Annotated in this window: 54 protein-coding genes and 1 pseudogene; 22 read left to right on the top strand and 33 right to left on the bottom strand. The window is 43.5% G+C overall.

Features of this window, described 5'->3' with window-relative positions:
- From HW45_RS24175 to nrfB, 12 genes are all read right to left on the bottom strand, one after another.
- The coding region (locus HW45_RS24175) for a DUF1801 domain-containing protein (protein WP_081875901.1) at positions 1-395 on the bottom strand (395 nt) is incomplete at its 3' end.
- 46 nt (positions 396-441) lie between these two features.
- Positions 442-2,343, bottom strand: coding sequence for an alpha/beta fold hydrolase (locus HW45_RS24170; protein ID WP_038230405.1), 1,902 nt, complete (start codon positions 2,341-2,343; stop codon positions 442-444).
- Positions 2,344-2,470: 127 nt separating this feature from the next.
- Positions 2,471-2,959, bottom strand: a complete 489-nt coding sequence (locus HW45_RS24165) for a GNAT family N-acetyltransferase (protein ID WP_006074211.1) — start codon at positions 2,957-2,959, stop codon at positions 2,471-2,473.
- A 1-nt stretch (position 2,960) separates the two neighbouring features.
- Entirely contained in the window at positions 2,961-3,488 is a 528-nt protein-coding gene (locus HW45_RS24160) for a GNAT family N-acetyltransferase (protein ID WP_038230403.1), read from the bottom strand.
- 6 nt (positions 3,489-3,494) lie between these two features.
- Positions 3,495-3,962 carry an ASCH domain-containing protein gene (locus tag HW45_RS24155; RefSeq protein ID WP_038230401.1) on the bottom strand — a complete coding sequence of 156 codons (468 nt, stop codon included), beginning with the start codon at positions 3,960-3,962 and terminating at the stop codon, positions 3,495-3,497.
- Positions 3,952-4,440 (bottom strand): GNAT family N-acetyltransferase, encoded by a 489-nt coding sequence (locus HW45_RS24150; protein WP_038230399.1) that lies wholly within the window; start codon positions 4,438-4,440, stop codon positions 3,952-3,954. The genes HW45_RS24155 and HW45_RS24150 overlap by 11 nt, the downstream gene beginning before the upstream one ends.
- Positions 4,433-4,852 (bottom strand): GNAT family N-acetyltransferase, encoded by a 420-nt coding sequence (locus tag HW45_RS24145; protein WP_006074218.1) that lies wholly within the window; start codon positions 4,850-4,852, stop codon positions 4,433-4,435. Before HW45_RS24145 ends, HW45_RS24150 begins: the two co-directional genes overlap by 8 nt.
- Before the next feature lie 71 nt (positions 4,853-4,923).
- Entirely contained in the window at positions 4,924-5,340 is a 417-nt protein-coding gene (locus HW45_RS24140) for a cytochrome c-type biogenesis protein (RefSeq protein WP_038230397.1), read from the bottom strand.
- Positions 5,330-7,300, bottom strand: coding sequence for a heme lyase CcmF/NrfE family subunit (locus tag HW45_RS24135; protein ID WP_038230395.1), 1,971 nt, complete (start codon positions 7,298-7,300; stop codon positions 5,330-5,332). The genes HW45_RS24140 and HW45_RS24135 overlap by 11 nt, the downstream gene beginning before the upstream one ends.
- A gap of 119 nt (positions 7,301-7,419) precedes the next feature.
- Positions 7,420-8,376 carry a cytochrome c nitrite reductase subunit NrfD gene (gene nrfD, locus HW45_RS24130; protein ID WP_006074224.1) on the bottom strand — a complete coding sequence of 319 codons (957 nt, stop codon included), beginning with the start codon at positions 8,374-8,376 and terminating at the stop codon, positions 7,420-7,422.
- A gap of 1 nt (position 8,377) precedes the next feature.
- Positions 8,378-9,064 (bottom strand): cytochrome c nitrite reductase Fe-S protein, encoded by a 687-nt coding sequence (nrfC, locus tag HW45_RS24125; protein ID WP_006074225.1) that lies wholly within the window; start codon positions 9,062-9,064, stop codon positions 8,378-8,380.
- Between the two features lies 1 nt (position 9,065).
- Positions 9,066-9,659 (bottom strand): cytochrome c nitrite reductase pentaheme subunit, encoded by a 594-nt coding sequence (gene nrfB / locus HW45_RS24120; RefSeq protein WP_006074227.1) that lies wholly within the window; start codon positions 9,657-9,659, stop codon positions 9,066-9,068.
- Positions 9,660-10,153: 494 nt separating this feature from the next.
- Here nrfB and nrfA point away from each other — a divergent pair, with 494 nt between their 5' ends.
- Together nrfA and HW45_RS24110 are read left to right on the top strand one after the other, a co-directional pair.
- On the top strand, positions 10,154-11,569 hold the full coding sequence (nrfA, locus tag HW45_RS24115; RefSeq protein ID WP_006074229.1) for an ammonia-forming nitrite reductase cytochrome c552 subunit: 1,416 nt from the start codon (positions 10,154-10,156) through the stop codon (positions 11,567-11,569).
- Positions 11,570-11,686: 117 nt separating this feature from the next.
- A complete protein-coding gene (locus HW45_RS24110) occupies positions 11,687-12,118 on the top strand; it encodes a hypothetical protein (RefSeq protein WP_038230393.1) in 432 nt (143 codons plus the stop codon).
- A 3-nt stretch (positions 12,119-12,121) separates the two neighbouring features.
- Here the strand turns inward: HW45_RS24110 and HW45_RS24105 are convergent, their stop codons facing one another.
- The gene (locus tag HW45_RS24105) at positions 12,122-12,910 is read right to left on the bottom strand and encodes a ferredoxin--NADP reductase (RefSeq protein ID WP_038230391.1); all 789 of its coding nucleotides are present in this window, start codon (positions 12,908-12,910) and stop codon (positions 12,122-12,124) included.
- A gap of 193 nt (positions 12,911-13,103) precedes the next feature.
- Here HW45_RS24105 and HW45_RS24100 point away from each other — a divergent pair, with 193 nt between their 5' ends.
- Both HW45_RS24100 and HW45_RS24095 read left to right on the top strand, forming a co-directional pair.
- On the top strand, positions 13,104-13,784 hold the full coding sequence (locus tag HW45_RS24100) for a hypothetical protein (protein WP_038230388.1): 681 nt from the start codon (positions 13,104-13,106) through the stop codon (positions 13,782-13,784).
- A gap of 3 nt (positions 13,785-13,787) precedes the next feature.
- Complete coding sequence (locus HW45_RS24095) at positions 13,788-14,849, top strand: 3-oxoacyl-ACP synthase III family protein (RefSeq protein WP_038230386.1); 1,062 nt, start codon at positions 13,788-13,790, stop codon at positions 14,847-14,849.
- A 28-nt stretch (positions 14,850-14,877) separates the two neighbouring features.
- On the opposite strand, the gene HW45_RS24090 is transcribed toward HW45_RS24095, so the two are convergent.
- A complete protein-coding gene (locus HW45_RS24090; RefSeq protein WP_051868346.1) occupies positions 14,878-15,519 on the bottom strand; it encodes a TPR domain-containing protein in 642 nt (213 codons plus the stop codon).
- A gap of 78 nt (positions 15,520-15,597) precedes the next feature.
- On the bottom strand, positions 15,598-16,431 hold the full coding sequence (gene ppsR, locus HW45_RS24085) for a posphoenolpyruvate synthetase regulatory kinase/phosphorylase PpsR (RefSeq protein WP_038230384.1): 834 nt from the start codon (positions 16,429-16,431) through the stop codon (positions 15,598-15,600).
- 154 nt (positions 16,432-16,585) lie between these two features.
- Here ppsR and ppsA point away from each other — a divergent pair, with 154 nt between their 5' ends.
- The 3 genes from ppsA (at position 16,586) to HW45_RS24070 (ending at position 20,300) form a co-directional block, all read left to right on the top strand.
- Entirely contained in the window at positions 16,586-18,979 is a 2,394-nt protein-coding gene (ppsA, locus tag HW45_RS24080; protein ID WP_038230382.1) for a phosphoenolpyruvate synthase, read from the top strand.
- A 218-nt stretch (positions 18,980-19,197) separates the two neighbouring features.
- Positions 19,198-19,896 (top strand): toxin-antitoxin system YwqK family antitoxin, encoded by a 699-nt coding sequence (locus HW45_RS24075; RefSeq protein ID WP_006074245.1) that lies wholly within the window; start codon positions 19,198-19,200, stop codon positions 19,894-19,896.
- A gap of 32 nt (positions 19,897-19,928) precedes the next feature.
- Complete coding sequence (locus HW45_RS24070; RefSeq protein WP_038230381.1) at positions 19,929-20,300, top strand: STAS/SEC14 domain-containing protein; 372 nt, start codon at positions 19,929-19,931, stop codon at positions 20,298-20,300.
- Between the two features lie 99 nt (positions 20,301-20,399).
- Here HW45_RS24070 and HW45_RS24065 read toward each other — a convergent pair whose 3' ends face one another.
- Positions 20,400-21,053 (bottom strand): thiopurine S-methyltransferase, encoded by a 654-nt coding sequence (locus HW45_RS24065; protein ID WP_038230379.1) that lies wholly within the window; start codon positions 21,051-21,053, stop codon positions 20,400-20,402.
- 230 nt (positions 21,054-21,283) lie between these two features.
- On the opposite strand from HW45_RS24065, the gene HW45_RS24060 reads away from it, so the two are divergent.
- On the top strand, positions 21,284-22,060 hold the full coding sequence (locus HW45_RS24060) for a RelA/SpoT domain-containing protein (RefSeq protein WP_038230378.1): 777 nt from the start codon (positions 21,284-21,286) through the stop codon (positions 22,058-22,060).
- A gap of 95 nt (positions 22,061-22,155) precedes the next feature.
- On the opposite strand, the gene ihfA is transcribed toward HW45_RS24060, so the two are convergent.
- The 6 genes from ihfA to HW45_RS24030 all read right to left on the bottom strand — a co-directional run bounded on the left by ihfA (position 22,156) and on the right by HW45_RS24030 (position 28,262).
- On the bottom strand, positions 22,156-22,449 hold the full coding sequence (gene ihfA, locus HW45_RS24055) for an integration host factor subunit alpha (RefSeq protein ID WP_006074250.1): 294 nt from the start codon (positions 22,447-22,449) through the stop codon (positions 22,156-22,158).
- 520 nt (positions 22,450-22,969) lie between these two features.
- Positions 22,970-25,357: a phenylalanine--tRNA ligase subunit beta gene (gene pheT, locus HW45_RS24050; RefSeq protein WP_038230376.1), complete on the bottom strand. Its 2,388-nt coding sequence runs from the start codon at positions 25,355-25,357 to the stop codon at positions 22,970-22,972.
- Positions 25,358-25,375: 18 nt separating this feature from the next.
- Entirely contained in the window at positions 25,376-26,359 is a 984-nt protein-coding gene (gene pheS / locus HW45_RS24045) for a phenylalanine--tRNA ligase subunit alpha (RefSeq protein ID WP_006070684.1), read from the bottom strand.
- Between the two features lie 192 nt (positions 26,360-26,551).
- Positions 26,552-27,247, bottom strand: coding sequence for a class I SAM-dependent DNA methyltransferase (locus HW45_RS24040; RefSeq protein ID WP_038230374.1), 696 nt, complete (start codon positions 27,245-27,247; stop codon positions 26,552-26,554).
- Between the two features lie 66 nt (positions 27,248-27,313).
- A complete protein-coding gene (locus tag HW45_RS24035) occupies positions 27,314-27,793 on the bottom strand; it encodes a GNAT family N-acetyltransferase (protein ID WP_081836378.1) in 480 nt (159 codons plus the stop codon).
- Entirely contained in the window at positions 27,786-28,262 is a 477-nt protein-coding gene (locus HW45_RS24030; protein WP_038230371.1) for a GNAT family N-acetyltransferase, read from the bottom strand. The genes HW45_RS24035 and HW45_RS24030 overlap by 8 nt, the downstream gene beginning before the upstream one ends.
- Positions 28,263-28,426: 164 nt before the next feature.
- Here HW45_RS24030 and HW45_RS24025 point away from each other — a divergent pair, with 164 nt between their 5' ends.
- The 9 genes from HW45_RS24025 to HW45_RS23990 all read left to right on the top strand — a co-directional run bounded on the left by HW45_RS24025 (position 28,427) and on the right by HW45_RS23990 (position 39,520).
- Positions 28,427-29,065, top strand: coding sequence for an NAD(P)H-dependent oxidoreductase (locus HW45_RS24025; protein ID WP_038230369.1), 639 nt, complete (start codon positions 28,427-28,429; stop codon positions 29,063-29,065).
- Positions 29,062-30,978, top strand: a complete 1,917-nt coding sequence (locus HW45_RS24020; RefSeq protein WP_038230364.1) for a monovalent cation:proton antiporter-2 (CPA2) family protein — start codon at positions 29,062-29,064, stop codon at positions 30,976-30,978. Before HW45_RS24025 ends, HW45_RS24020 begins: the two co-directional genes overlap by 4 nt.
- 193 nt (positions 30,979-31,171) lie before the next feature.
- Positions 31,172-32,452, top strand: coding sequence for an MATE family efflux transporter (locus HW45_RS24015; protein WP_051868369.1), 1,281 nt, complete (start codon positions 31,172-31,174; stop codon positions 32,450-32,452).
- 95 nt (positions 32,453-32,547) lie between these two features.
- Positions 32,548-32,904, top strand: a complete 357-nt coding sequence (gene hpf, locus HW45_RS24010; protein ID WP_006070691.1) for a ribosome hibernation-promoting factor, HPF/YfiA family — start codon at positions 32,548-32,550, stop codon at positions 32,902-32,904.
- A 263-nt stretch (positions 32,905-33,167) separates the two neighbouring features.
- A complete protein-coding gene (locus HW45_RS29640) occupies positions 33,168-33,332 on the top strand; it encodes a hypothetical protein (RefSeq protein ID WP_160171234.1) in 165 nt (54 codons plus the stop codon).
- 29 nt (positions 33,333-33,361) lie between these two features.
- Positions 33,362-35,035, top strand: a complete 1,674-nt coding sequence (locus HW45_RS24005) for a mechanosensitive ion channel family protein (RefSeq protein WP_038230359.1) — start codon at positions 33,362-33,364, stop codon at positions 35,033-35,035.
- A gap of 192 nt (positions 35,036-35,227) precedes the next feature.
- A complete protein-coding gene (gene emrD, locus HW45_RS24000) occupies positions 35,228-36,436 on the top strand; it encodes a multidrug efflux MFS transporter EmrD (RefSeq protein ID WP_038230358.1) in 1,209 nt (402 codons plus the stop codon).
- 270 nt (positions 36,437-36,706) lie between these two features.
- Positions 36,707-38,791: a transporter substrate-binding domain-containing diguanylate cyclase gene (locus HW45_RS23995; RefSeq protein ID WP_152559709.1), complete on the top strand. Its 2,085-nt coding sequence runs from the start codon at positions 36,707-36,709 to the stop codon at positions 38,789-38,791.
- Positions 38,792-38,971: 180 nt separating this feature from the next.
- Positions 38,972-39,520: a DUF3124 domain-containing protein gene (locus HW45_RS23990; RefSeq protein ID WP_081875890.1), complete on the top strand. Its 549-nt coding sequence runs from the start codon at positions 38,972-38,974 to the stop codon at positions 39,518-39,520.
- A 51-nt stretch (positions 39,521-39,571) separates the two neighbouring features.
- Here HW45_RS23990 and HW45_RS23985 read toward each other — a convergent pair whose 3' ends face one another.
- Positions 39,572-40,654: a TRAP transporter substrate-binding protein gene (locus tag HW45_RS23985; protein ID WP_006070697.1), complete on the bottom strand. Its 1,083-nt coding sequence runs from the start codon at positions 40,652-40,654 to the stop codon at positions 39,572-39,574.
- Positions 40,655-40,936: 282 nt separating this feature from the next.
- Here HW45_RS23985 and HW45_RS23980 point away from each other — a divergent pair, with 282 nt between their 5' ends.
- Positions 40,937-41,557 carry a LysE family translocator gene (locus HW45_RS23980; RefSeq protein ID WP_038222142.1) on the top strand — a complete coding sequence of 207 codons (621 nt, stop codon included), beginning with the start codon at positions 40,937-40,939 and terminating at the stop codon, positions 41,555-41,557.
- 29 nt (positions 41,558-41,586) lie between these two features.
- On the opposite strand, the gene HW45_RS23975 is transcribed toward HW45_RS23980, so the two are convergent.
- Both HW45_RS23975 and HW45_RS29635 read right to left on the bottom strand, forming a co-directional pair.
- Entirely contained in the window at positions 41,587-43,797 is a 2,211-nt protein-coding gene (locus HW45_RS23975; RefSeq protein WP_038230354.1) for a hypothetical protein, read from the bottom strand.
- Positions 43,784-43,960, bottom strand: a complete 177-nt coding sequence (locus tag HW45_RS29635; protein ID WP_156750284.1) for a hypothetical protein — start codon at positions 43,958-43,960, stop codon at positions 43,784-43,786. The genes HW45_RS23975 and HW45_RS29635 overlap by 14 nt, the downstream gene beginning before the upstream one ends.
- Positions 43,961-44,386: 426 nt before the next feature.
- Between HW45_RS29635 and nirB the strand changes: the two genes are divergently transcribed.
- The 4 genes from nirB (at position 44,387) to cobA (ending at position 49,108) form a co-directional block, all read left to right on the top strand.
- Positions 44,387-46,945, top strand: coding sequence for a nitrite reductase large subunit NirB (gene nirB / locus HW45_RS23970; RefSeq protein ID WP_038230353.1), 2,559 nt, complete (start codon positions 44,387-44,389; stop codon positions 46,943-46,945).
- A 2-nt stretch (positions 46,946-46,947) separates the two neighbouring features.
- Positions 46,948-47,271: a nitrite reductase small subunit NirD gene (gene nirD, locus HW45_RS23965; protein ID WP_006070703.1), complete on the top strand. Its 324-nt coding sequence runs from the start codon at positions 46,948-46,950 to the stop codon at positions 47,269-47,271.
- Between the two features lie 97 nt (positions 47,272-47,368).
- Positions 47,369-48,229: a formate/nitrite transporter family protein gene (locus HW45_RS23960; protein ID WP_006070704.1), complete on the top strand. Its 861-nt coding sequence runs from the start codon at positions 47,369-47,371 to the stop codon at positions 48,227-48,229.
- A gap of 126 nt (positions 48,230-48,355) precedes the next feature.
- Positions 48,356-49,108: a uroporphyrinogen-III C-methyltransferase gene (cobA, locus tag HW45_RS23955; RefSeq protein ID WP_038230352.1), complete on the top strand. Its 753-nt coding sequence runs from the start codon at positions 48,356-48,358 to the stop codon at positions 49,106-49,108.
- Positions 49,109-49,142: 34 nt separating this feature from the next.
- Here the strand turns inward: cobA and HW45_RS23950 are convergent, their stop codons facing one another.
- From HW45_RS23950 to HW45_RS23915, 8 genes and pseudogenes are all read right to left on the bottom strand, one after another.
- The gene (locus HW45_RS23950; RefSeq protein WP_051868344.1) at positions 49,143-49,808 is read right to left on the bottom strand and encodes an OmpA family protein; all 666 of its coding nucleotides are present in this window, start codon (positions 49,806-49,808) and stop codon (positions 49,143-49,145) included.
- A gap of 5 nt (positions 49,809-49,813) precedes the next feature.
- Entirely contained in the window at positions 49,814-51,385 is a 1,572-nt protein-coding gene (locus HW45_RS23945; RefSeq protein WP_038230351.1) for a TadE/TadG family type IV pilus assembly protein, read from the bottom strand.
- Between the two features lies 1 nt (position 51,386).
- Positions 51,387-51,911, bottom strand: a complete 525-nt coding sequence (gene tadF, locus HW45_RS23940; protein ID WP_006070708.1) for a tight adherence pilus pseudopilin TadF — start codon at positions 51,909-51,911, stop codon at positions 51,387-51,389.
- Positions 51,911-52,396 (bottom strand): TadE/TadG family type IV pilus assembly protein, encoded by a 486-nt coding sequence (locus HW45_RS23935; protein ID WP_038230349.1) that lies wholly within the window; start codon positions 52,394-52,396, stop codon positions 51,911-51,913. Before HW45_RS23935 ends, tadF begins: the two co-directional genes overlap by 1 nt.
- Positions 52,397-52,401: 5 nt before the next feature.
- Positions 52,402-53,115, bottom strand: coding sequence for a tetratricopeptide repeat protein (locus HW45_RS23930; protein WP_031494400.1), 714 nt, complete (start codon positions 53,113-53,115; stop codon positions 52,402-52,404).
- 1 nt (position 53,116) lies between these two features.
- Positions 53,117-53,968 carry a type II secretion system F family protein gene (locus HW45_RS23925; RefSeq protein WP_038230347.1) on the bottom strand — a complete coding sequence of 284 codons (852 nt, stop codon included), beginning with the start codon at positions 53,966-53,968 and terminating at the stop codon, positions 53,117-53,119.
- Positions 53,965-54,870 carry a type II secretion system F family protein gene (locus HW45_RS23920; protein ID WP_006070712.1) on the bottom strand — a complete coding sequence of 302 codons (906 nt, stop codon included), beginning with the start codon at positions 54,868-54,870 and terminating at the stop codon, positions 53,965-53,967. The genes HW45_RS23925 and HW45_RS23920 overlap by 4 nt, the downstream gene beginning before the upstream one ends.
- Positions 54,870-56,003: pseudogene (locus tag HW45_RS23915) on the bottom strand (CpaF family protein); the annotation flags it as partial. The gene HW45_RS23920 and the pseudogene HW45_RS23915, both read right to left, overlap by 1 nt.
- Positions 56,004-56,024 lie beyond the last annotated feature (21 nt).

Raw genomic sequence — 56,024 nt, 5'->3', positions numbered from 1 at the left:
TGCTTTGTATATTGCATTACAAGCAGTAACTCTAAAGCTTTCAGGTCGATTTTTGATAGGTTATTTATGTAAAGACATGACTTTGCCGTTCTGAACTGGCCAAGTTTCTCCAGTTCGGATTGGAGATTGTCAAAGCCTTGCATGATATAAAGGGTCAGGTTCTGTTTCCGTGGCGAAAAGCCCGTCATCATCCAAGAATACGTTCCTCGAGTGTTAGTGTAACGGTATTCGCCAAAGCCGATAATGCTTTCTCCCCACATAACAGGTTCCCGCCCAGTCACTTTGGTGAACATTGTGAGCAAAGTCTCAGCATCGCTCCTTCTTTGCTCATTCTTAACTGATTCAATAAAAGCACTGGGGTCTTCTGTTGTGGGACGAGTTTTTAGCGTGGTCATCGTTATTCCTTATCAGATGGTCCCGCGTGTTCTCACATTGCGCGAACTACATGAATTTATGTTTGTGATCATAAAAATTCATAATGTGTTTCAATGCCCAATCTCGATAGCGGTCCGCTTCAATGAGCACATCGTGCCTAGCGTGAGGTATGGTCAATAGTCGAGAGCTCGTACACTTTTCATTAAACGAATCTTGTGCCGATAGGGAAACGACATTGTCACCTTCTGGTTGAATAATTAAGATTGGCGTTTTGATGTTTTTCGCTTGGGAAATACATGTTTTACCCGCAGCCATCGCTTCCGTAATCCACTTGGGGCTCACTCCACCAAGTCTTAGTTTGGGATGATTATTCAATAGGTCACTGTATGCTTTAAAACGCGTTGGACTACTTGTATGATCATTTCCTTCAAACGTTTTGGTTACAAACGCAGTTTGCTTGGGTGCAAAGTGCGGCGTTTTCTGCAGCTGACTGATCATCTTAATCGTTGCGGTTTGTATGCCACCTACCACCTTAGGTAGCTTGATTCCAAACATTGGACTCGTCAACGCACACGCTTTAATCGTGTCAGGGTATTTTGCAATAAATTGCGTCGCAATCGCTCCGCCCATTGAGTGCGCCAACATCATCACTTCATCGCTGTCTTTGCTGCGAACCACATTCTCGACAAACTGCGCTAAATCATCCACATAATGGACAAACTGATCAATATGACCCAACTCGCTATTTTCAACCAATCGTTCTGACTCACCTTGCCCTCGATGATCAAAAGAGTAAACACTAAAATGCTGGCTGAGTTCATACATTAACTCTTTATATTTCCAACACGACTCATTGCGGCCTTGTACTAAAACCAACGCTCGATTCAGGTTTTGTGGGTTGACATTGACCCAAGCAATATCGCAATCCATCGCGCCTTTAAAATGACCGCGAGTTCGATTCTCCCAAACCTCATCGATTTTTTGGTGATAAGCATCATCATTGGCAAATTCTGATGTCACGATTTTATGCCGTTTATATGGTGTATAGGGAATATCGAGTTTTCTGCCAACACTTTCCACAAATAAGCGCCCTAAACGCACACCATGCATATAATCCGCATCAAGTTTTTTTTTAGTACTGCCAATAACTGAAGACTTAAGATTTATTGCCGGCGAGATTTCGTAAATGTTAACGTCATCAGGTGGTGATGCGAGAAAACGCTGTGTTTTACGATAGCTTTCCTCATGCTTGATAAGAATTGCTGATAGTTCACTCATCGTTTTAGTTGGCGCTCGTTTTAAAATCGCTTCCAACAGCGGATGATGGTCGTCAAAATCGATAGGCATAGTACGAACGACCACAATATGTTTGTAGCCTCGACGATAAGCCTCCTCTACCGGGATTGGAGCTGAAACACCACCATCCAGCCACCGTGCATCATCAAACACAACGGGGTTTTTATGTAATGCGGGAATAGCACATGACGCCCTTAGCACATTTTTCCAGTTATCAACCGTGACATCAAAGCACTCTGAGGTCAGCTTTTGAGCATGAGTGGCGACCGCTATAACCTGTTTAGTCTTCAACAGGTCCGAGCCCTTATCCCAATTCAGTGGAATATTGACTTCTGCACTATCGACCAAAAAGTCTAAATCCAACCCCTCGCCGCTTAAGAGGTATTTAGTGAGCTTGAAAAACTCGGGATGGCGAGTTGCTTCAGCTATGACTTTATAGGCATGACCTTGGTGTCCACAGATATAGGAAGCGAGATTCAACGAACCAGCGGACGTACCAATAAGCAAATCAAATGGATTGAAGTCGGCACGTAAAAAAGCGTCAAGAACACCTGCGGTAAAGATTCCTCGTTGCCCCCCACCTTCGGTCACCAAGGCTATTTTATCTACATGTTGTTGGCGCAACATAAAGTTGTCGTGATGTTTGCTGCTTATGATGTATCGCTTGCCCATGATGATTCCAAAGTCTATTAAACGCTAAAATCACTCAGTTCAGAATGTGTTGCCTAAAAAAAGTGTGAACTAAGGATAATATGGGGACAGTACCAAAATAAATTCAAGAAAATTTATAGGGCGTTAATCAATCTAAAACCTTTTGCCAATAGCCCACATCCAACCACTGCTCAAACTTAAATCCGATTTGCTTAAAGTGACCGACCTGCTGCATTCCCATCTTGTCATGAAACTTTACGCTGGCGTCATTTGGTAAGGTGATAACGCTCATAATATTCTTAACACCACGTGTCTGTAAGTCGTTAAACAGTGCATCGTATAATCTGGAACCTACACCTTTTATTGGTGTTTCATGGTCAACATACACAGAGGACTCAACTGTAAATCGGTAAGCACTGCGTGCATTCCATCTTTTTGCATAACAATAGCCAACCACTTGTCCTTGATGCTCATACACCAACCAAGGTAGAGCGGAATCAACAACAACGCGAATACGCTCAGCCATGTCTGCATCGGTTACAGGGTGTTCCTCAAACGTACATGTCGAATGAGCAATATAATGATTGTAGATCCTAGCAATAGCTATACTGTCTGTCTCTTGAACATTTCTTATCACTTTACTCTCCTCTCTTCGTGACATTGCGCTGATAAATAATATCGTCGAACGTTTTTCCTCCGATAACATACGCCTCTTTCTCTATCGATTTAATGTGGAATCCACATTTCTCTAGCACTCGTTCGGAGCCATGATTACCTTGAGTTACGACAGCATTAAACTTTGAGACGTCGAGTTGCGATATTCCCCAATCTAGAACGCATTTTAGCGACTCTGTAGCAATACCCATCCCTTGAAATTCGGTGAGCATGAGGTAACCGACTTCTGCAACGCGATTTGATACCTTGAACCCTGTAACACCGACTTTAGCTTGATTACTTTTCAACACAATTGTCATGCATAACCACTGATCGCTACCTGGCTGCCAAACCGGTAGTCGCTCTTCGAATCGTTGTTTAATTTCGTCCATAGAAGGGGCATCAAAACACAAACGGATAATCTCTGGATCTTGGTGTAATAGCCGGAAAAGCTCGAAGTCACTACGACCAATTTGTCTCAGCTGCAATCGAGGTGTCTCTAGAATAAGCATGGTTAATTACCTCGGAAACACTTTTTCAAAACGCTCAAGCACCAAGTCATCATACTCACTAAATGTGATGTTCAGTTCGTTCGCGTACCATTCAAAGAAACGTAGATGCGCTTGCTTCCACCATTGATAGGTCCTGTCTCCTTCGCCTTCCGCATAAGCAAACGCTTCAGATACCTGATTAAACGGACAAACCTCAACCGATGTCAATTTGATGATACATATAGGATTTTGGTCCCAGTCCAAAACAACAGACAACCGCCCAACTTGAGGCAATGGTTCTTGCTCAATCTCATACCCCGCTTTTAGGCTACATGAAGCGGTTTTAATACCTTCATTAATTAGCTTCGCGCATTGGTTGGCATTGTATTCATCGCCACAAAAATGCTCGGCAATCACATCTTTTATGCTTGCTCGCTCTGAGGTAGTTAACTGTTCTAAGTACTGGTTTAGAAATGTTTGCTGTTTAGGCGTCACTACTTAACTCCTTTGCCATGACGATGACTTCAACACCCTTATTATTGAGTTGATGCCGTTTCTCCCACCCTAGTTTGGCGTAGAGCCCACCTGTCAGATTCTCTGTTTGAAGGTAGAGTGTCCCGATACCGAGCTGTTTGGCTTCTGCTATCATTTGCTTCACTAACTGCGAGGCTACCCCTGACGCTCGACGCGATGGATGCACATAAACGCCACCCAACCAAAACTCGTAATTCTCGAAACTTGGAATTTCATTTAGTCTCAAGTGTGCGGTCGCAACCAATTCACCATCTTGCACACCGACGACACTAACAGGGATGCCGCCATTATCGAGTAAATCATCAAGCTTGGTCGTATAGCTTTCAAGTGAATTGTTAGGATCTCTTTTCCCCCACTGATGATAATACCAATCAACAATGGTAGCCTTAAACTCAGGGTGTTCAGAGATAGTGTCGAACGTGACAGCAGATTTAGTCATATATCGCAGGATTCCATTTTTGCATTAAGATTTGCGGGTTACTAACCTCTTGATAACCAAACTGCCGATACAATCCATGAGCGTCGCTTGTCGCGAGCATGATACGTCTTAACCCTTGCAGCTCTGGGTGTTCGTCAATGGCTTTAATGAGTTGCTTACCCAACCCCTCTCCTTTTGCTTTTTCAACTACAAATACATCACTTAAATAAGCAAACGTCGCTCTATCAGTTATCATTCGAGCGAAGCCAACTTGCTCGTTAGAGGCGGTATACACACCAAAACAAAGAGAATGTTCGATGGATTTTTCGACCACGTCGAGAGGAATGCCTTTAGCCCAATAGCTGTTAGCTAACTCTCTATGGATGAGAGGAATATCTAATAAACGTTTGTCCGAGGAAATGAAATATGACATGTACAACCGTCCCTACTTGTACCAATAGGGTTAAAGGAATATACAATTACCGTTGAAAGATCAACTAGATATTATTGAGACTTTCGTTTTACATTAACAAAGATAACCACGACAAGCCCCAGTGCAAAAACGATAGGCGCTCCCCAAAGCAACGCATTGTGACGACTCATGGATGGTCGATAAAGAACATGTTCACCGTAACGAGCAACCATAAAGTCCTTCACTTCTTGGTTTGTTTTCCCTTGTTTGATTAATTCGAACACTTTTAGACGAATGTCTTTCGCGACCGGAGAATTTGACTCAATTAAGTTCTGATTTTGACACATCGGGCAACGTAGTGTTTTAGCCAGTTCTATCGCTTGTTTTTGCTGCTTGGGTGAATCAAATTCAAACAGTTCCACGAATTGGCTCTCCGAGCTATGAACAACTGGCGCTAGGATTGAACATAATAAGAGGAAGCCAGCGATTACGATATTCCTAAACAACATTAGTGTCTCCTACACTATTTTCACATTGCACACGCTTAATAGAGAATAACTGAGACAAGAGCATCCAAACTCCAGATAAACAAACCAACAACGCCCCAAACCATATCCATCGCACAAAAGCTTTAAACTGGATGCGAACCGCGTAGTGCTCAGCATCCACTTTATCACCCAATGATATGTATATATCGCCATCCCATTTTGGCGTCATAGAAGGCTCTGTCATGTTCATCACGCGTACGGGATAGTGCCTCTTCTCAGGATAAGCACGTTGTATTTTTGAAGGATTCGATAGTGGAGTAATTTCAATCTCAGCTTGTTCTGAACTGAATGAGCGAGCAACATAGAGATGGGTATCGAGATAACGAACGTTAAAGTCACCAAACTCCACACTAGAACCCGGCCCTAGCTTTCTTGTCATTTCATACGAATACTCAGCATTCATCGCAGAGCCAAATGCGACCACAGCAATTCCAACGTGTGCCAGTATCACTGCATACAGGCCACGATTCATCTTATGACTGTGCAATAGCCGCAGATGAGACAGCACCACCCACACACTGCCCCAGACCGTCATAAATGCCCAAAACGACCACTCTGCACCAACATATGCGTTATGTTGTGAGTAATACAATACGACGGCAAATGCGGCGATTAAACTGGCAACAAACAAGACCGCCATGAGCGGGGTAAGCACTCGTTTCTCATCAGATTTCCACCGACAAAACGGTACAAACCCCATGACAAATAAAGCAAAAATGGAGAGTGGACCAAACAACAAATTGAAATACGGCGCACCAACGGAAATATTGCCTAAGCCCAGAAGCTCATACACCATAGGATAAAACGTGCCAAACACCACAACCATGGTCGCCAACGCAAACAGGTTTGCAGCAATAAGTATCAGAAAAGGTTTAGTTCTAATATCAGTGATAGCCTTAGAATGAAGGCTATCCGAACGTAATATCAAAGAAACAAAAGCCAGAACAAAGATGATGGTTAAGATCGCCAACAAACTGAAACCTTTGGTTGGGTCAACCGCAAATGCATGAACAGAAGTCAATACGCCTGAGCGAACAATAAAGGTGCCTAGGATACTCAAGCAGAACGTAATGAATGCAAGAGAATAGGTCCAGAACACCAACTGACGGTGTTTAGCAAGCATCATAGTGTGTATTAGCGCGCAACTGGTTAACCAAGGTAGCAATGAGGCATTCTCCACAGGATCCCAGAACCACCAGCCTCCCCAACCGAGTTCGTAATACGCCCACCAAGAACCGACAGCGATACCCGCAGTCAGAAATAGCCACGCAACCACGGCGCACACTCTTGCGCTTACCACCCATTGGGTTGAACTGGCCGAAGTTCCCAAAGACGAAGTAAACAGTGAACCCAAGGCTAGCGCTAATACCGATGCAAACCCGACATAGCCGACGTACAACAATGGCGGGTGAATGATAAGACCAATGTCTTGAAGCATGGGGTTTAAGTCTCTGCCTTGAGTTGGTATTACGGCATTTAATTCAAATGGATTAGACGCAAGCAATGTAAACCAAGCAAATATGGCGACGATAAGCTGCATTAACCACATAGCATGTCGCCTGACAGAATCTTGAACGAAAGAAAGAGCCGCACCCCAAAGTGACAGCGTCACCACCCAGAATAGCATCGATCCCTGATGGCCACCCCACGTGGCAGCAATCTTGTAACCAAGATGAAGTTGACTGTTTGAATTGTCTGAAACGTATTTTATTGAGTAATCATCAACAGCGAAGGCGACAGCAAGTACCACGATAGCAGCAACCGCAAATAGCATACTTAGTAATGTCAGTAACTGCACTACTTTATCTAGGTGCAGTCTGTGTTGCAGCGGCAGTCGATAGGAGACGACTCCGCTCATGCTCGCTAAACTACTCGTGACAGCAACGACTATCAAAGTGAATAATCCAATGTACCCGATCATGTAACCTCTATGTTGTTGCCAAGAGTGAAAACGACTCTGTTACTCTTCTAAAACACACTCGATATAGATTTGTGCAGAGAGTGCTTTAGAAGATCCCCGCTTTCACGGGGATAGTATATTTAGACTACCGTCATTTGGCCTGCATAAAGCACAAACGTACGTAGCATCAAAACACCGATTAAGCTAAGGCTTGTGACGACTAGGATAAAGCCGTGGTTATGCTTTGCCTTTTCAGAACTAAAGAAGTTCATTGCCAAAGGTAACAACATACCCATACCGATAACGCCATACCAGAACCAGTTAGACCAGAATCCACCGCCGATAGCATTCCAAGCGGCCGCTTCGTTTTGACCACCACTAAAGATAAGACCGGTAAAGAAGGTAACGATGACAAACAGTTCGAACAAAACGACAGGACGTTCAAAGCTGTGTACCCATTTGACACTTGGGCTATGCGCATCTTCTTTAAACACCAAAATCCCAAACAATAGACTTGCAGCGGCACCCGACGACAGACTTGAGAACAAGAACAAAATCGGAAGCACGGGGTTGTTAAGCATTGGATAGGTTTTCAGTGCCGATAATAAGAAGCCAGTATAAGCCGCTAATACGATAGCTAAGAAACCTAAAAACAACTCCAAACCATTCTCAATTTTCTCGAACTTAATCAGAATGTTCTCTACAAAATCGAACTTGCTTCCCAAAACATCCATAATTGGCTTTCTGAAAATCATGCCAATCCACACAAACAAGACAACCATGTAGACTTGGAATAAGATCACACCCATCGACATCACTGACGTAGGGTTGAAGTAAATCATAATTTTCCAAAACTCGAGTGGCTTGGTTAAGTGGAATACCAAGATCAACAGACCAACAATAATGCCAAATGGCGCCAACCAGGCCATAGCCTTCAGGATGCCATTTTGCGCTGGATCGCCTTCTATGACTTTTCGCTTAAGATAAATCGCTATCAGTGCAGAACCCGCAGACATACCAGCCAAAAATAGATAGATCGCAATAATCCAATCCCACACAAGAGAGTCGAAATGAAAGGCAGTTTCCCAAGTACTCATACTATACCTCCCCCTTATGGAACGGAACTTTGAACAGTTTAGGCTTAGTCCCTAATTGTTCTTTATCACGGTATATCACCTTGATACTCTTCATCTTATTAATATCGCTGTTTGGATCATTCAAATCACCAAACACCAAAGCGTTAGTTGGACAACTTTCCACACACGCCGGTAACTTGCCTTCGGCTAAATTGGTGTCACGACAGAAGTTACATTTATCTGCAGAGCGAGTTTCCGGATTGAAGAAGCGCACTTGGTAAGGACATGCTGCTAAGCAATAACCACAACCTACGCATTTTTCATTGTGTACATCGATGATGCCTGTTTCTTCATCTTTATAAGCTGCACCTGTTGGGCACACATAAACACAAGGAGGGTTTTCACAATGTTGGCAGGAATCACGAGTAAATCGATACTCCACATCTGGAAACTCACCAATAGGCTCTGAGCGGTGAATTTCCAAGCGGGAAACACCTTCCGGTACTTTGTTGACTTCACGACAAGCGTCTGTACAAGCGGTACAACCAATACAGGCATTTTCATCATGCAACATGCCATAGCGCACCGCTTTTTTGGTGTCATCACTCGCTACCGACTGTCGAGAAGTTAACACTGAAGTTGTTGCCACCCCCGTGGTAAAGATGACAGCGCCTGTGCCCGCGAGAAAATTTCGTCTTGAACAACTCATATTACTTGCCCTCCTCTTCACGTTTTTCGTTGAAGTCTTTGTGGCAATCGACACACATCTTAATAGTTGCTTTGTGGTCGTAAGAAAGCACTTTCGCTTTCTCGGCATGCACTGAGTGGCAATTGGTGCAGGTTAGGTTTTTCGCATGCACATCATGAGTCCAGCTATCTTCGCGCAAATATTGCGGCTGATGACATTCGGTGCATCGGCTGTTTGCTTTGAGGATAGCTTCAGGGTCTAACCATGTTTTATCGGAACCCGGTTGAGACTGCGCAGGATGATATTTAATGACCGTAGAACCACCGTCACGGTGATCTGGACCGATATTACTGTGGCATTGAGTACAATTAACTTCGCTACCAATGATTTCGATTGCGTCCTCTCCGTGAGAGCCAGCAAGTGTCTGTTTAGAGTCTTTGTGACACTGAACGCATTTATAGTCCTTGTCACGAATCAACTCCACCTTATGCCGTTGAGATACCCCTTCTTTTTCGAGGGCTGCTTCATCAGCTAAGGCATTGAGTGAATAACCATAGAGAGTAAATGCTAGGAGGGCCTGAAGCATTATCACCATGGTCAATTTAACATTGCCCATTGTATCCTTTCCTTAAACCCAATATTGAAGGTAAAACCTACAAAGTCAGATTAATAATTAATAACTTTCCTCTAGTAATTACTTGAATTAAGTCATTACCAACGAAATGTAATCAATTCTTATTTAGGATGAGCCACAACGCTTCACATGACGATCATAGTTTCCGATGTGTTATTTGCCTATCACTTTAGAGGTAATTAGTGAGCAATATCACTAATGTTTGTGTGTGAATTTTTACATAACTTCCATTTAAAAATGATAATTAATACCATCACAAATAAGGACTTCTACCCCTTTAGGGTTAGTTGAAAATAGATGTGAACTCAATCACTTAGATAAATTGATCTAAAACAGTAAACGCCCCGACATGTAATTAAGTATTAATGAATATGAGCTAATATTAACAGGTCTTAATAAGATAAGACGTCTCCAAATCTTATTTAGGGAAATAGCCCCACAACGCATTTCAAAAATTAGAATATGGAGATAACACTGTGAAAAAGCACTGGATTCTAAGTTCCGTTGCTGCAATAGCTCTATTAGGCGCCGCGAGTGTGCCAGCTTATGCAGCATCAGAAGAAGGGTTGATTGACCCTCGAAATCAAGCCTACGAAAAAGATCATCCCGATCAATATAAAACGTGGAAAGAAACAAGTGAAAGTGAAGAAATAGAAGATGCGTTAGCGCATGACCCTAATATGGTCATCCTATGGGCAGGCTATGGCTTTGCTAAAGACTATAATAAGGCGCGCGGTCACTTTTATGCGTTAGACGATGTAAGACAAACACTGAGAACAGGCGGTCCAACAGATCCTAAATCAGGCCCTATGCCGATGGCATGTTGGAGCTGTAAAAGCCCAGATGTTGGTCGTGTGATCGATGAACGTGGCGAAGATGGCTACTTTGAAGGCAAATGGGCAAGACTAGGTGCAGAAATCTCTAACCCTATAGGCTGCGCTGACTGTCACGATACTCGCAGTGACGCGTTTAAAAACGGCGAGCCTGCATTGGCAATCGCAAAGCCGTATGTAGAACGTGCATTCGAAGCTATTGGCAAGAAGTTTGACGAACAATCTCGCTTAGACCAGCAAGCATCTGTCTGTGCTCAGTGTCACGTAGAGTACTACTTCACTGGCCCAACGAAAGCGGTTAAGTTCCCGTGGGATATGGGAACAACTGTTGGTGAAATGGAAGAGTACTACGATGCATTGAACTTCAAAGATTGGCAACATGCAGTTTCTAAAGCGCCAATGCTAAAAGCTCAACACCCAGGATACGAAACTTGGCGTGATGGTATCCACGGTAAGAACGGTGTAGTTTGTGTTGACTGTCATATGCCTAAAGTGACCAAAGAAGATGGTACGGTCTTTACTGACCACAAAGTTGGTAACCCATTTGATCGCTTCGAAGATACTTGTGCTAATTGTCACACTCAAACGAAAGAGCAATTACAAGGCATCGTTTCAACGCGCAAAGCTCAGGTTCTTAATATGAAGCTTACCGCTGAAAAGCAAATCGTTGCCGCTCACTTTGAAGCTGGTGCTGCATGGGATGCAGGTGCGACAGAAGAAGAGATGAAACCTATCTTAATGGATATTCGTCATGCACAATGGCGCTGGGACTATGCCATCGCTTCTCATGGTGTGCATATGCACGCTCCAGAAGTGGCACTTGAGGTGCTTGGTACATCAGTAGACAAAGCAGCAGATGCACGTGCGAAACTTATCCGACTGCTTGCTAAGAAAGGCATCACTGATCCGGTAGAAATCCCTGATATCTCAACTAAAGAGAAAGCTCAAGCAGCATTAGGTATGGATATGGATAAGATGAACGCTGAGAAACAGCACTTCTTAGAAACCGTCGTACCTGAGTGGGACAAAGAAGCAGAAGCAAGAGAAGCGAAGTACTAATATTTCACTAATATGATTCTGTGATCTATTCGATTATTAGTTAAAGCCCCAACCACTTAGTTGGGGCTTTTTGCTACCATTAAGTCTATGACTATCAGACACCTAAATTGGCGCTCTATGAAAAAGCATCTCGTACTTGTTCTCTGCGTAGTAAGCTCTCCCCTACTTGCAGGCACTTACAACAGCGTTTCTGTCGGCACAACTAGTGACGGTGGTTTTGGCGTAGGTCTTTATCACGATCGTAATTTAAGCTTCGGCTTTTACAGCAACTTGGCTGGTGGAACGGGCCCTAACAATGATGATTTCGCTCTTAATGTGGGTCTAGTAAAATCTTTGAGTGAGAATTTTGTCGGTTATATTGGTGCCGGAATTGCCAACCGAAGCGAAGAGCAGTTCAATGGTTCTCCAATCAGAACTTATGACTCATCACTCCGTTTTAATGGCAATATTGGATTGTTGTTTAAAACTGGCGTCACCGGTTTCACCGCTGATGTAGGTTATAACACCGGTCTTGAGGCTGCTTACTTTGGTGTAGGCTACACCTATTAGCGGCTACCAGTAATTTTCACTCGCAAAATTACCCGGCTTACGACGCAGATGTTTAGTAAGTCCTAGCTCTAGCAGTGTCTCACTTGTATCTTTGACCATTGCAGGGTTTCCACAAATATATACAAAGCTGTCTGGCGCACTCAGCGCTAAGCCCACCTGTTTCTGAACCTTCCTATTAAGTAGTAACTCGGGAATTCGACCTCTAAGACTAGTGGGATGCGCTTCTCTTGACACCACAGAAACGAAATGAAACTTGTCGCCCAACGCGTTTTTCGCACATTCGATAGAGTCTGAGTATACTAATTCACTTTGGGTTCGGACGGCGTGGACAAGAACGATGCTATCAAAGCGTTTGGCAATCGAGTCATCTTCTAAAATAGAGAGAAAGGGACCAATCGCCGTACCGGTAGAGAGCATCCAAAGCGCTTTGGCATAATCCGGTATTTCTTCTAGAGTCATAAAACCCGAAGGCTGTTTACCGACAAACAGTTTGTCTCCCACCTCTAGGTCGTTTAATTTCGGCGACAGTTGACCGTTGTCATCGGCAATGATGAGAAACTCCAGATGATCTTTGCCATAAGGATGTTTCGGGTGATTCACCATAGAATAAGCTCGACGAACCCATTCGCCGTCTGAGTTCAGTAAACCCAATTTAGTAAACTGACCAGCGACATAAGTCTCTATCGATGCTGCCACTTCAAGGCTGAAGAGCTTTTCTGTCCACTGCTTCTTAGCGAGTACACGCCCTTCAACCAAACCGTTAGGAACCAACACATTATCTATGTTCGCCATACTTTACCTCCGATGAAGAAAACATAAGCTTCTGTTCATCATAGAGCTAAATCCGACAAAATTTAAACTACAGTTTATGAGGGAATTAGGACTTTCGAACCATTTCATCATAGATTTAAATAACAGATGAAAGAAATTCTCAACTTTCCGGTCTAACTATATTGTGTGTCGTAAAAAGGGTGTGTTAGTGACCATGAAACCTTGTTTTCCAGCTGTGCCACTAGATGTGCCTAGCGAAAGTCCAGTTCGCTACTGGTTGCACGAATACCAACATCGACTACTTGAATTTACCGACATGGAACGCAAGGCACTTTCACGCCTTTTGCCATTGCTAGTATGTGGTGAACAATCTTCTCAATGGGTGTTTTACAACGAATCAGTGAGGCAAAAAGAAAGTCCCTTAGCAATTGCCGCCAACGATTTTGAGCGTATCGTTGCCGATGAGAAATACCATGAAGAGGCTCTAGAGTGGGTTCGTCATCAAATTGAAGAACCTGCAGATATACTTGCAATAAAAAGACGCAGCCAGCGATTCTTTGCCTCATTGGGAGCAAGAAAAACATTCGAAGAGCACTTTGCTCAAATCGCTTGTTTGGATGCCCTAGTGTGTAAGTTGATGCTGTTTATTGAGAAAGGCGCTTTGGGACCACATCATCCTTTTACTCTCCTTTGCCGCGCCATCAAACAGGATGAGGCCAGGCATGTCTCTGTATCGAAGCTTCACGCCATAGAACTTGGATACGATAAATCTCGATGGCGTGAGCTGAACATCAACATCTCAGACAAGCTATATGAGCTACTCAATACCGAACATGACGCGTTTGAAGTACTTGGAGTAAATCTAGACATGATTTTCGAGACTAAAGAGGGATAATTTATGACTGCAACTTTTCTACCCGGGCGCGTTTCACTGCTTGCCGCCAGCCATCAATTTCCCGAACAACACTTATCAAATGGGGAACTACTCGGAGCACTTGAGCAACTTTCCGGAAAACGCTTTGCCAGAGTGGCAGCAAGGATAGTTCCTTTTCTTGGCATTGAAGGTCGTCATTTTTCACGCAGCATTCAGACTCATACTAGCGAGCCAAATCCGAGCAACTCTGGTCTTGCAGTTCATACCATTAAAGATTTGCTCGCAAACTCTCAACATACTCTCTCTGATATTGATTATCTTATTGGCCATACGACAACGCCAGACACTCAGCTTCCTCCCAACATCGCATGGGTAGCCGAAAAGCTTCGATACCAAGGTCCGTTTATGGAACTGCGACAAGCTTGTACAGGTTTCGCAAGTGCTTTACAAATCGCCATTCCGCGCCTTGCTATGCTCAACAAACCCATCGCCATCGTGGGTAGCGAAACAGGGTCAGTGTATTTCGATTACGACAAAGGCTTTCTCGACCAGTCTCAATTGGTGAATTACATGCAAATGGGAGACGGTGCTGGAGGGGTAATTATTGGACCTGAGACAAGCGAAGGAATAGGTACGATATCGCACTGTTTCACTGGTCAAATTGGTATAGATAAGTCACCGGGTTTATCTCTCGACGGCGGCTCTGCATCTGTTTACACTCAAGCGGGAAAGGCGCGCTTTCATCATAGCGCAACCGATGTCCGTAAAAGTGGCGAAGCCTTGTTTCAAGCGAGTATTCTCGCGCTGAGAGAGCAAGGTTTTGAGTTGGACGATTTTGACTACATCATCCCCCACCAAGCAAGTGGGCGAATCGATAGTATGATGGCTGAAGCTTTGGATATAGACCCGAGTAAGATCATCAATGATGCTAAACATTGGGGAAATCTGGGCTCTGCTGCAATTTGGTGTAGTTTTTCGAATCTAGTTCATAGCGATAAGCTTACGGTGGGAAGTAAGGTCGTTATTCTAGGCGCAGAGGCCACCAAATATATGTATGGTGGCTTTATCTATACGCACAAAAGTTGAGGCTCTAAAGATTATTACCAGTAAGTATTTAGTTGCCGCTCATGCGTTTCGCTTGATTAATTTTCTCAATAATAGCCGCTCTATCAATCCCTGGTCGATTGGAATCAAGGATTTTCGTCCAAATTTCAATCGCTTTGTTGTGTTCTGAATGTAGAAAATAGTCAGACGCAACAAGTAGCAATGCGGTGTCGTTGTACTCATCCATTTCGAGTGCTTTATCAAGAAACTGCTGCACTTCAGGGGTGATCGTTTGCGACTCATCAAAGTACTTCGCCGTCGCTATTGCCGCATACTGACCAGCGTAAGGGGTCTCAGACAGTCGAATTGAGTAGTCAAAACAAGTAATCGCCGCATCAAACTCAGAGCTTTGCATATAAAGCTGCCCTAACCTAAACCAATCTTTCGCATCGTTAGGGTTCTGTTTTAGTGCTTGCTGCAGTTCTTGCATCATGGATTCACCATTTTTAAATGGTGCAGCAAGTTCGAGCTCAGGGAGTGTATTGCGCATTTGTGACCAAATACCCAAAGAAATACCACAGACGAGGACGCTAGCGGCAGCAGAAAACAAAAAACGTTGTTTACGGCTACCTAGGCTTTTTAGACTCAGCAACGCGATAATGAAAACTACAATGCCGCAAAGTAAAGCGAATAGATAGATATTGAAGGACAATGCTTGTTACTCAAGATAAAAAAGAACCGACATTATATCGGTTCCCGTTAAGATTCACTGTGAGTTCGTGGTCGTTTTCTAGAACACTCGGCGTTTTAGCCCAGCTCTCTCGAGGATTCTGGTTGAAATTTCTTCAACGGATAATGAAGACGTATTGATATACGGAATTGCTTCTCGTCTAAATAAAGACTCCACACTTGCCAGCTCTTGAAGACACTGCTCAGTACTTGCGTAATCACTGCCTGCCAATCGATTTTCTCGTATTTCAGTTAAACGTTCAGGATCAATGGTTAAACCAAACAGTTTGTGACGATGAATTTCAAATTCAGGCATCAATCGAAGACGCTTAATATCGTCATCGATAAACGGATAATTCACAACACGCAAACCGAATTGCATGGCTAGATAAAGACTTGTTGGTGTTTTGCCGCTACGAGAGACACCGAGCAGTATTATATCAGCTTGATCAAGGTTCTTGAGTGAAATCCCATCGTCGTGAGCAAGGGTATATTCAATTGCTGCAATACGATCAAAGTACTTATCCGTATCCTTCCCCACGCTGTGAGAACGTTGCAATTTAGGTTTCGGTTCTAGCTGCAAATCGTCCTTCACTTGCGCCACTATACTTTCCAACACATCGTAGCAATACGCAGAAGACTGCATAAGACCTGCGCGAATTTCAGGTACAACAATGGAGAAAAACACTAACGGTTTTACACCGTTGCGTTCATAAGATTGATTAATTTCCCTAATGAGTTCATCAAGCTTATGTGCGCTTTCGACAAATGGAAACGTTTTCTCATTCGCAGTGAACGGAAACTGTCCTAAAACCACGTGTCCCAATGTCTCGCAAGTAATCGCTGTTCCGTCAGAAACGTAGAACACGTCACGACTTTGACCATTATTTTTCATTTTTTATTTAATTTTTCAAAAAAATTTAAGTAGGATGCATTACATAATATCGATAACAAACCCTAGCATTCAATAACGTTCCCCCACAGTTTTGAAAAATAGTTAACTATTTTTTTACTGAATACGTAATCGATTGCTATATCCTACAGCTGCAATGTTTCTGGAGATAGACATGCAACAAAACAACACCCTTTGGTTCAATGGCCTGTCCATGGACGATGTCGATAAGGTCGGCGGTAAGAATGCTTCACTGGGCGAGATGGTTTCCAATCTTGCTAATGCGGGAGTGTCAGTACCGAATGGCTTTGCGACGACGTCTTATGCCTTCAACCAGTTCCTCGATTTCGAAGGATTGGATGAGCGCATTCATGGCCTACTAGACGAACTTGATGTTGATGATGTTGACGCACTGCGTAAGACAGGCGCGACCATCCGTCAATGGGTATTAGAAGCCCCATTCCCTGCTGACCTAGAGCAGGACATTAGAGAAAATTACCAAGAACTCATTGAAGGCAACACAGAGCTATCTGTAGCAGTTCGCTCTTCTGCGACTGCGGAAGACCTACCAGATGCCTCATTTGCTGGCCAACAAGAAACATTCTTGAATGTAAAAGGCATCGAAGCTGTTCTTGAAGCCACTAAACACGTATACGCTTCGCTATTTAATGACCGTGCGATTTCGTATCGTGTCCATCAAGGTTTTGACCACCGCGGTATCTCACTATCGGCTGGTATTCAGCGTATGGTGCGTTCTGATCAAGCATCATCCGGCGTGATGTTCACCTTAGATACTGAATCTGGCTTTGACCAAGTCGTGTTCATTACATCGGCTTGGGGTCTAGGTGAGATGGTCGTTCAAGGCGCCGTTAACCCAGATGAGTTTTACGTCCACAAACCGCTTCTTGAACAAGGACAAGCGCCGATTGTTAAAAAGACCTTCGGCTCCAAACTCATTAAAATGGTGTACTCCAACAATCAAGAAATTGGTAAACAGGTCGACATCATTGACACGTCTGATGCAGAGCGTAACCAGTTCTCGCTAACTGATGAAGAAATCAAAGAGCTTGCTAAACAAGCGATGATCATCGAAAAGCACTACCAGCGTCCAATGGACATTGAATGGGCAAAAGATGGCATTGATGGCAAGCTCTACATCGTTCAAGCACGCCCAGAAACAGTATGCTCTCAAAGTGAACAAAATGTCATCGAACGTTTCCAACTGAACAACAAAGCAGACGTGTTAGTCGAAGGCCGTGCTATTGGCCAACGCATCGGTACGGGTCCAGTTAGATTGGTCGATTCACTTGACCAAATGTCACTGGTTCAAGAAGGAGACGTGCTAGTGACTGACATGACCGACCCTGATTGGGAACCTGTCATGAAAAAGGCCTCTGCAATTGTCACCAACCGAGGCGGCCGTACTTGCCACGCTGCAATCATCGCTCGTGAACTAGGTATCCCAGCTATCGTTGGTTGTGGTAACGCAACAGATAGCCTTGCCGATGGCGCGACCGTAACTGTTTCTTGTTCAGAAGGCGAAACGGGCTACGTTTATCAGGGAGAGCTTGAGTTTGAAGTACGACGCTCAGCCGTTGACGAATTGCCTCTTCTACCGACCAAAGTAATGATGAACGTTGGTAACCCAGATCGTGCCTTTGACTTCGCTCAAATCCCTAATGAGGGCGTAGGTCTAGCGCGTCTTGAGTTTATCATTAACAAAATGATAGGGATTCATCCGAAAGCCCTACTTAACTTCGACCAGCAATCTCCAGAGCTACAAGCTGAAATTACTCAGCGCATTCGCGGCTACGATGACCCGATCGATTTCTATGTGAGCAAACTCACTGAAGGAATTGCTACGATTGCCGCTGCTTTCTGGCCTAAACGTGTGATTGTTCGTATGTCTGACTTTAAGTCGAATGAATACAGCAACCTCGTCGGTGGTAAAGCATTTGAACCACACGAAGAAAACCCTATGCTGGGCTTCCGCGGTGCGTCTCGCTACATTTCACCGGTATTCGAAGATTGCTTTGAGTTAGAAACTCGCGCATTAAAACGTGTACGCAATGAAATGGGCCTAAAGAACGTTGAAATCATGATTCCATTCGTGCGAACACCAAGTGAAGCTGCCCAAGTTATCGACTTACTGGCTAAGTTTGAACTGCGCCGTGGAGAACAAGGTCTTAAGGTCATTATGATGTGTGAACTGCCTTCAAACGCAGTTTTAGCTGACGAATTCCTTAAGTATTTTGACGGCTTCTCCATCGGTTCAAACGATATGACACAATTAACACTTGGCTTAGACCGAGATTCTGGAGACGTGGCACATCTGTTTGACGAACGTAACCCAGCAGTCAAAGCGATGTTGAAAATGGCTATCGATGCAGCAACACAAGCTGGCAAATATGTCGGCATCTGTGGTCAAGGTCCTTCCGACCATGACGATTTAGCAGAATGGCTAATGGAACAAGGCATCAGCTCAGTATCCCTGAACCCAGATACTGTTATTGATACCTGGTTGAAATTGGGTAATGTTGCTAAGCAATAAATAGCTGCACGTTATGACTAAGCCAGAGCCGTTTGCTCTGGCTTTTTTGTTAGCAGAATGCCTGTTTTGGTTAGTTTTGAGCACGTTAGTCACGTGTTTTAACCAAAGGTTCCGTTTTATTTTTGCAATAATACTTGTCGACTTTTTCACTTTTTAATTGCGCTATCTCAAGCCTATTCTGGATAGGCAGACCAAAGCTCTACATATGAGGTAACGCTATGAGAAAATCCATTGCAATTGTTGCGGGTGTACTTACCTGTGTATCTGTTGGTGCTTATGCCACCGAGTCAACTGCCCAAGATACTGAAAATTCCGTTGACTACGTTCAAGTTAGAAACGGTATCGCTTACCAAGTAAACGAAACCACACCTTTCACCGGTGAACTTACACGCAAATATAACTCCGGGCAAAACGCACTTCATGTCCGATTTGCTAACGGTAAAGCCGTAGGTGCAGAAACCACTTACTATCCAAATGGTCAGGTCTCTTCTACCATCAATTACAAGGACGGTCTCGCAGACGGAGATTGGAAACAGTGGTATGAAAATGGACAGTTGAAAGTCGATGCAGAATATAAAGGAGGCGTATTAAATGGCGCTTTCGATGAGTGGTCCTATAATGGTCAAAAACTTGTCTCAGCGAAGTATGATGATGGCGAACTGCAAGGTAAGTTATCTTCTTGGTATGAGAATGGCCAACCACGATCAGTTGAAAACTATGATTCAGGCAAGAAAGACGGTCTAGCCATTAGCTACTATCCAAATGGAAACAAAGCTTACGAAGCAACTTACGATCAAGGTGACATCAATGATGGCATCGTGACCAAATACGCACCTGATGGACAGAAACAATATGAAGTAACTGTCAAAGATAACAAGATGGTTTCTGAACAGCATTGGTTTGATAATAAATCCTAGTCCATTAGTTTAGCCTTTCGGAGGAGATGCTTATGTTTACTACCCTACCATCACCACGCCCAGATATACTGGTCATTGAATTTGATGACAACGTCGATTTAGTGCAAGAAAAACACATTATCGCTGAGGTAGACAAGCTATTGGCAGAACATGAAAGAATAAGTGTGATGGCAATACTTGATGAAAGTGCTAACTGGTCGCTTGCGGCAGGATTTAAGGACATTGTCTGGACACTGACAAACCTAAAACGAATCGAAAAAGTAGCAATCGTTGCTGACAGTAAGGTTATTACTTGGTTGGTGAATGCGGATGCTATTATCGCTCGAATGTTTGATATTCAAGAAAAAGCATTCGCCTCAGCCGACTTTGAACAAGCTTGGAACTGGATTCAAGCTCCCAATTAGTCGCGTTCAACGTAAGATTATTGAAAGTTCACAGACAGTAAATAAAAAGCCAGATCCTTAGGGTCTGGCTTTCTTGGTCAGGGTAAACTGCTTGACTCATTAATCTAGGTGCTCAATAAGCCAAACTTCTTCAGCAAATCGAGTTAAACCTTGTTTTATGCGACGATGATTATCGTCTGCCTCATCTCGTTCCAACAACGTTAAACGGTATTCTTCACCAAAGTACGCCTTTACTTCACTCGACGGAACACTAAACGGAGGCCCGGACATTTCAGCTTGGACATAATCAAGCGTAATCAATAGGATTCGACCACCCGGCATTAGAGAACGCTTCAAGTTCTCAACGTATAAGGCTCTTAACTCTTCCGGCATAGCGATAAGTGCAGCACGGTCATAGATAAGCTCTACAGGCCGTATAGGAGCTGTGAAATAGTCACCTACGTAGATATCTAACTCGTCAAACTGATACAACTCAAATTGGCCATTAATTGGAGTGACCATTGGCGTATAAAAATGCTCGGCAAAAAAGGCACGCACAGCGATCTGACTGAGCTCTACACCTTGAACGCTATCGTGGCGTTGTGCTAGCCAAACAAGGTCCTCAGATTTACCACAAAGCGGCACAAAAACACCATCAGTGCGGTTTGGTTTTACTTGGTTCCAGTATTTGATAAGTAACGGGTTCACATCTTCCAGATGAAAGCCAATTTTATTCGATGCCCATTTATCATGCCACAATTCAAAATCGTTCATTTATCGTTCATATTCGGTGTGGATAATCATTAACGTAGAGTTTACAGAATGAGGACAAAAAGTCATGCCTCTGAAGGTAACTTTATTGCGAGACTTAGGTCACACATCAGACACTGTTTCGTGTTTTTAGGTTGGGTTCGGTAAGTTAGTCCCCATACTATAGGTAGTGCAACTCCTGAACGTTATCGTCCTTTTTGCATACCGTTTTCGTAACGTAACTAGGAGAGAGAATGAGCATGTTTCTTCGTACCGCAGCACTAATGCTATTGGTACTCAGCCGCGCACCTGCATTTGCGGCAACGCTTAATCAATCCGATTCAACTACTTCAAAAGGAAACCAAGAACAGAACGAAGTTTGTCCATCCGTATTCAAACATAGCCTAAGTGGCTTATATGGCATCGATGCTGTTAACAGCAACGCACTTCAACCGCATTCTGACTTTGATATCTTGTATAGCAAAGCCCACCAAGCTCAGCACGAATTAGAGTCGCTGTGTAAAACTACCGCCCTACTTACTGGTACCGACGCTTATTTCGCAGGCGTGAAATCTTATGACCGTGCACAGGAAAAAATCCGTACTGAACTTAATGGTGAAGTACATCAAATCACCGACTTAGCTCGTGGCACAATCGTAGCCGATGATGTTGAAGGTCTTGTAGGTGCTTATGAAGCTCTCAATCGCGAAGCCAAAGTCGTTCGTGTTAAAAACCGCTTCAAGAGTCCTGCGCCTTCTGGTTACCGTGACTTGAATATTTTGGTTCAACTTCCTAAGACCGGCATCATTGCAGAAGTTCAGCTTCACCTGAAAGCTATTGCCGACGTGAAAAGCGGTCCAGAGCATGATCTTTATGAGATAATTCAAGGTATCGAGCGCAACGCAGCCTCACAAGATCGTAGCTTAAACGATATTGAAACTGCGCAAATCACCAGCTTAAGAAGACAATCTCTAGAGCTTTATCAAAATGCGTGGCAGCCATACATTACTACCAACATTAAAGCGGCATAATGTCGCTTTAGTCTTGACTCTTTAACGAGTAAATTCATCGACAAAAAAACAAAAAGACCACATATTGTGGTCTTTTTGTTTTCTAAAGTAAGAACTTAATCTACTTTGATGTTCTCGACTCGTGCCTTCAGTTTTTGGCCGGGACGGAATGTAACTACGCGTCGAGCAGAAATTGGAATATCTTCACCAGTCTTAGGATTTCGACCAGGACGTTCATTCTTGTCTCTCAAGTCAAAATTACCAAAACCCGACAGTTTTACCTGTTCGCCACTTTCGAGTGATTTTCTGATTTCCTCAAAAAATACTTCTACCGTTTCCTTGGCATCCCTTTTACTGAATCCGAGTTTCTCAAATAGGTTCTCAGCCAGATCGGCTTTTGTGAGCGCCATAAAACTCCCCTCAAAGCTAATTTAAACCTTACTATCACAGCGATAGCGCTAAACATTTCGTTTGACCAATCAACAACATAACGGTCTAACTTTGAAAAGTGTAAGCCAACCTTCTGATTTTCGCCAACTTTTTTATATCATGGAAATGTCAGGATATTTTCTTATCTATTAGCAAGTTACCGTTTTGATAGCACAAAACAAAAGTTTTAACAGCATACCGAGCACAACCGCAGTCATATATTTCAATTATTATCGATATATCAGACATAAATAAAATAACAACAAATTACAAAATACCTAACCTAGACCACAGTTTTACAGCATTTATCTTATAAAAACAGTAAGTTGCAGATGCTAGCCAATATGAAACACGTTTAGCCCGCTCGACAGAAAGTTATACAATCTCGTGTATAAAGAGCTATATTTTTAGGTTGCATCAGTTCTATGTGATTAAACAAAAAAAGCGAGCCAATTAAATTGACTCGCTTTTCGAACACTTAACTAAGTGAATAACTAATAATTAGTCGCGCAGTGAAGCACCAAACTTCTCAGATACGTGAGCAACGATTGTATCCACCGCACCAGCGATATCTGCGTCTTCTAGAGTACGTTCAACTGATTGCAACGTTAGTGCGATAGCAAGACTCTTCTTGCCTTCTTCAACACCTTTACCAACGTATACATCGAACAGTTTCGCGTCTTTCAAGAACTCACCACCCTGTTCTAGACACGCTGCAACAATGTCACCTGAAGCAACAGCTTCATCAACAACAACGGCAATGTCGCGACGGTTTGAAGGGAACTTAGAAAGCTGTACCGCTTCTGGAATCACTTTAGAGTTAATCGCAGACCATTCAATTTCGAACACGATAGTACGGCCATTAAGACCAAACTTACGCTCAAGCTCTGGGTGAACAGTACCAATTACACCAACTTCTTTGCCATCTACAACGATTGCCGCAGACTGACCTGGGTGAAGCGCTGGGTGTTTCGCTGCAGCAAATGAGTATGCTTTCTCGTTTGCTGACAGTTCTAGGATCGCTTCTAGGTCGCCTTTAAGGTCAAAGAAGTCAACTGTGTTAGTTTCAATGTCCCAATGCTCTTCGCTGCGTGTACCAGCGATAACACCAGCAAGCATTGGCTCTTGGCGCATACCGTTTTCTGCAGTTTCACAAGGGATGAAACGTAAACCGTACTCAAATAGGCGAACACGTGGCTGCTGACGCTTCTGGTTGTGAACAACCGTGTTAAGCAGACCCTGAATCAGACCAAGACGCATTGCCGACATTTCCGCAGAAATTGGGAATGGCAATACGAGTGGCTCAACGTCAGGAACGATTAGCTTTTGTTGCTCTGGTTCAACGAAGCTATAAGTGATGGCTTCTTGGTAACCACGGTCAACAAGCAGGTTACGAACACGCTTAAGAGGCAGATCGGCTTCAACATGGTTGTGCATCTTCAGTGCTGCTGCTGGATGCTGGTTTGGAATATTGTCATAACCGTAGATACGACCAACTTCTTCAATCAAATCCTGCTCGATAGCGATATCGAAACGCCATGTTGGTGCTGTTGCCGTCCAACCAGACTCTGATGCCTCAACAGTCAAGCCTAAACGCTCAAGGATCTCAACAACGTCCGCATCTTCAATATGGTGACCAAGTAGTGCGTCTAACTTAGTACGACGCAGTGCTACTGTATTAGCTTTTGGTAGTTCAGCTTCTGACTCAACACCAACAACTGGTGCCACTTCACCGCCACAGATGTCAACAAGAAGCTCTGTTGCACGCTCCATTGCACTTGTCTGAAGTGCGAAATCCACACCACGCTCAAAACGCATTGAAGAATCAGTGTGAAGGCCGTAGCTACGTGCGCGACCACGGATGTGGTCAGGTGCGAAGAATGCACATTCTAGTAGAACGTCTTTAGTCTCAGTGGTAACACCAGACTCTTCACCACCAAAGATACCAGCAATTGCCAGTGCTTTATTGTGATCAGCAACAACTAGAGTATCTGCGTTAAGCTCTGCTTCAGTACCGTCTAAAAGTGTTAGCTTCTCGCCTTGCTCCGCCATACGTACCACGATGCCACCTTCGATCTTCGCTAGATCGAATGCATGCATTGGTTGGCCTTGCTCTAGTAGAACGTAGTTAGTGATATCAACGACTGGGTCGATTGAACGAATACCACAACGGCGCAGTTTTTCTTGCATCCACAGTGGCGTTTCAGCTTGAACGTTCACGTTCTTTACGATACGACCTAGGTAGCGAGGACACGCTGCTGGTGCTTTAACTTCGATAGAAGCAACATCTGCAATAGACACTTCAACCGCGTTTACTGCTGGCTCTGTCACGTCTGCACGATTTAGAACACCTACTTCACGAGCTAAACCACGAATGCTGAAACAGTCAGCACGGTTAGCTGTTAGGTCTACGTCTACCGTTACGTCATCAAGACCTAGGAAGTCGCGGAAATCAGTACCGATAACAGCGTCTTCTGCAAGTTCCATGATACCGTCAGACTCAACGTCGATACCCAGCTCAGTGAATGAGCAAAGCATACCGTGTGAAGGCTGACCGCGTAGTTTCGCTTTCTTAATTTTGAAATCGCCAGGAAGAACAGCACCAACGGTTGCTACTGCTACTTTAAGACCTTCACGGCAGTTAGGAGCGCCACAAACGATGTCTAGCAGTTCTTCTGCGCCAACATCAACTTTTGTTACGCGTAGTTTATCTGCGTCTGGGTGCTGACCACACTCAACCACTTTACCTACTTTAACGCCAGTGAAAGAGCCAGATACTGGTAGTACGTCGTCTACCTCAAGACCAGCCATTGTAATTTGGTGCGTAAGCTCGTCAGTCGTAACCGAAGGGCTAACCCACTCACGAAGCCATGATTCGCTGAATTTCATTGTGATGAACCCTCTGGATTACTTGAACTGTTTTAGGAAACGAAGGTCGTTCTCGAAGAACGCACGCAGGTCATTTACGCCGTAACGTAACATTGTCAGACGCTCTACGCCCATACCAAACGCGAAGCCAGAGTATTTCTCAGGGTCAATGCCAACAGCACGAAGTACGTTCGGGTGAACCATGCCGCAGCCAAGAACTTCAAGCCACTTGCCGTTCTTGCCTTTTACGTCTACTTCAGCAGAAGGCTCTGTAAACGGGAAGTAAGATGGACGGAAACGAACTTCAACTTCCTCTTCGAAGAAGTTGCATAGGAAGTCATGCAGAATACCTTTTAGCTGAGCGAAGTTTACATTCTCGTCAACTAGCATCCCTTCCACTTGGTGGAACATTGGCGTATGAGTTTGGTCATAATCGTTACGGTAAACACGACCAGGTGCGATGAAGCGGAATGGCGGTTTACCATTTTCCATCGTACGAATTTGAACGCCAGACGTGTGAGTACGTAGCATCAAATCTGGGTTGAAGAAGAAAGTATCGTGGTCAGTACGAGCTGGGTGGTCTTCTGCGATGTTTAGTGCATCGAAGTTGTGGAATGCATCTTCGATTTCTGGACCAGACTCAGTGTTAAAGCCTAGCTCACCGAAGAACTGTTCAATACGCTCAACAGTACGAGTAACTGGGTGTAGACCACCGTTCTCGATACGACGACCCGGTAGAGTAACGTCGATAGTCTCTGCTGCAAGTTTTGCTTCAAGTTCAGCACGTTGTAGTGCATCTTTACGAGCAGCAATCGTTTGTTGAACCACACCTTTTGCTTTGTTGATCTCTTGACCAGCACTGCGGCGTTCTTCTGGTGGTAGTTTACCTAGGCTTTGAAGCTGAGCGGTTAGCTCACCTTTCTTACCTAGATACTGAACACGCACTTCGTCAAGTGCGACTAGCGAGTCTGCAGCTTCAATCGCCGCGCTCGCGTTAGCAATGATCTCTTCTAGATGTTGCATCGTTTCCTCGTCTACCGTCCGGTAGTATCCATAAGGGTGTTTTTTGATAGCTGTACATACTAATAAAACCCGCCGCTAATGCCAAATTGATTTGTAATTTGAACGGGTTATTGGGCAAAAAAAACTCGTTTTTTGCCCTTTTAGCAGAAATCACACCGGAAACGATGACCATTTGCCGATATTCGGCACTGGTTAATTCGCTTTTGCGCGGATAAAAATGAAGTTTGGACGACGTGACAGTTTATCAAATGTCTCAGGTGATACTTCTTTCATCGCCGGATCAGGTTGACCTTCAGAAAATTTGTCAAGAGTAAAACCACTTTCCGCTAAGCTATCAAACAAGTTAGTAAACGAACGTCTAAAGAATGAAACCTCTACGGGCTCGCCAACGGTATTCCAGTCTTCGGTGATACGCTCTACTGCAAAATAGTTGTTAAAAGCGTCATCTTCAAAATCAACAAGTGGGTGATGGGTAGAGAAAATGAACTGTCCGCCTTGTTTAAGTACACGATGTACCTCTTTAAAAAGAGGCACCAAATCTTCAAGGTAGTGCACCATTAAAGGGCAAACAACAAAGTCATAACTATCGTCGGCTTCTTTAGGAAGTCCATCAGATAGATCTTGCGCATAGCATGTTACAGCGTCACCTAGTTTTTGTTTAGTAATTTGAACCATTTGTTCTGAGAGATCGACAGCGGTTACTGTCGCCCCCTGATTAACAAAGTGCTGCGCATAAACACCAGGACCACACCCTAAGTCCAATACCGCTTTGTTGTTTACCTCACCCACTAAAGCTAGTGTTGAAGGACGCTCATAAAGGCCATTATACGCGTTATTTTCAATCGCATCTGCGTACTTTTCTGCATGTTTTGTATACATTTCACCCATATAAATACCTCCAACTATCAAACCATTAATTCCACATTCGGGTCGCGCAATCTACCGTTACTATAACTACTCGTCAATCTCTTCTGCTCGCCAAACTAGGCGTAACATGTCTTTGTGTTGAATACCGTGTTCGAAGATCGGTTCATCATAATTATCGAGAAAGAAGTCTTTAATCACTCTCTCTACTCGAAAACCGTGCTTTTGATAAAACGATAGTTGATAACCAAATGTACCTGTTCCTAATTCGACAATTCTAATACCTCGGCTCGCTAACTTCGCTAATGTTTCATCAAGTAGAACTCCGCCAAATCCTTTGCCATGGTACTCTGGGTAGGTTGCGATATTGAACAGTTCAGCTTTACCATTAACCTTATCCACTTCAATTAACGTTGCCCCAATCAACCTATCTTGCATAAACACAGCAAAAGCATGACATCGGCCTCGATAAACGTTAATCGCGGCTTCCTCTGGGTCAGCCAATAACAAAATATCCAATGGTAACTGTTCTTGAGCAATCTCTTTCACTTCAAACATCGAGTTATTCATCTTTTAATACTCTTTCCATCAGATAGTTATCTAACACGACGCCACGAATGTCAGCTTGGTTTGGTCGCACTACGTTAAAGCCAAAATGAAGGAAAAACGGCTTTGCTGTAATGCTCACATAGGAGTACAGCCTACAAATATCAGCTTCTCGCGCTTTATTGATAATGGTCTGCATCAACACACTCCCTACCCCTTGCCTCTGTGCTTGGTGGTGACAATAGAAATGGTCTATTAATCCATCGGCTTGTAAATCACTATAACCCAGTATCTGAGTTTGGTTTGTCACCACAAAAGGCTTACATCGAGCAATATACGCTTCAAAAGCGGATGTCTCTAACTCATCACGAGCCCATGCTCTAATCTGCATCTTATTGTAATCATTGCGATTTACAGTGCGAATTGTTTGCCGATATAATTCCAATAACTCATTTGCATCGTCTTGCGTCGCTGCTCTAACCGACAATCGCATATCTAGACTCCTTTATGTGACCGTTAATTCTCGCAATTAATAGTAGCAAGCTAAAGATGTTTAACGGGGTTCAATGTTAAGGTTACTAGACGGTAACCAATTGAAAAATATCTTTTTGTGTACTAGATATTAAAACTCATAGATGAAGCTATCCGGAAGCCATTATGCCCGAAAAAAATAACAAAGTGCTGGTGCTATACGCACATCCATCTCAGAGACGCTCAGAGGTCAATGCTCCGATGTTTAGAGATGCCCAATCCATTAAAGGAGTCACAGCGGTCGATCTGTATTATGAGTACCCAACTTACAACATTAATATCGATAAAGAACAACAACGATTAATTGATCACGATATTGTTATTTTTCAATTCCCTCTCTATTGGTACTCAACGCCTTCTATCCTTAAAGAATGGCAAGACTTGGTATTAGAGTATGGATTTGCTTATGGGCAAGATGGCACAGCACTGCATGGTAAGACTTTTTTATGCGCAATCTCTGCTGGCGGTAAGGCAGATGCTTATCAAACAGAAGGCTACAACCATTTCACTATCAGAGAACTACTCCAACCATTAGAACAGACTGCTAGTTTGACGGGCATGACCTATTTACCGCCTTTCTGCCTTTTTGGTTCACGTACAGCTCAAGAAGAGCGACGAATACCTGAGCATAGAGAGCGTTGGAAAACGCTTTTAAACCTGCTTGTTACCAGCGAATTCGATATCGAACGAGCAAAACCTCTCGAAAAACTTAACCATTATTGGCCACAAGAACAGACTGTCGAATCAGATAAGGACGCATCATGACCGGTTACTTTCTCCAGGCTTTTGTTTATCTTATAGCCGCCGTCATCGCAGTACCTATTGCTAAGCGCTTAGGTTTAGGCTCTGTACTCGGTTACCTCATTGCAGGGGTGGTAATCGGGCCTATTATTGGCCTCGTAGGCGAAGAAACGACTGCCATTCAACATTTTGCCGAGTTTGGTGTCGTTATGATGCTGTTCTTGGTTGGCCTAGAACTAGAACCTAAGATGCTTTGGGGCATGCGTCATAAACTTATCGGTCTTGGTGGAATTCAAGTTGGTGGCACAGCAGTGGTGGTTATGGGAATAGCGCTAATGCTCGGACAAAGCTGGAGCATTGCCCTGACGATTGGCCTTATTTTTGCTCTTTCTTCGACTGCAATTGTTCTGCAAACCTTTAATGAAAAAGGGCTGTCGAAAACAGAAGGTGGCCAGAGTGCATTTTCAGTCTTGCTATTTCAAGACATTGCCGTTATTCCAATGTTGGCATTTATTCCTTTACTCGCTTTGCCAGAACTGGTGGAGCAAGCGCAAAGCGCCGCGGCGCAAGCAGCTGAGCATCATGACGAATTGAGCTTGGTAACAGGACTTCCAGGGTGGGCTTATGGCTTAGTCATTACTGCGTCAATTGCGGTGGTCGTCGTTGGCGGGCATTACCTGAGTCGACCTTTGTTTAGGTTCGTTGCATCATCTGGGTTGAGAGAAATCTTTACAGCTACTGCGCTTATGCTTGTCATTGGTATTGCAGCCTTAATGAGCTTGGTCGGTCTATCTCCTGCCCTTGGTACATTTTTAGCAGGTGTCGTATTGGCAAACAGTGAGTTTAGACATGAGCTGGAGTCAAATATCGATCCTTTTAAAGGGCTTCTCCTAGGCCTGTTCTTTATTACCGTTGGCGCAGGTATTAACTTCGGTATCCTATTTGACGATTTCTTTGTCATTATCAGTTTAACTTTGGGTGTGATGCTCCTCAAGGCAGCAGTACTGTACGTACTCGCGATGATTTTCAAAATCAAAGATAGTGCCCGATGGTTATTTACCTTGAGTCTTGCTCAAGCCGGTGAGTTTGGTTTTGTTCTCCTAAGCTTCTCGGTTCAGAATCATGTATTGCCTACCGATATCGCCCAAACACTATCACTGGTTGTTGCTTTATCTATGTTCTTAACTCCTGGTCTGTTTATTCTGTTTGATAAAGTCATCTTACCTAAATTTGAGAAAGACAGTAATGACCGTGAGGCCGACACAGTTGAAGAGCGAGGCACTGTCTTGATTGCGGGTATTGGCCGCTTTGGGCAAATCGTCAATCGTCTTTTGGTCGCCAATGATGTGAAGACGGTGGTACTAGACGTACGTGCTGAACAAGTCGATAACATGCGCCAAATTGGCACCAAAGCTTATTTTGGTGACGCGTCCAAGCCAGATATCCTGCATACTGCAGGAATCGAAGATGTGAAACTGCTTGTTATCGCTATTGATAATCAAGAAACCAATGTTGAGCTTGTAAAATACGTTAAACATACGTACCCTCACGTCAAAATTCTTACTCGAGCGTTCGACAGAGGGCACGGTTACCAACTAAGGCAAGCCGGCGCAGACTATATAGAGTCTGAAACCTACCACTCAGCTTTAGAGCTTGGAGCTAATACCATGAAATGTCTTGGCTTTCACCCATTCTTTATTGAACAGCAGAAATCTATCTATAAGACGATTGAAGATAAACAGTCCGACCGTCTATATAAAGCTTGGGCAGACGGTGCAGATGGTGAAGAACGCTACGATAACAACTACCGAGACTTATTCATTGAGTTGGAAGGCTTCATAAAGGATGCCATGCAAGTCGATCGAAATGACAAACATTCTCGCGAGCGTGGATGGACACCACCTCCAAAAGGATATGCGGATAAGTTCGAGGATTAAAGCGTAAGTAATATTAAAGTTTGCTTTGTTTAACCCCCTATAACGAATGGTCTCGTAAGCTATGACGTGAACAGAGACGGGCAAAATGCCCGTCTCTCCGTTTTCTCCAGTACACAATGATAAGTAAATAGGCACAAATAAAGAGAACAACGTGGATAAAGATTCAAAACAGTTAGCCAAACAATTGTTCAACATGACCCTTCCTATGGTGCTGGGTGTGTTATCCCTCATGAGCTTTCAATTAGTCGATAGTGCCTTTATCGGACAATTAGGCGTACTACCTCTCGCTGCTCAAGGTTTTACCTTGCCGATGCAAATGGTCATTATTGGTATCCAAGTAGGTCTTGGTATCGCCACAACAGCAATCATTTCTCGCGCTTTGGGGGCCAATGACGAGTCTTACGCAAAGCAGTTAGGCGGATTAATTCTTGTTTTCGGTAGTCTAGGTGTTGCGGTAATTGGCGTACTCATTTGGCTTATTCGACACCCAATCCTCGCCATGCTGAGTGCACCTGAATCCGTCTATCCCGTAATTGATAGCTATTGGCCTTATTGGCTTCTAAGCTCTTGGGTCGGTGCGGTACTGTACTTTTACTACAGCGTTTGTCGCGCCAATGGGAATACGGTTCTACCAGGGATGATGATGGTCGCAACGAGTATCATTAACTTAATTCTCGATCCATTGTTTATCTTTACCTTTGATTTGGGTATTAATGGCGCGGCAATTGCGACTGTCGTCGCCTTTGGTATTGGTATCGCTTTTGTCGCACCGAAAGTGGTCAATAAGAATTGGGCATCATTTGACTGGAAAGATGTCAATGTAGTAAGTAGTTTGAAGTCGATATGGAAAATTATGGCACCCGCGATGGTTAGTCAATTGCTTCCCCCGCTTTCGTCGATGTTGGCTACTAAACTACTCGCAACATTTGGTACTGCTGCAGTAGCGGCATGGGCACTGGGCTCTCGTTACGAGTTTTTTGCCATTGTAACCGTATTAGCATTGACCATGTCTATGCCGCCTATGGTTGGTAAGCTATTGGGGGCTAAAAACCTTACGGATATCAAAAAACTCGTTAACCTTGCCGTAAGTTATATTCTTGCGTTCCAACTCTTCGTCGCCATTATCACTTACTTGTTTGCAGGCCATTTATCAATCCTGATGACCAGTGAAGACAATGTACAACAGATCCTCAATTATCATCTTATCTTAGTCCCTTTCAGCCTTGGGCCTTTGGGCATCTGTATGTTAATGGTGTCTATATCCAATGCGCTTGGCAAAGCAAAAACTGCTTTGACCATTTCAGCGCTTCGATTATTTGCCTTCTTCTTACCTTGCTTGTGGTTAGGGTCACAGTTTGGAGGAATCGAAGGACTCTTTTGGGGCGCTTTGGTCGGAAATATTCTTGCGGGTCTAAGCTCTTGGTTCACATACAGTTATTCTCTAACGCAATTAGAAAAGTCCCTTTCCAAATAAGGCTCAATTTCTATTCCATTTGTACTAACTATTTTTGTCAAAACAGCCCTCCTTTGCTACGTTTAAAAGACGTAGTGAAAGGAGAGGTACAATTAATGAAAATAAACGTTCAGACCCACCACGTTTCAATTGGCGAAGAGTCTCGTCAAGAGATTGAAAACAAATTTGACAAAGTATCAGCTCACTTTCCTCAGTTGATTAGCTGTGACATCATTATCAAGAAAGAACATGGCCAACACGAAGTGGAGATCTTCACCAATTATGAAGGTGTGAGAGTATCAGCTAAAGCCACTCACGATATTATGTACCCAGCCATTTCCGCAGCGTTGAAGAAGCTTGAAGCAGGTTTGCGAAACCGAAAAGGACAACTAAAAACTGACTTGCACGCCAAACCGACGAGCACCAAACCAGAGATCGCGTCAGACATCATTCAAGAAATGAAACTCACTTAGCCTACCCTTTAAATACAACCTAAAAAGCCGGCTCTTAGCCGGCTTTCACTCTAAGGCTTATTACAACTCAATAACTTAACTATTCTCACTCATAAATTCTTACACTGATTTATCTATTCTAAATATCTGCTTTATTGCTAACAATATCGAACCCTGCTCAGCATTTCTCTAAAGTTCGCTCCTTTATGACAACAGTGGCGCAAAATGACAAATTTAATAATACGTTGTCATTACTATGTGCTTAACGCTTTAGGAGGCACGATATGACATATAGAGAATTTCAACACACCGACACTTACAAACTGATGATTGGCACAGGGGAGTTAATCTCATCTATTGCTTCCTTTCTTTTTACGCTAATCACAGCGATAGCCAAAGCCGGAGTATGGCTTGCTAAAAAAACCTACTCATGGATCGCTAAGCGATAATCCAACATCAACTCAACCAGAGACAGCGAATGAAAAGCAAATTAACTCTTGTTTTAGCATTGGCAATTGGATGTGCCTCTCCTGTTACGCTAGCCGAAGATAGCCATGCCACATCTTTAGGTACTGCAAGCCCACTCTTCGCGCAAATGGATGCACTTCAACAGGACATAAATACATTACAAAAGCAGGCTGAACTTAACCGTTTTGAAGAGAGTATTATCGACAGAAAAAACGACGCGTTGAGACAATCACTTGCGGAACAGTTGCAACATAAAAACCAAGTAGATGAGAACAAGCTGCTTGTTACACAACAAATTCACCTCCTACAAACATTACTTGCGGCAAACGACCAAGACCTTAAACGACTTTCCGACGCATCCAAAATTGCGAGCGACACTGAAAAAGATGCCGTTCAGTTTGCAATGCAAAAACGTATTACCGCGATGGATGAGTATTATGCTGATCTGTCCGCCACGTTATCTTGGGCCGCTGAATTAGGGGTAGACATTTCAAAAGCGGAAACTCAATTAGAGCAAGACTTACAGAAACGTGCTGACTTTTTATATAACTCTGTTCTTTTCTTAGATAGCCAACTAAGTGACATTAATGACCGACTTGCTTACGTACCAGAAGACGGTAAAGCAGGATTGCAAGAAGATGGGATCCGAATTTCTGGTCAGATTAATTTACTTATTCTTAGCTTAGAGTCCAGTATTACCCTGTTGGAAAACTACGGTGTTGACACTACAGAGTATAAACAGCTGTTATTCACTGTAACGGGGGATATTAGCACGGACGTTCTCGATTTCAGCGTAATTGTCGGGCTCATGAAAGAGTGGTTAGGCGCATTTAAAGATTGGGCGATGGAGCATACTCCGTCACTAATTGTGAAGATATTCGTCTTTGGCGTCATACTCTGGTTGTCACGTTCGTTCGCTAAAATTGTTGGTAAGGCGGTTAGGAAGAGCGTTAGCCATTCAACAATGAAATTCAGTGTTTTGATGCAAGATTTCTTTGTTTCAATGGCACAAAAAGGAGTAACGGCTCTAGGGCTGCTTATAGCCTTATCACAGCTTGGTATAGAGTTAGGACCGCTATTGACTGGTTTTGGAGTGGCGGGTGTAATTATTGGTTTTGCATTACAAGATACCTTGTCTAACTTTGCGTCTGGCATGATGATACTCATCTACCGTCCTTTTGATGTAGGAGATCTGGTCAAGGTTGCCGGCATATCAGGAACAGTGAGCCATATGAGCTTAGTATCAACGACCATACGTACTGTTGATAATCAAAGATTAGTCATTCCGAATAATAAGATTTGGGGAGATACCATCAATAATATTACCGCAGAGAAAACTCGACGTGTTGATATGACCTTTGGTATTGGCTACGGCGACGATATAGATCAAGCGAAACAGGTCTTTTCTGATATCTTGCAGCAGCACCCGAAAGTACTTAAATCCCCAGAACCGATGATCTATGTCCATACACTTAATGAGAGCTCTGTCGATTTTATTGTTCGACCATGGGTACGAACAGAAGACTATTGGGATGTATATTGGGAAGTAACCGAAGAGGTAAAGAAACAACTGGACCGCAATGGGATCAGCATTCCTTTCCCACAAAGAGACGTTCACGTATATCAACATGACCTCGCTCAAAACACGACATTAGACCTAGTCACTCAGGTCGCAAGCAATTAACCACCAATGCGAACTTCAGCCGAAGTTCGCATTAGTTTTACTTATGGAAATTAAAAATATTTATCGTGATTATCATCACACTTTTCTATTGATTGATTCTATTTCAAACTCTAATATCTGCGCCCTACCGCCCACAGTGGCGAATTTGAACAACAAAAAGCACGAACCACGCAGAGACGAGACAGAAACGAAATGGCATCTAAATATCCATTAGCAAAGCTGACCTTTTTAATCGCAATTTTGACAGCCGTTGGCCAAATGACGCAGACAATGTATGTACCGTCAATTGGGCAAATGGCGCAAGAGTTCCGCGTTAATCCAGCGATGCTCCAGGCAGTAATGGCGTGCTATTTGATTCCTTATGGTTTGTCTCAGTTCATCTACGGCCCACTGTCTGATCGATTAGGTCGCAAGCCAATTATTATCGTTGGCCTTGTTATCTATCTAATCGGAGCGCTTATAAGCTTGTTCGCACATTCTTTTGAACTCTTTCTACTGGGCAGCTTCATTCAAGGTGCGGGAATTGGTAGCGGCGGCGCAATGTCACGAACTCTTTCTCGAGACTGCTTTTCAGGCGAAGAACTACACAGAGCCAACAGCATCATTAGCATGTGCGTGATTTTTTCGCCATTGCTCGCGCCCGTGCTTGGTGGTGTGTTAACTGAAACTATGGGTTGGCGCTCTAGCTACCTTTTTTTGACTCTGTTTGCCGTAGCAGTTGTCATAGTTATGGCTTCTAAATTGGTCGAAACTCTTCCAGTTGAGAGGCGTAGCCAAAGTTCCGCGATGGATAACTACCGATTTGTGCTTTCTGATAAGCGTTTTCAAGGCTACGTCATTTGCTTAGTTGCTACCTTTGCAGGTGTTGCCGTATTTGAAGCCGCTGCTGGCGTGTTGTTTGGTGGCGTTCTAAAGCTTTCGGCATTGACGGTAAGCATCCTGTTTGTGTTGCCAATTCCAGGTTATTTACTTGGTGCTGGATTCTCGTCCATCATCGCAAAACGTTATGGCAACAATGCAGCGTTTAAGTTTGGTCTGGTTTCGATACTTGTAGGCTCTGCAGTCGTCCTTGTGCCTGGGTTACAAGGCTCGACCGACGCTTGGACACTTACTATCGGCTCTACGGTTTACTTTCTTGGCGCAGGTGTTTTGTTCCCTGCAGCGACTACAGGTGCCTTAACCCCTTTCCCAAACCACGCGGGAACAGGTGGTGCTGTGTTAGGAGGTATGCAAAATCTCGGTGCCGGTTTGGCAACCTTAGGCGCATCTGTTATACCCGCCACTAGCCAGCTGCCACTAGGTGTAATCATGTTGATCATGGCATTGCTAGCTATGTGGGGCTTGCATATCGCTAAGCGCGACAATGGTCCAGACAACGCCGACGACGCGGTAATGGTTTAAATTAGAAAAGAAACAAAGGCTACCTCACTCTAAGGTAGCCTTTTCCAGATCGTTCGTCCGCCGCTTTTGCCCCTCAAAAATGAACACTTACTCAAACTTCAACTTTCTTATTATCATGCGCTATTCAGTCAAGGAGCAACACGCCCCTCTCAGTTTTCGAAAATAAACCAGCTTTTATTTTTAATTCAGCCAGTTAACGTTGTATTCTTCATATCTATTATTAAACTATGTCTGTATCTCTGATTCACCCCAAGGAAGGAGTTATTGGAGTTGAAACTTAATTGCGTGCTTACATTTAAAACCATGCTCACTCGCATGGTTGTTTTGATCGTATTACTAGGAGCCACGCACACAACTCTAGCTCAGTCGGATACCTATATTGTCGCGGCTCATGAACGAGACTTTATCGCCCGTTTTATTTTTTCTACCATTGAAAAACAATCCAATATCTCTTTTCAGTACGCAGACTATCCTGTATTTGGTGAGCGATTAGATGCTGTTGAAGACGGTAAAATAGACTTTGTCGCTAATATTACCTATACCAAGAGTCGAGCTTCACGATTCATCTTCTCTGAGCCCATTAACATTGAACCAACCTATTTATTTAACAGAGGTGGCGAGTCGTTTGATGAAATGCGTGTCATTGGAACAACAATGGGAACGGCGTTTAACGACATAATTCAGAGATACTATCCCGACAAACGTATATTGGGATTCAATGACAATGACGTTGCATTTGAGAGCTTATTGGCAGGTAATATAGATGGCTATATTGGCACTTTCCTACAATTAGAGAGCTTTTTATCTGCGGGGTTTAAAGCAACCTCGATCAACGACCAAGTTTCCATTCCACCTGTCTCGATTATTACCAACAAGCCAGAAAATAAACCACTATTAGCGGCTTTTAGTGACATTATTGCAAAAGACTCTGTTCAAAAAGAAATCCGTCGTTACATCGACAGTTACATTACCGAAATTGCTATTAAACAACTGAGACACAAAGTTAAATCTAGTGGCTTAGACCTCGACTCTGTTATTGAGATTTATCTTAACCCTCGCCCACCGTATGTGTTTTCAGGAGCGAATGGACAACCAGAGGGCATTTCTGTTGAGTTTGCAAAGCAAATTTGCAAACTCAACCAACTAAAATGCCGAATGGTCTACGACCCTACTGAATCGTGGTCAGTATCTTTACAAAAGCTCACTTTGGGTGAACGTGACGTGACGACCCCTATTGCTGACATAAAACACCGTCAGCGTATACTTAACTTCAGCCGTCCCTACGCGTCTATTCATGGTGCCATCGCCAAGCGCATAGGTTATAAAGAGGAAGTCTACCGACATATTTCCGAACTGTTCGCGGAAAAAGTCGGTGTAGTGGAAAACGATGTGTTTGCCTCCATCACTCGCCGTTCATTGCCCAATAAAACTCTGGTTTACTACGGTGATACTGAAAAGCTCATTAACGGACTTACTAACGGGGAAGTCGATTACGCTATTACCAGTCAAGTCACGTTAGACACACTATTATACGAACACAATATAACCAACGTGACTCAAGACCGTTACTTTCGTCCTTTTTATCAATCTGAGTTGAGTTTTGGGTTTCCTAAAACTGAACGTGGCGAGTTTCTCGCTCAGTTGTTTAATAGAACCTTAGACTTTATCGACGCCAACTCAATCAACCGCCGTTATCAGCCACCAGCAAACTGGCGTGAACTGAATGAAAAAGAGAGTGACAAACGTCGATTAAATATCATCAATACACTGTTAGCGCTGCTAGTACTAGTGACCTTTTTCTTCGGTTACATCACCAATCATCGTGCCAATCATGATGCACTGACTAAACTTAAAAATCGTCATGCTTTAAACCGTATCCGTAAACAGGCTCTAGAAAAAGGCCACGGACTCATTTACATCGACCTTAATGGCTTTAAACACATTAACGACACTTATGGTCATACGGTCGGTGACCAAGTATTACGTTGCTACGCCAAACGTTTGAAAGAAACCATTGATGGTCAAATTTACCGGATCGGTGGTGACGAGTTCGTTGCTATCACAGAATTCGACCCTAATGAACTCAGAACAATATTAGACCAACTAGAAAGCTATCCGTTTATAGTGCGCGGCTCCGGGGTTGTATTAACGCTGTATGCCTCTGTTGGAGTCTTCTTACCAGACATTAGTGAGTTGAGTATCAAGCAGTTACTTATCTATACAGACTTCGCTATGTATGAAGCCAAGCGCAATGACAAGGTTCGTAGTGTCATTATTGATGAGACCAAACTCAGAGATCTTGCTATCGTCCATGAGCCCAAAAAACGCTCACATCGTGATGTTCACAAAGGATAAATAAAACTTCTTAACTTTTATTCCAACATGCTTCTTAGAAAAGGCTCAAACACCTCAAAAAAACACAATTGCTAACAGAAAACTTCACTCATAACCCTCTGATTTGAAGCAATTTATGACACCTATCTCGAGATTACGAATATAATAGTTTTAGTGAACTAAACAATAACAGGAGACTTTATGACTGCAAAACAAAATGCTAGCCAATTCGTGTCCATTATCTCCACCATACTTGTCATCGGACTCGCTATCTATCTTGGTACACTAGTGAAATCTGTTGATACGATAGAAGAGAAGCTTAGCCACCAGGCACAACAAATAGAAAGAACTTCTCTAAAAGTAACCAATGGCAGTCTTGGTGATACCGCGCGTTCCTATGTTCCTGTCTATTCGCATATTTATACCGATGGTGGTAAAGCCGTATTGCTGGAAAGCACCTTAGTCGTGCGTAACACTGACCCTAACTCAAGTATTAATATCCATAGCATCAATTACTATGACACCAACGGCCAACTTGTTCGTCAGTTTGTCTCAGAAGGCTACAAACTTGAGGCAATGTCCAGTTCTGAATACTTGGTTGAGAAGCGTGAAGTCAGTGGAGGTGCTGGGGCCAATTTCTTAATCGAATGGTCGAATCCAAACCAAGCGTCAGCCCCTATTTTTGAAGCAGTCATGATTGGATCTGGTCATGGAAAGGATATTTCATTCACTAGTCGAGCACCGCTATAAAAAAACACCCCGCATAATGCGGGGTGTTTTCTTTCAATCTAACCACTGTAATTAGTTGGCCTGTTCGTTTAGGTAAGCTTGAAGTGAGATGTTAGTCCATTCACGCATCTTCACTAGATAATTAGCTTGTGAATCAAGAATCTCTTTCGCCAGCTTATCGTTAGCCGCCTGCTGCTGAAGCAGTTCTTCATTTGCTGCTTTTAGAGCATTGATCACTTCTGGTGGGAAAGAACGGACTTTAATATTCGGATACTCTGAACTCATCTTAGACCAACTGTTCGCATTCTCATGCAAAGCTTGGGTGTACATATCAAACGCGGCAACGCGGAATGAGGTTTCTAAGATGATTTGTAGATCAGCTGGCAGAGACTCCCACACTTTCTTGTTGACTAAGAATTGTGTTTCAGAGCCTGGTTCATGCCATGCTGTGTAGTAATAAGGTGCGATTTTTTGAAAACCCATTCGTAGATCAAAGGCAGGCCCTACCCATTCTAATGCGTCAATTGTTCCTCGCTCTAATGAGGTATACAGTTCGCCCGGCGCGATGTTGGTTGGTTTCGCGCCAACTTTCGCTAACACCTCACCAGCAAAGCCAGGGATACGCATCTTCAAACCTTGCAGATCCTCAACGGTGTTGATCTCTTTTTTAAACCAACCACCCATTTGTATGTCTGAGTTTCCGCCAGGGAACGACAACAAATTATGAGGTGAATAGACTTGCTGCATGAGCTCTAGACCCCCACCATGATAGAACCACGAATACTGCTCCATCGTTGTCATACCAAATGGCATCGATGAGAAATACAGAGTATTAGGGACCTTACCTTTCCAATAGTATGAACTTGAATGACCAAGGTCATATTGACCAGACTTAACCATATCAAACACACCTAAGGGGGCTTTGTGTTTGTTAGCAGAGTCGATTCGAATAATTAAACGTCCATTCGACATTTCTTTGGCTAACTTTGCCATATTCTTACTCGCATCGCCCAGAATTGGCGTATTAGGCCCCCAGGTTTCTGCCAGTTTTAAACGGTAGACTTTATCGTCAGCTTGCACTTGAAAGGTTGCCACAGCAGTGAGAGATGCAATGACGATAGTACTCAGTCGACGAATGGTTTTTGTGAATTCCATTTCTTAGATTCCTATGTACGTTATTGGATAGCTCAACAACAATGGATGTAAACACTATGTATGTCAAAGTGTTACCGTTTGGGTGTATTCTTCTTAAGCAGTCATTACACCTAATATTTAACCGCTCTTCCCTATTTTATACTTCACATTGTTTAACGACTCTATTTAACTCCAACCTTTCACTAGCCAAAAATATTCCATTCTGTTTAACAAATTGATAGTTCTGTCACGAAATCTCTGTTATTAATAGCTAAATTGTTAAATATTCTAATAAGCATCATTATGGACTGGGCAACACTCTCAATATTCATCCCCACATTTTTCTTTGTTTCTATCACCCCAGGAATGTGCATGACACTAGCGCTTACAATGGGCATGAGTATTGGCTACCGACGTACGTTGTGGATGATGGTCGGTGAATTGCTCGGTGTTGCCGCTGTTTCTCTTGCTGCTATCTTAGGTATCGCTGCCGTCATGTTGAAATACCCAGAAGTATTCACTGTCTTTAAGGCCGTCGGCGCAACTTATCTGTTCTATCTTGGCATCCAAATGTGGCGCTCACGTGGTAAACTAGCCATCACCTCTGACGTTGAACAACAAACCGAACACAAAGATTGGGATCTAGTCGTTCAAGGCTTTGTTACCGCTATTGCCAATCCCAAAGGTTGGGCATTTATGATTTCGCTTCTTCCCCCATTTATCGACCAGTCAAAGCCAATGTTTGGACAAGTATCGATCATGCTTGGAATCATTTTGGTCAGTGAGTTTGTTTGTATGACTATCTACGCGACTGGTGGAAAAGGATTGAAACGAACATTGGGTAATGCAAACAACGTACGGACCATGAACCGCATTGCGGGAACACTCATGTGTGGCGTTGGGGTTTGGTTGTTTATTGGATAAAAATGGGCTCCGATTTGGAGCCCTTTATTTTATTGTGTTACACCTGCAATCACTGAAGGCTCTCCTGTCACCTCAGGCATACTACCGATATCAGCACTACCCGTGACAGAAGTTGGTACCGCTACGGCAGGGTCTTGCAAGGTTAATGCGTTGCACTCAGACGTTGCCAAAGGTTTCATCAACTCTTCAATTTCACGAGCTTTTATAACGTATTGACTGCTTCCTCCCATAACTACGCCATCGCCGATTGAAAAGGCAGCACGATAATGGTCGTCCTCGTCATTTTTGATACTTGGAATGCCCCATAGATCACCATTCCCTCCATAGTTAAGCATAAAGGTTTGGTTTGCATAATCACCAGCATCACCATTTCGGTCATTGTTAGTGGTATGAACATAACTAAACTGAATTGGGCGGTCGAAACTGACAATATCCCCCGATTCATTACGTACTGTAGTCAATCGATTCCACTCATTGACCCCTGTTTCCCACACATAAAATTCTTGCACAACGTTAGGATCGTAGATTTCCCATGGATTAGAAATAGACTGTGACGATAGAACCATTGGCCCTGTTCTCAACCCCCAATGGTGTGGTGTAGATTCAAGGCTTGATGAGGTGATGGACGAGTCGAAGTGAACCGCTTCGCCGCTGGCTACGCTAACGAGCGTAAGTGCATTAACACCATCAATCGAGAACGTAAACTGATACGCGGTGCCATGCTCAGTTTCAAATGGGCTATTCTCTCCCCAATATTGGGTGATATGTTGGTCATCAATGGTACCTGTAGGGCAATTATCGTAACAAGTTAGCGTAATGGTACCGTTGTTAGGAAGTGCAGCATCACCGCTTTGTGACCCATCAATAAAGGTTTGGACATAGTAAGTTATACTATCCTCTCCATTAAGATACTTCACCTCTCCGCCGAGCTGCTCAGAATACATATATAGACTGTCGTAATCGCTAAGCGATATTACGATTGGTGTTTCTAGCTGAGTCACACTCGGACCATTATCCGTCCAAGACAGCTTACCAACTTTCACGAATTGTTGATTGCTATAGTTCACGACCCATTGATCGAAAGAGCTGTCTTGATAGACATCATCATCCCAATAGTTAAAGTCGATTCCAGCTAATTCAGTGAGCGCTAACGAGTTCACTGTGTTCTTTATTAGACGACCCGGTGCTGTCACGATAGTCAGAGTTTCCTGCTGTTCGTCGTTATCTTTCACTACGGTGTCACCATTACTGAACTGATGGCCGCTTTCGGTCCAAAGCCCCCAGTAACCTATAAAACCATAGCTATCGTTATTACCATTATCCGTAGAGTCATAACGAATAGGAAAACCGCTATTGAGTTCGACAGCAGCTCCTGTCGTTGCGTCAAATAAGTCGTAACGATGAACGTGTGATGTAAACTCAGTACGACTCAAGCATTGAGTGCCAGTTGCAAAGTCTCCTGACTTGTAAGGCAAATCATCAAAACTACCATTGGTGCTCTGAACTAATACGCGATTTTCATTAAACGCGAGTGCAAACGTCTGACCTCCACTTCCATATTGACCGGAGTATTCCATCCCCGTTAACGCAACACCCGTAGTTTTATCTTCTGACATGACCACACTGGCACATTGTTTATAGCTTTCGTTACCACCGTGGCTACCCTGCTCATAAAGTGTGAAACCAATTTGGCCATCAAGATCGGAGATAGTTTTGACTTCACCTCCTCCTGATTGATTGTTTTGGTCAAAATTATCAAAGAAGTCGAAGTTAAAGGTGAAGTCACCAAATGGATTAGCATCAGTAGAGCCATTGCGGATTTCCGCTTTGAACTTAATCGCTTGTTCCCCTTCGTCACTTTGTCCCATATCTGGAAGCCATACACTGACGAGTAGCGGGTCTGAGTCAGACTCTCGAACAACCGTACTTACCGCCTTCATTAACTGTGTTTGATTACTCGCGCCTGATGATTGTCCGCTATCACCGGATTTATCTTCGTCAAAGCACACCGATTCATCAGCTAACACCAAGTAAGGCCCTTGGTTAGCGAACTCGACACTGTTGAACTGCGCCGTAAAACACAGAATGCTGTTCACGAGTTCAATAGGTTCTAATGCTTCGTTCCAGACATGTGTACGCTGCTCTGCGAGCGTATAGTCTGTACCCGCGTCGTTGTATGCGGCTTGAATAGTGACAGGAGCTAGCGCCAAGGCAAGTGGAATTAGTTTAGTCGTTTTCATTGGTCACTACCTCCAATTGTTCAGGCAGCGAAAGCTGAGATGTCGGAATGGTTTGAGTCTGTGTCTGATTACCTGAGCTGGAGTCTCCCCCACTTCCATTACAACCGAAGAGTAGTCCTAGGACAAAGGTAGCGATTACTGCTTGGATATGAAGTCGTTTCATATCTCCTCCTTGTAATTCAACTTACGAGCGTAATTCGTGCCAACTAACCTTATTTATAATGTGGTTATAAATACCCTAGGATAATGTGAACATAAGTTTATAGAACAAAATTCCATATAGATATTGCATTTGCTTATAAACCATACAATCCACATGGTTTATGTAGGTAAATTACAACATATGTAAAAACAGCACTATTGTATGATAAATATATTTATGCTGTTCTAAATTCGCTTGCGTGGTAAACCGATTGCTATGCTTATATCCTATAAATCATCCCTTCTACTATTAACTTGTTGATTAGTTAATCACCCAACCTACCCCTTTAGGGTAGTTTAAAAGTGTAATTGATTTACATCATGTTTTAATTTTCTTTCACATTTAACAATGCGCGAAGATTCGAAGAACTAACACTTAGGTATTAATATGAGCAAGATGAAGCTTGTCGTGATAGGAAACGGCATGGTTGGTCATCGTTATCTCGAGGACTTAGTCGAGAAAACCAATATGACTAACTATGATGTCACCGTTTTCTGCGAAGAACCACGCGTCGCTTATGACCGTGTCCACCTCTCCTCTTATTTTTCACACCATACTGCAGACGAACTTTCCCTAGTTAAAGAAGGTTTCTATGAGAAGCACGGCATCAATGTTCTTATTGGTGAGCGCGCAATCAACGTTAATCGCGAAAACAAAATCGTTTATTCAAGTACTGGTCGTGAAATTAAGTACGACAAGCTTATTCTCGCAACAGGCTCCTACCCATTTGTTCCACCTATTAAGGGTAACGAGAGCAAAGACTGTTTTGTCTATCGTACTATCGAAGATCTTAAAGCTATTGAAGCAACGGCGAAAAAGAGTAAACGCGGCGTTGTTGTTGGTGGCGGTCTACTTGGTTTAGAAGCAGCTGGAGCACTTAAAGCACTGGGTGTCGAGACACATGTTGTGGAATTTGCTCCAGTATTAATAGCGGAACAGTTAGACCTTCAAGGCGGTTTACAACTTCGCAACAAGATTGAACGTATGGGCGTTCAGGTTCACACAAGCAAAAATACACTTGAAATCAAAGCCGAGGGCAATGAAGCCCGTAACACTATGGTGTTTGCTGACGGCACTGACCTTGAAGTAGATTTCATCGTGTTCTCTGCGGGTATCCGTCCACAAGACAAACTTGCTCGTCAGATGGGCTTAGGTGTTGCACCTCGTGGCGGTATCGAAATTAACAACTTCGCTCAAACTACTGACCAAGATATTTATGCGATTGGTGAGTGCGCTTCGTGGAACCGTACTTTCTACGGGTTAGTTGCTCCTGGTTATAAAATGGCGACAGTTGCGGTTGACCACTTGGTAGGTAACGACAGTCAGTTTGAAGGCGCAGATATGAGCGCTAAGTTAAAGCTACTTGGCGTAAAAGTGGGCTCTATTGGCGATGCAAATGGCCGTACTCCCGGTTGTAAGAGCTTCGTATACCAAAACGAAGAACAAGAAGTTTACAAGCGTCTGATTGTTTCTGAAGATGGCAAGAAGTTGCTTGGTGCAGTAATGGTTGGCGATACGTCTGATTACGGCGATCTACTTCAGCTTAAGCTCAATGAAATCGAACTTCCTGAGCACCCTGATACTTTGATTCTTCCTGCGCATGCCGGTGCTGAAAAGCCGACACTCGGTGCAGATTCTCTACCTGAGTCAGCCGTTATCTGTTCTTGTTTTGATGTCACTAAGGGCAAGATCGCACAAGCTGTTGCTGACGGTCACCACACTATTGGCGATATTAAAGCAGTGACCGGCGCAGGTACTGGCTGTGGTGGTTGTATCCCTCTTGTTACCTCTGTCCTCAACGCTGAACTAGCAAAATCAGGCATCGAAGTTAAAAACGACGTATGTGAACACTTTGCTTATTCTCGCCAAGAGTTGTTCCACTTGATTCGTATCGAAGAAATAAAGACGTTCGAAGAACTACTTGAGAAACACGGTAAAGGTTACGGCTGTGAAGTATGTAAACCACTTGCAGGCTCTATTTTAGCGTCTTGCTGGGGCGAGCATATTCTTAAGCCTGAGCTTGTGAAACTGCACGATACCAACGACAACTTCCTAGGTAACATTCAAAAAGACGGTACTTACTCTGTCATTCCTCGTATGGCGGGTGGTGAAGTTACTCCTGAAGCACTGAAAGTGCTTGCTGAAGTGGCAGCAGAGTACAGTTTATATACCAAAGTCACGGGTGCTCAACGTATTGGTCTATTTGGTGCGCAAAAAGACGACCTTCCTGCTATCTGGAAAAAACTGATTGCGGCTGGCTACGAGACTGGTCAAGCGTATGCCAAAGCACTTCGCATGGCGAAGACTTGCGTGGGTTCAACATGGTGTCGTTATGGTGTTCAAGATTCTGTTGGTCTGGGGTCACGCATCGAGAACCGTTACAAAGGTATTCGTACTCCTCATAAGATGAAGTTTGGCGTTTCTGGCTGTACTCGTGAGTGTGCTGAGGCTCAAGGTAAAGACCTAGGTATTATCGCGACGGATGCTGGTTGGAACATGTATGTGTGTGGTAACGGTGGTATGAAGCCACGTCACGCAGACCTACTGGCTTCTGACTTAGACGAAGCAACGCTAATTCAATATATCGACCGTTTCATGATGTTCTATATCCGTACTGCTGCACCGCTACAACGTACTTCAGTTTGGATGGAAAACATGGAAGGCGGCGTCGACTATCTACGTGAGGTGATCGTTGATAACAAACTTGGCATCAACGAACAGTTAGAAGCAGATGTACAGCGTCTAGTGGGTGACTACAGCTGCGAATGGAAGAATACGATTGAAGATGAGTCTCAGCTTAAACGCTTCTCTCACTTCATCAACAGCGATCTTCGCGATGACAATGTGGTTTTCGTTCAAGAGCGTGAGCAACACCGTCCAGCTACATTTACAGAGAAACACCCAGAAGCTAAGGGTGACATCCTACACGTTGAGTTGGAGAAGTAATCATGGCATTTCAAAAAGTATGTGATATCCAAGACATCATCCCTGGCACTGGCGTATGTGCATTGGTGGATGGCCAGCAGGTTGCTATTTTCCGCCCAACAGCCGCTGAAGAAGTGATGGCGATCAGCAACATGGATCCGTTCTACCAATCTAACGTGCTATCACGTGGATTAATTGTTGAGCACCAAGGCGAGCTTTGGGTAGCAAGCCCTCTTAAGAAACAACGCTTTAACCTAGCAACAGGTACTTGTATGGAAGATGAGCGCTTTAGCGTGAAAGCATACAAAACTCGTATTGCCAAAGGTGCAGTAGAAGTTTCGGCGTAAGCCAAGAGACTGAATAGCCTATAGGGGTTAGAAGCCCTAGCCCCTATCACTATTCAATCTTAACTTTTTAACTTTAACTTTTAATAGGTACAATTCTATGTCTGCTGATTTTAAACCTGCGCAGTTTGTGCAAACCATGATCGACGTTGGCGAAGCGAAAACAAAAACAAGCACTCGCGACCTCCTCCTTCGTGGCACAATGGCTGGTATCATCCTGTCTTTAGCGGTAGTTGTTGCAATCACAACAATCGTCCAAACGGGTATCGGTATCGTAGGCGCACTCGTCTTCCCTGTTGGCTTCGTTATTCTAAGTGTAATGGGCTATGACCTTGTAACGGGTGTATTCGGTCTTGCGCCACTGGCTAAATTTGCTAACCGTCCGGGTATTACTTGGAACCGTATTTTCCGCTGTTGGGGACTCGTAGGTTTGGGCAACCTAATTGGTTCTCTTATCGTTGCTTACCTTGTAGCAGTTTCACTAACTGGCAACTTCTCTCTGGAACTTAATGCGGTTGCTAAAAAGTTCGTAGCGGTATCGACAGCTCGTAGCCTTGGTTTTGAGAACATGGGCATGGACGGATGGATCACCTGTTTCGTACGCGGTATCTTCTGTAACCTTATGGTATGTCTTGGCGTTATCGGCAACATGACAGCACGTTCTGTATCAGGTCGTGTGGCGATGATGTGGTTCCCTATCTTCATCTTCTTCGCACTAGTATTTGAGCATACTGTGGTAAACATGTTCCTATTTCCACTAGGTATGATTCTTGGTGCTGATTTTGGTATTGCAACTTGGTTGAACTTCAACCTAATCCCTACCATTCTTGGTAACATCGTTGGCGGTCTTATCATGACTTGCCTCCCGCTTTACCTAACTCACGCTAAAACTGCACCATCTCTAGATGCACAAGCAGACGCAGAAGTGTCAGTGAACGCTGAACCAGCACTGAGCAAATAAGCTTATTGGGCCTCGTACTATGTGCGAGGCCTTGTTGATAGCTTCTTTGGCTATAAACAGTATTAACTTTGCCATTATCTGAGTTTTACTTTTTATATCCAAAATTTGAAATTGATAGGCATAACTATGACCACTCATCAAACATCTTTAAACACTGGCTTCGTTTCTCTAGTCGGTGCAGGGCCGGGAGACCCTGATTTGTTGACAGTGAAAGGATATCGCGTAATTCAATCGGCTGATGTTGTCGTTTTTGACCGTTTAGTCTCTAAAGAAATTCTTGCACTTGCCAAACCAGATGCTGAGATGATTTATGTGGGCAAAAAGCTCGATTACCACTGTGTGCCTCAAGATCAAATCAACCAGATCTTAGTTGAACAAGCACAGTTAGGACTCAAAGTGGTGCGCCTCAAAGGCGGCGACTCCTTCATATTTGGTCGTGGCGGCGAGGAGCTAGAAACACTGGCAGAAAATGGCATTAGTTTTGAAGTGGTTCCAGGAATTACCGCAGCGGCTGGTGCCACAGCCTATGCTGGCATCTCCCTCACCCACCGCGACCACGCTCAAAGCGTACAGTTTATTACCGGACATGTTCAAAAGGACGGCCGAGAAATTGAGTGGAGTTCACTGGCTCAATCAAACAATACACTTGTGTTCTACATGGGTCTGAAGCAAAGCGGCCGTATCACTGACAGACTAATTACCCATGGTCTTGACGAAAATACGCCGTGCGCAGTGATTGAAAACGGTACACGCAAAGAACAGCGCGTTTTCCAAGGGCCACTTAACACGCTGCCTACAATGGCAAGTGAGGCTGAAAGTCCTGCATTGATCGTGGTTGGAAGTGTTACGCAACTGCATGATAAGTTGAAATGGTTCTGATATAAAAAAGCCCAGCTATCTCGCTGGGCTTTATTTATTGATTATCTACTTTCGAGTCCAACGGTATATAAACATCAGAACGTCGATTTTGAGATCGCCCATCTGCTGTTTTATTCGAAGCTAATGGCTCAGATTCACCAAATGTTTTTAACGTTGTATTCTCTTTCCTCACCCCGTTACTGGCTAGTTCATTAGCCGTTGCCGTTGCACGTCTCATCCCTAATGCTTGGTTGTACTCATCAGAACCTACCCAGTCTGTATGCCCTTCTACAGTCACCTCAAAATTGTTAGCCGCTAACTGCTTGGCGACTCCAGTTAAGGTTTTGTGAGCCAAAGGCGTGAGATTGTATTTATCAAAGGCAAAATGTACCCGCGCAACCAAGTATCCCTTTTCAGTCGGTTCACCAAACTTAGCAATGCCCAAATTCGATATGTAAGTCAAACATTCCTCGGGATTGGTAATGAGTGCAGACATCTTAAGTAACTGCCATTTAAGCTCATCATCCGTGCTGGTTTCCGTTACCTGCATATAACCTTGTCGATGTGTTCCCACACCTTCGATATCACCAATGGTTATATTATGTGAATACTCATATTGCTTAGCTCCACAATACTCTGTAATGTGAGCACTTTCTTCATTAGCGACGGCATTGAAACTGCTAACGACTGCAATTGCTAGTATAGCTTGTAATTTCGACATCCTAATCACCCATATAAACGTGTCTCGCCTGTTCCTTGTGAGCCTTTTTGAATTAGCTCTTCGATTTTTTCTATAAACTCTTCGGTATCCGTTACATCTGTGATGTCTTCATCCGGATTTAACACACAATCTTGGAATCCACTTTGCTCCGACGCCGCAAAGTCGATGCCGATCACCGCAATATACAAGCCAGGGATCTCTTCTCTAGCTTTGTCACACATGCCTGCATCAACAAGCCCTTTTAGAATACCGTTGTTTGGACTTTCTACCCCATCGCTAAGCACCAAAACCATTTTGATTTTGTCATTGTACTCAGCCAACTCATCTTCATCCGAAGTATCAGGTTTACCGGCAAGCATATGTTGAAAACCGCGTAGCATTCCTTGAAACGAAGCAGTACTCCCGTCAGCCCACATATCATCTATGACATCAATTTCTGTTCGATCGCTGGTAAGGTCAATAGAATAAAACTGATTCTCGTTAGAACTTCCATAACCTCTATAAAGATCTAAACTGTCTAGACGATACTCGGTACGCGCATCTGGAAACTTATTGATGAACATTTCAGCCACACTCATATCAAAGTCAACATAGTCATAAACGTCAACATGATATGACCAGTCATTATCATCTTCATCAATATTAAAAATACTAACTAGCCTTTGTGCTTGTCGCCTTTCACCATTCCGGCCATTGGGACAATCATCTCGATCCTGAGAGCAATCGTATACTTCGCCAGATGTATACTCTCGCCATTTGTTCCAGTTAACGTCTTCATACGTCCGAGGAGAATCGTCTTCATCGATATCGTCTCGGTAGCGTAATTGAGTCACAGTAAACACATTGCTGCCATTAGACTCTCTAGTTCTAATATTAAACGGCACAACCGCTACACGATTATCCAACTTACTTGTGAGTTCAGGCTGGTCATCGTCAGCGCAATAGTCTTCGTTAGTTGCTGGATCAGTTTGTATGTCACTACAGAGCAACTTATCAGCAATCTCTTTAACCGCGACTTTTAAGTCAGCGATCTTGCAGTTCGTCGCGGTACACGGGTCACTTGAATTCCCGCCCCATTGCCAACTCATAGAGCCTGAAAAGTCTGAAACAAAAACGATATCTATATTCTTATCGCCTAGGTTGAACGGGTATTTTTTGGCAACAGCGACCCCTTTTAGATCTTGGGTTTCTCCAAACACTGGTATCAGGTTGCTAGCAAACCAAGAATTATGATTAGTCGTTGCTTCAACCGTATATTGGATAAACTCATCCACATCATTTTCTGGGTCAGGGGCTTGATAGAAACGCGTAGCTACTACTGTTTCACTGTTAATGTCTCTGACGTAATCTCGGATATAGTCTTTTGCCATTTCATTCGCGTTAGCAGATTGGTCCTCTATTGTTACTGCTGAAGCAGCGGCTTGTGCTGCATCTCGCAAGCGATTCGTTTCTTGGATGTATCGCGTACCTTCGACAGCAAAAAACGTCATTCCAAGTACTGGAATAAGTGTAAATGCCATCCAAACGGCTGCAATGCCTCGTTGTCGCCGTGCACACTGTCTACATATACTACTCATGCTACCTCCCCGCCACGACTGAGCTAGATGTGATGGTTAAAGTAGGCGATCCAGTGTTTCCCCAAAAACGCGCGAACCAAGAGTCTCTTTGCTCACACAGTGATACTTGATATAAGGAATAAACCGTTTCATCCTCGGTGGGAACAAGGTCCGACTTTTGGTCAATCGATGTAGTTTCACAGCCCATCGCTCCATATTGGACACTGGTGTAACTATCCACCGTCGCGGTGTTATGCAACGCTTCTATCTTTATCGCTATGTCTGCTTCTGCCGTATCAAGCATCCTAGATGCTAAGGCATGCATGTCATCTCTATCACCGTCACTAAGAACCAGACGATCATTATAGAAACGAGCGCGCTCTTTAAGGATGTTAGCAAGAGCAAAACTCGCCCTATCTAACTGAGCTCTTACCAAAAGTTTATGACTGATATCCGTCGTAAAAAGGAAAATTCCAATTAAAACAATAACAACTAAAGTAAGCTCAATAATGAACGTGCCTCGTTGGTTTTTATGAGAGTACTTCATTATTCTCCCTCCCACCCCTCGTGCTCTAGTGTCAACACAGTTGTTCTGGAAATAGTTTTTTCAGATGCACCGAGGACATTGAGTATTGGGGTGTATTGATAATCCAAGGTTATCTCCGCCAAAGCGTAGCCCTCTTGAAAACCATCATCGTCTTCCGAAAAGCCTACATCATCGACAAATTCCCTATATGAATTGAAATATTTCCCTGTAATTTGAAAATTCTCCTGTGGCGCTAGATAACTCCATAGCTTGCCATCAGATGTAATCAGTTCATCAAGCCTATTTTTATAATTGTCATGGACACTAGAACCTTCATAGACCTTAGCATTTCTTACTGTTTCTCGAAGCGAATACTCCACCAAATTGGTTACGTATATTTGATAGCTTGCTTCAATAATCAACAACGTCGTTAATATCAGCGCAACCGCTCCTACAGCAAACTCAACAGTTGAAGTTCCTTTTTGACGAGAAATCCGAATAAACATAACTACTACCCATCAGATTTGTAGAGCTGTCGTGATATCTTCGACACTTGACTGTCGCTATACTCATCATTTAACAGCTCTCTGGCTTGATCAATTCTTCCCAGTTTAAAGAACGCTATAGCCAAGTTTGCTTTCACCACTTGATTGCTTGGATTTTCTTTAAATACCGGTGTGAGTAACTGAGTTACTCTGAAGTAATCACCTTTTGCTAAATAAACTACTGCTAAATTGTTTTTTATTATTAGATCATTATGACCTTTCAGTCTTGCTGTATTAAATTCTTGCTCGGCTTGATTAAACTTGTCCTGCTTACTATAAGTAATACCTAAAAGTACGTGAATATCACTCGATGTATTACCCAACTTCAGTGATTGCTTGTAACGAGTTTCAGCATAGCTGTTCTCACCCATCTTATCGTGGATCTGGCCACGCAGTTGGGCAAGCTGCCAATTCTGCACTCCGTCATTTAATAAATGATCTGTATAGAATTGTGCCGACTCAATATCACCTTTATCAAAATACACTTTCGCAAGTTCTTGGGTAATTTGATTATCTTCAGGTTTATTTTGCAAATGCCCCTTATAGTGCTGAATAAGTCCGTCATGATTGTCAACACGCTCCATGCTGTTAACAATGTCTTGATTACTAGGCGTTGAGCTTGACACACAACCGAATAGAAAAATGGTTACTATACAAACCAAGATACCTCGAATATCCATATCATTTCCTTAGGTCCGTGAAGTCTAGTTGCATCACTCCAGGTGCAAGAATTAAAATTACGATTGGAAACATAATGAGAAGTATTAAAGGAACGCTCATTTTGGCAGAGAGTTTCCCAACCTTCTCTTCAACTTTTAACAATTGAATCCGACGCATATCTTCAGCTAAATCACTCAAAATATTGGCAACCGATGTACCGTATTGAAGGTTTTGGATTATGGTTAAAACAAAGCTCTGGACCTCTGGCGCCGGCAAGCGATTGTTTAGGTCATTAAGTGCTTTTTCAATGCCATGGATTTTTCCTGCATCTGATGTTTTCTTGATTTGATAGCTAAGATCACTATCAAATGCCGCCAATTCTTTATGCAAGTAATCAAAAGAAGCTTCGATTGTCATACCCGTTTGAACGCATACAGACATAATATCTAATACGTACGGTAAGTTTCGTGAAATCTTTCTGACCATTAACTTCTTTTTGATATCGAGAATTATATCTGGAAGAATTATTACCGTTATCATAACAACGACAACTGCAACTACTTTATAAAGCACTGCTATATTTAAGAATAATATTGCTAACGATATACATACTGCGACAGCAAATTTAGTGGGTAGATAGTACTTTGCCAGATTTTTGTTGTAATAACCTGCATCAAGTAACTTCTGCTCTAGTTCCTTTCGCTGTTCTTTCGCAAAGCCAATAATTATACGATTACTCTTTACTGGGCTTAGTGTTTGCGACTTAGAAATAAATGATTTGATTTTTTTCTGTCTGCCATGGACCTTTACCATTTCAAAAACTAAAAAGGTAATGGTTAAAGTAATCACTAATAAGCTCATCAAAATGATCATAATCTTACCGCCTTAACCAATAACCAAACGATAAACAGGCCGACAAGCTCACTACCTACAACGTAATACAATACCCAAACACCTTTGGGATCATGGAGGATGTAGTTAATGTTATCGGGATTCACGTTATAGAGTATGACTGCAAAAATAACAGGAATCGCTGCGACGACTTTGGCAGAGATCCTTGCCTCAGAGGTCATCGCCATTTTCTTAGTCTCCATCGTTCTCGCGTCGACTAAGACTCGAATCAGGCGCGCTAAGACCCCCCTTAACTGACCTCCTCGGCTCATATTCGCTCTGATAGCAATAGTAAAGAAGATAAACTCAGGATAAGGAAAACGCTTAGCGGCACGCTGCAACACTTGGTCTGGCGACTCACCGAGCTTGAGCCGATCCCCCATATTTTTGAATTCCCTACCTACCTCATTATCAAGATTCTGACCGACAAAACTGACGGCTTGCATTAGGCTTTCACCCGCGGTCACCGCACTCATTAACACATTAAGTGCATCCGGAAACGTTTGTTGAAACTGAACTCGACGACGATTTGATAGCCATTGGTATCCTAGAAACCAAAACACTAACAGTGCGACGACAAAGACAACAATCTGATTAGCACTCAGTACTTCAAACGCAATGTACCAAGCAGCAACCACACTAGCCACAACGAACAGCCCGACCATGATGTTGGCACGTGGTCCCAATGTTTGAACTGAGAATTTAAATGACTCTTGAGCTTGCTTGATCCCTTTTTTAGGCACTAATGTACCTAAGTTAATCGCAGAGGTTAGTTCTTCTTGCGTGCCTGTGTCAGGGAAATACTGCGCGACCTTGTCCTTCTTGCCCATGGCCAAAAGCATTGCTACGACACCGAGTAATATGAACGAGATCCAAATAAGCATTATCTTACTCCATTAAAAGACATCATCAGCTCTTCGTATAAACCGTAGAACTGTGACTTTTTCACCAACTCAGAACGCTGCATAATCCCTTGAGTAAGAAACGATCCTTTGACATTTTCACCATAGCCTGACTCTTCATACTTAAAGCGATAGATTTCTTCCATCACCACATTCTCACCCTCTAGGCCGACAACTTCTGAAATGCTAGTGACTTTTCGAGAACCGTCTCTCAATCGATTTACTTGCACAATAAGTTGGACTGCGCTAACAATAGAACGCCTTATGGCATCTAAAGGCTGGTTGAGGTTAGCCATCATTATCATAGATTCAACACGACTAATGGCATCTCGAGGAGAGTTAGCATGAAGCGTCGACATTGAGCCATCATGGCCTGTATTCATGGCCTGCAACATCTCAAACGCTTCAGGGCCACGACACTCCCCAAGTATGATCCGATCCGGCCTCATCCGCAGCGCATTTATCACCAAATCCCGCTGCGTCACTACGCCCGTTTCCTCAATACTGGCTGAGCGAGTTTCTAGTCTCACCAAATTAGGCTGTTGTAATCGTAGCTCCGCTGCATCTTCTATCGTTACGATGCGTTCATCGTCTTCGACATAATGCGATAAGGCGTTAAGTAACGTCGTTTTCCCAGAACCCGTACCACCTGAAATGAGAATATTCATCCGGCAACGTGAGGCTATAGATAGTACTCTCGCCATGTCTAATGACATCGAACCTATCTCGACAAGCTCTTCGACGCCAAAGTTCTGTTCTCTGAATTTTCGGATGGAGATAGAAGTGCCATCAAGGGCAATAGGAGGAATAACAATGTTTACACGGCTCCCATCTTCCAGTCGAGCATCGACGGTTGGAGAGAGCTCATCAACGCGTCGACCAACCCTAGCTGCAATAAGTTTCGCAATGGCTAAAACCTGTTCTTCACTCACAAATGAAATATCAGAGCGGTGTAGTTTGCCGTTTTTCTCGAAAAACACATCCGTTGCACTGTTGACCAATATATCGGTTACGGTTGGGTCATCAACTAACGATTGAATAGGCCCAAGTCCAAACAACTCGTCCATCATGCTTTTAACGAGGCCACTTTTCATCATCGCTGTAATCGGACGTTCGAAGGTAACTATTCACCCGCG

Origin of the sequence: Vibrio sp. ER1A (genome assembly GCF_000733315.1) — a bacterium.
GTDB lineage: Bacteria > Pseudomonadota > Gammaproteobacteria > Enterobacterales > Vibrionaceae > Vibrio > Vibrio mediterranei.
Note: the sequence above shows the minus strand (reverse complement) of the source record. Positions and strands in the feature narration are given on the sequence as shown.

Excerpts from the sequence above, each read along its gene's own strand:
- HW45_RS24170 (WP_038230405.1), bottom strand. The coding sequence starts at position 2,343 with ATGGGCAAGCGATACATCATAAGCAGCAAACATCACGACAACTTTATG.
- HW45_RS24160 (WP_038230403.1), bottom strand. The coding sequence starts at position 3,488 with ATGCTTATTCTAGAGACACCTCGATTGCAGCTGAGACAAATTGGTCGT.
- HW45_RS24150 (WP_038230399.1), bottom strand. The coding sequence starts at position 4,440 with ATGACTAAATCTGCTGTCACGTTCGACACTATCTCTGAACACCCTGAG.
- HW45_RS24145 (WP_006074218.1), bottom strand. The coding sequence starts at position 4,852 with ATGTCATATTTCATTTCCTCGGACAAACGTTTATTAGATATTCCTCTC.
- HW45_RS24140 (WP_038230397.1), bottom strand. The coding sequence starts at position 5,340 with ATGTTGTTTAGGAATATCGTAATCGCTGGCTTCCTCTTATTATGTTCA.
- HW45_RS24135 (WP_038230395.1), bottom strand. The coding sequence starts at position 7,300 with ATGATCGGGTACATTGGATTATTCACTTTGATAGTCGTTGCTGTCACG.
- nrfD (WP_006074224.1), bottom strand. The coding sequence starts at position 8,376 with ATGAGTACTTGGGAAACTGCCTTTCATTTCGACTCTCTTGTGTGGGAT.
- nrfC (WP_006074225.1), bottom strand. The coding sequence starts at position 9,064 with ATGAGTTGTTCAAGACGAAATTTTCTCGCGGGCACAGGCGCTGTCATC.
- nrfB (WP_006074227.1), bottom strand. The coding sequence starts at position 9,659 with ATGGGCAATGTTAAATTGACCATGGTGATAATGCTTCAGGCCCTCCTA.
- HW45_RS24110 (WP_038230393.1), top strand. The coding sequence starts at position 11,687 with ATGAAAAAGCATCTCGTACTTGTTCTCTGCGTAGTAAGCTCTCCCCTA.
- HW45_RS24105 (WP_038230391.1), bottom strand. The coding sequence starts at position 12,910 with ATGGCGAACATAGATAATGTGTTGGTTCCTAACGGTTTGGTTGAAGGG.
- HW45_RS24100 (WP_038230388.1), top strand. The coding sequence starts at position 13,104 with ATGAAACCTTGTTTTCCAGCTGTGCCACTAGATGTGCCTAGCGAAAGT.
- HW45_RS24095 (WP_038230386.1), top strand. The coding sequence starts at position 13,788 with ATGACTGCAACTTTTCTACCCGGGCGCGTTTCACTGCTTGCCGCCAGC.
- ppsR (WP_038230384.1), bottom strand. The coding sequence starts at position 16,431 with ATGAAAAATAATGGTCAAAGTCGTGACGTGTTCTACGTTTCTGACGGA.
- ppsA (WP_038230382.1), top strand. The coding sequence starts at position 16,586 with ATGTTTCTGGAGATAGACATGCAACAAAACAACACCCTTTGGTTCAAT.
- HW45_RS24075 (WP_006074245.1), top strand. The coding sequence starts at position 19,198 with ATGAGAAAATCCATTGCAATTGTTGCGGGTGTACTTACCTGTGTATCT.
- HW45_RS24070 (WP_038230381.1), top strand. The coding sequence starts at position 19,929 with ATGTTTACTACCCTACCATCACCACGCCCAGATATACTGGTCATTGAA.
- HW45_RS24065 (WP_038230379.1), bottom strand. The coding sequence starts at position 21,053 with ATGAACGATTTTGAATTGTGGCATGATAAATGGGCATCGAATAAAATT.
- HW45_RS24060 (WP_038230378.1), top strand. The coding sequence starts at position 21,284 with ATGAGCATGTTTCTTCGTACCGCAGCACTAATGCTATTGGTACTCAGC.
- ihfA (WP_006074250.1), bottom strand. The coding sequence starts at position 22,449 with ATGGCGCTCACAAAAGCCGATCTGGCTGAGAACCTATTTGAGAAACTC.
- pheT (WP_038230376.1), bottom strand. The coding sequence starts at position 25,357 with ATGAAATTCAGCGAATCATGGCTTCGTGAGTGGGTTAGCCCTTCGGTT.
- pheS (WP_006070684.1), bottom strand. The coding sequence starts at position 26,359 with ATGCAACATCTAGAAGAGATCATTGCTAACGCGAGCGCGGCGATTGAA.
- HW45_RS24040 (WP_038230374.1), bottom strand. The coding sequence starts at position 27,247 with ATGGGTGAAATGTATACAAAACATGCAGAAAAGTACGCAGATGCGATT.
- HW45_RS24035 (WP_081836378.1), bottom strand. The coding sequence starts at position 27,793 with ATGAATAACTCGATGTTTGAAGTGAAAGAGATTGCTCAAGAACAGTTA.
- HW45_RS24030 (WP_038230371.1), bottom strand. The coding sequence starts at position 28,262 with ATGCGATTGTCGGTTAGAGCAGCGACGCAAGACGATGCAAATGAGTTA.
- HW45_RS24025 (WP_038230369.1), top strand. The coding sequence starts at position 28,427 with ATGCCCGAAAAAAATAACAAAGTGCTGGTGCTATACGCACATCCATCT.
- HW45_RS24020 (WP_038230364.1), top strand. The coding sequence starts at position 29,062 with ATGACCGGTTACTTTCTCCAGGCTTTTGTTTATCTTATAGCCGCCGTC.
- HW45_RS24015 (WP_051868369.1), top strand. The coding sequence starts at position 31,172 with ATGACCCTTCCTATGGTGCTGGGTGTGTTATCCCTCATGAGCTTTCAA.
- hpf (WP_006070691.1), top strand. The coding sequence starts at position 32,548 with ATGAAAATAAACGTTCAGACCCACCACGTTTCAATTGGCGAAGAGTCT.
- HW45_RS29640 (WP_160171234.1), top strand. The coding sequence starts at position 33,168 with ATGACATATAGAGAATTTCAACACACCGACACTTACAAACTGATGATT.
- HW45_RS24005 (WP_038230359.1), top strand. The coding sequence starts at position 33,362 with ATGAAAAGCAAATTAACTCTTGTTTTAGCATTGGCAATTGGATGTGCC.
- emrD (WP_038230358.1), top strand. The coding sequence starts at position 35,228 with ATGGCATCTAAATATCCATTAGCAAAGCTGACCTTTTTAATCGCAATT.
- HW45_RS23990 (WP_081875890.1), top strand. The coding sequence starts at position 38,972 with ATGACTGCAAAACAAAATGCTAGCCAATTCGTGTCCATTATCTCCACC.
- HW45_RS23985 (WP_006070697.1), bottom strand. The coding sequence starts at position 40,654 with ATGGAATTCACAAAAACCATTCGTCGACTGAGTACTATCGTCATTGCA.
- HW45_RS23980 (WP_038222142.1), top strand. The coding sequence starts at position 40,937 with ATGGACTGGGCAACACTCTCAATATTCATCCCCACATTTTTCTTTGTT.
- HW45_RS23975 (WP_038230354.1), bottom strand. The coding sequence starts at position 43,797 with ATGAAAACGACTAAACTAATTCCACTTGCCTTGGCGCTAGCTCCTGTC.
- HW45_RS29635 (WP_156750284.1), bottom strand. The coding sequence starts at position 43,960 with ATGAAACGACTTCATATCCAAGCAGTAATCGCTACCTTTGTCCTAGGA.
- nirB (WP_038230353.1), top strand. The coding sequence starts at position 44,387 with ATGAGCAAGATGAAGCTTGTCGTGATAGGAAACGGCATGGTTGGTCAT.
- nirD (WP_006070703.1), top strand. The coding sequence starts at position 46,948 with ATGGCATTTCAAAAAGTATGTGATATCCAAGACATCATCCCTGGCACT.
- HW45_RS23960 (WP_006070704.1), top strand. The coding sequence starts at position 47,369 with ATGTCTGCTGATTTTAAACCTGCGCAGTTTGTGCAAACCATGATCGAC.
- cobA (WP_038230352.1), top strand. The coding sequence starts at position 48,356 with ATGACCACTCATCAAACATCTTTAAACACTGGCTTCGTTTCTCTAGTC.
- HW45_RS23950 (WP_051868344.1), bottom strand. The coding sequence starts at position 49,808 with ATGTCGAAATTACAAGCTATACTAGCAATTGCAGTCGTTAGCAGTTTC.
- HW45_RS23945 (WP_038230351.1), bottom strand. The coding sequence starts at position 51,385 with ATGAGTAGTATATGTAGACAGTGTGCACGGCGACAACGAGGCATTGCA.
- tadF (WP_006070708.1), bottom strand. The coding sequence starts at position 51,911 with ATGAAGTACTCTCATAAAAACCAACGAGGCACGTTCATTATTGAGCTT.
- HW45_RS23935 (WP_038230349.1), bottom strand. The coding sequence starts at position 52,396 with ATGTTTATTCGGATTTCTCGTCAAAAAGGAACTTCAACTGTTGAGTTT.
- HW45_RS23930 (WP_031494400.1), bottom strand. The coding sequence starts at position 53,115 with ATGGATATTCGAGGTATCTTGGTTTGTATAGTAACCATTTTTCTATTC.
- HW45_RS23925 (WP_038230347.1), bottom strand. The coding sequence starts at position 53,968 with ATGATCATTTTGATGAGCTTATTAGTGATTACTTTAACCATTACCTTT.
- HW45_RS23920 (WP_006070712.1), bottom strand. The coding sequence starts at position 54,870 with ATGCTTATTTGGATCTCGTTCATATTACTCGGTGTCGTAGCAATGCTT.